Source organism: Flammeovirga sp. AWQ4_249, assembly GCF_056161045.1.
This window is the reverse complement of the sequence record NZ_JBSWYJ010000001.1, coordinates 1-57,671: the sequence shown is the minus strand read 5'-3', so window position 1 is coordinate 57,671 and position 57,671 is coordinate 1. Positions and strand designations below refer to the sequence as shown.

General features: G+C 32.3%; 46 protein-coding genes (1 of these 46 running past the window's edge). 19 read left to right on the top strand and 27 right to left on the bottom strand.

Annotated features, from left to right (window positions below; genetic code table 11):
• On the top strand, positions 1-846 hold the 3' portion of the coding sequence (locus ACXAHM_RS00230) for a BamA/TamA family outer membrane protein (protein ID WP_474958373.1). Its footprint begins 246 nt before the window's first position; only the last 846 of its 1,092 coding nucleotides appear in the window; the start codon falls outside the window, past its left edge; the stop codon is at positions 844-846.
• Here ACXAHM_RS00230 and ACXAHM_RS00225 read toward each other — a convergent pair.
• The 11 genes from ACXAHM_RS00225 to ACXAHM_RS00175 all read right to left on the bottom strand — a co-directional run bounded on the left by ACXAHM_RS00225 (position 843) and on the right by ACXAHM_RS00175 (position 18,425).
• A complete protein-coding gene (locus ACXAHM_RS00225) occupies positions 843-1,502 on the bottom strand; it encodes an energy transducer TonB (RefSeq protein ID WP_474958372.1) in 660 nt (219 codons plus the stop codon). The genes ACXAHM_RS00230 and ACXAHM_RS00225 overlap by 4 nt on opposite strands.
• A 75-nt stretch (positions 1,503-1,577) precedes the next feature.
• A complete protein-coding gene (locus tag ACXAHM_RS00220; RefSeq protein WP_474958371.1) occupies positions 1,578-2,348 on the bottom strand; it encodes a transporter in 771 nt (256 codons plus the stop codon).
• A 185-nt stretch (positions 2,349-2,533) separates the two neighbouring features.
• Positions 2,534-3,754, bottom strand: coding sequence for a glycan-binding surface protein (locus tag ACXAHM_RS00215; protein WP_474958370.1), 1,221 nt, complete (start codon positions 3,752-3,754; stop codon positions 2,534-2,536).
• 17 nt (positions 3,755-3,771) lie between these two features.
• Complete coding sequence (locus ACXAHM_RS00210) at positions 3,772-5,349, bottom strand: RagB/SusD family nutrient uptake outer membrane protein (protein ID WP_474958369.1); 1,578 nt, start codon at positions 5,347-5,349, stop codon at positions 3,772-3,774.
• A gap of 12 nt (positions 5,350-5,361) precedes the next feature.
• Positions 5,362-8,505 (bottom strand): SusC/RagA family TonB-linked outer membrane protein, encoded by a 3,144-nt coding sequence (locus ACXAHM_RS00205; RefSeq protein ID WP_474958368.1) that lies wholly within the window; start codon positions 8,503-8,505, stop codon positions 5,362-5,364.
• A gap of 592 nt (positions 8,506-9,097) precedes the next feature.
• Complete coding sequence (gene ndk / locus ACXAHM_RS00200) at positions 9,098-9,577, bottom strand: nucleoside-diphosphate kinase (protein WP_474958367.1); 480 nt, start codon at positions 9,575-9,577, stop codon at positions 9,098-9,100.
• A gap of 217 nt (positions 9,578-9,794) precedes the next feature.
• On the bottom strand, positions 9,795-11,576 hold the full coding sequence (locus tag ACXAHM_RS00195; protein WP_474958366.1) for an ABC transporter ATP-binding protein: 1,782 nt from the start codon (positions 11,574-11,576) through the stop codon (positions 9,795-9,797).
• 185 nt (positions 11,577-11,761) lie between these two features.
• The gene (locus ACXAHM_RS00190; RefSeq protein ID WP_474958365.1) at positions 11,762-13,150 is read right to left on the bottom strand and encodes a SpoVR family protein; all 1,389 of its coding nucleotides are present in this window, start codon (positions 13,148-13,150) and stop codon (positions 11,762-11,764) included.
• 29 nt (positions 13,151-13,179) lie between these two features.
• Positions 13,180-14,361 (bottom strand): YeaH/YhbH family protein, encoded by a 1,182-nt coding sequence (locus ACXAHM_RS00185; protein ID WP_474958364.1) that lies wholly within the window; start codon positions 14,359-14,361, stop codon positions 13,180-13,182.
• A gap of 54 nt (positions 14,362-14,415) precedes the next feature.
• Positions 14,416-16,356, bottom strand: coding sequence for a hypothetical protein (locus tag ACXAHM_RS00180; RefSeq protein WP_474958363.1), 1,941 nt, complete (start codon positions 16,354-16,356; stop codon positions 14,416-14,418).
• A 188-nt stretch (positions 16,357-16,544) separates the two neighbouring features.
• Positions 16,545-18,425 carry a WG repeat-containing protein gene (locus ACXAHM_RS00175; RefSeq protein WP_474958362.1) on the bottom strand — a complete coding sequence of 627 codons (1,881 nt, stop codon included), beginning with the start codon at positions 18,423-18,425 and terminating at the stop codon, positions 16,545-16,547.
• A gap of 712 nt (positions 18,426-19,137) precedes the next feature.
• On the opposite strand from ACXAHM_RS00175, the gene ACXAHM_RS00170 reads away from it, so the two are divergent.
• The 7 genes from ACXAHM_RS00170 (at position 19,138) to ACXAHM_RS00140 (ending at position 25,937) form a co-directional block, all read left to right on the top strand.
• A complete protein-coding gene (locus ACXAHM_RS00170; RefSeq protein WP_474958361.1) occupies positions 19,138-19,962 on the top strand; it encodes a hypothetical protein in 825 nt (274 codons plus the stop codon).
• Between the two features lie 25 nt (positions 19,963-19,987).
• Entirely contained in the window at positions 19,988-21,340 is a 1,353-nt protein-coding gene (locus ACXAHM_RS00165) for an NCS2 family permease (protein ID WP_474958360.1), read from the top strand.
• 166 nt (positions 21,341-21,506) lie between these two features.
• Positions 21,507-22,217, top strand: a complete 711-nt coding sequence (locus ACXAHM_RS00160; protein ID WP_474958359.1) for a LuxR C-terminal-related transcriptional regulator — start codon at positions 21,507-21,509, stop codon at positions 22,215-22,217.
• A gap of 11 nt (positions 22,218-22,228) precedes the next feature.
• Positions 22,229-23,014, top strand: a complete 786-nt coding sequence (locus ACXAHM_RS00155) for a response regulator transcription factor (RefSeq protein WP_474958358.1) — start codon at positions 22,229-22,231, stop codon at positions 23,012-23,014.
• 131 nt (positions 23,015-23,145) lie between these two features.
• The gene (locus tag ACXAHM_RS00150; RefSeq protein ID WP_474958357.1) at positions 23,146-24,015 is read left to right on the top strand and encodes an NHL repeat-containing protein; all 870 of its coding nucleotides are present in this window, start codon (positions 23,146-23,148) and stop codon (positions 24,013-24,015) included.
• 158 nt (positions 24,016-24,173) lie between these two features.
• Entirely contained in the window at positions 24,174-24,647 is a 474-nt protein-coding gene (locus ACXAHM_RS00145; protein WP_474958356.1) for a hypothetical protein, read from the top strand.
• Between the two features lie 177 nt (positions 24,648-24,824).
• Positions 24,825-25,937, top strand: a complete 1,113-nt coding sequence (locus tag ACXAHM_RS00140; RefSeq protein WP_474958355.1) for a DEAD/DEAH box helicase — start codon at positions 24,825-24,827, stop codon at positions 25,935-25,937.
• Between the two features lie 76 nt (positions 25,938-26,013).
• Here the strand turns inward: ACXAHM_RS00140 and ACXAHM_RS00135 are convergent, their stop codons facing one another.
• The 5 genes from ACXAHM_RS00135 to ACXAHM_RS00115 all read right to left on the bottom strand — a co-directional run bounded on the left by ACXAHM_RS00135 (position 26,014) and on the right by ACXAHM_RS00115 (position 30,851).
• Positions 26,014-26,520 (bottom strand): OmpH/Skp family outer membrane protein, encoded by a 507-nt coding sequence (locus ACXAHM_RS00135; RefSeq protein WP_474958354.1) that lies wholly within the window; start codon positions 26,518-26,520, stop codon positions 26,014-26,016.
• A gap of 34 nt (positions 26,521-26,554) precedes the next feature.
• Entirely contained in the window at positions 26,555-27,076 is a 522-nt protein-coding gene (locus ACXAHM_RS00130) for an OmpH/Skp family outer membrane protein (RefSeq protein ID WP_474958353.1), read from the bottom strand.
• A 73-nt stretch (positions 27,077-27,149) separates the two neighbouring features.
• Positions 27,150-27,683, bottom strand: a complete 534-nt coding sequence (locus ACXAHM_RS00125; RefSeq protein ID WP_474958352.1) for an OmpH/Skp family outer membrane protein — start codon at positions 27,681-27,683, stop codon at positions 27,150-27,152.
• Positions 27,684-27,722: 39 nt separating this feature from the next.
• The gene (locus ACXAHM_RS00120) at positions 27,723-28,370 is read right to left on the bottom strand and encodes a class I SAM-dependent methyltransferase (RefSeq protein ID WP_474958351.1); all 648 of its coding nucleotides are present in this window, start codon (positions 28,368-28,370) and stop codon (positions 27,723-27,725) included.
• Positions 28,371-28,637: 267 nt separating this feature from the next.
• Positions 28,638-30,851 (bottom strand): NADP-dependent isocitrate dehydrogenase, encoded by a 2,214-nt coding sequence (locus tag ACXAHM_RS00115; RefSeq protein ID WP_474958350.1) that lies wholly within the window; start codon positions 30,849-30,851, stop codon positions 28,638-28,640.
• A 755-nt stretch (positions 30,852-31,606) separates the two neighbouring features.
• Here ACXAHM_RS00115 and ACXAHM_RS00110 point away from each other — a divergent pair.
• From ACXAHM_RS00110 to ACXAHM_RS00095, 4 genes are all read left to right on the top strand, one after another.
• The gene (locus ACXAHM_RS00110) at positions 31,607-32,452 is read left to right on the top strand and encodes a hypothetical protein (RefSeq protein WP_474958349.1); all 846 of its coding nucleotides are present in this window, start codon (positions 31,607-31,609) and stop codon (positions 32,450-32,452) included.
• A 64-nt stretch (positions 32,453-32,516) separates the two neighbouring features.
• Positions 32,517-32,999 (top strand): hypothetical protein, encoded by a 483-nt coding sequence (locus ACXAHM_RS00105; RefSeq protein ID WP_474958348.1) that lies wholly within the window; start codon positions 32,517-32,519, stop codon positions 32,997-32,999.
• Between the two features lie 261 nt (positions 33,000-33,260).
• Positions 33,261-34,364: a sensor histidine kinase gene (locus ACXAHM_RS00100; protein WP_474958347.1), complete on the top strand. Its 1,104-nt coding sequence runs from the start codon at positions 33,261-33,263 to the stop codon at positions 34,362-34,364.
• A gap of 33 nt (positions 34,365-34,397) precedes the next feature.
• Positions 34,398-37,751 carry a methylmalonyl-CoA mutase family protein gene (locus tag ACXAHM_RS00095; protein WP_474958346.1) on the top strand — a complete coding sequence of 1,118 codons (3,354 nt, stop codon included), beginning with the start codon at positions 34,398-34,400 and terminating at the stop codon, positions 37,749-37,751.
• A gap of 129 nt (positions 37,752-37,880) precedes the next feature.
• On the opposite strand, the gene ACXAHM_RS00090 is transcribed toward ACXAHM_RS00095, so the two are convergent.
• Both ACXAHM_RS00090 and ACXAHM_RS00085 read right to left on the bottom strand, forming a co-directional pair.
• Positions 37,881-39,224, bottom strand: coding sequence for a tetratricopeptide repeat protein (locus ACXAHM_RS00090; protein ID WP_474958345.1), 1,344 nt, complete (start codon positions 39,222-39,224; stop codon positions 37,881-37,883).
• 116 nt (positions 39,225-39,340) lie between these two features.
• On the bottom strand, positions 39,341-40,435 hold the full coding sequence (locus ACXAHM_RS00085) for a hypothetical protein (protein WP_474958344.1): 1,095 nt from the start codon (positions 40,433-40,435) through the stop codon (positions 39,341-39,343).
• Positions 40,436-40,784: 349 nt separating this feature from the next.
• On the opposite strand from ACXAHM_RS00085, the gene ACXAHM_RS00080 reads away from it, so the two are divergent.
• From ACXAHM_RS00080 to ACXAHM_RS00070, 3 genes are all read left to right on the top strand, one after another.
• Positions 40,785-41,966: a hypothetical protein gene (locus ACXAHM_RS00080; protein WP_474958343.1), complete on the top strand. Its 1,182-nt coding sequence runs from the start codon at positions 40,785-40,787 to the stop codon at positions 41,964-41,966.
• A 152-nt stretch (positions 41,967-42,118) separates the two neighbouring features.
• A complete protein-coding gene (locus tag ACXAHM_RS00075; RefSeq protein WP_474958342.1) occupies positions 42,119-42,826 on the top strand; it encodes a phosphoadenylyl-sulfate reductase in 708 nt (235 codons plus the stop codon).
• A gap of 174 nt (positions 42,827-43,000) precedes the next feature.
• Complete coding sequence (locus ACXAHM_RS00070; protein WP_474958341.1) at positions 43,001-43,702, top strand: hypothetical protein; 702 nt, start codon at positions 43,001-43,003, stop codon at positions 43,700-43,702.
• A 59-nt stretch (positions 43,703-43,761) separates the two neighbouring features.
• Here the strand turns inward: ACXAHM_RS00070 and ACXAHM_RS00065 are convergent, their stop codons facing one another.
• Complete coding sequence (locus tag ACXAHM_RS00065) at positions 43,762-44,055, bottom strand: Dabb family protein (protein ID WP_474958340.1); 294 nt, start codon at positions 44,053-44,055, stop codon at positions 43,762-43,764.
• 73 nt (positions 44,056-44,128) lie between these two features.
• Entirely contained in the window at positions 44,129-45,346 is a 1,218-nt protein-coding gene (locus ACXAHM_RS00060) for a hypothetical protein (RefSeq protein WP_474958339.1), read from the bottom strand.
• A gap of 279 nt (positions 45,347-45,625) precedes the next feature.
• Here ACXAHM_RS00060 and porX point away from each other — a divergent pair, with 279 nt between their 5' ends.
• The gene (gene porX / locus ACXAHM_RS00055) at positions 45,626-47,176 is read left to right on the top strand and encodes a T9SS response regulator signal transducer PorX (RefSeq protein ID WP_474958338.1); all 1,551 of its coding nucleotides are present in this window, start codon (positions 45,626-45,628) and stop codon (positions 47,174-47,176) included.
• Positions 47,177-47,215: 39 nt separating this feature from the next.
• Here the strand turns inward: porX and ACXAHM_RS00050 are convergent, their stop codons facing one another.
• From ACXAHM_RS00050 to ACXAHM_RS00035, 4 genes are all read right to left on the bottom strand, one after another.
• Positions 47,216-47,866 carry an AlbA family DNA-binding domain-containing protein gene (locus ACXAHM_RS00050; protein ID WP_474958337.1) on the bottom strand — a complete coding sequence of 217 codons (651 nt, stop codon included), beginning with the start codon at positions 47,864-47,866 and terminating at the stop codon, positions 47,216-47,218.
• Between the two features lie 226 nt (positions 47,867-48,092).
• Complete coding sequence (locus ACXAHM_RS00045; protein WP_474958336.1) at positions 48,093-48,470, bottom strand: hypothetical protein; 378 nt, start codon at positions 48,468-48,470, stop codon at positions 48,093-48,095.
• Positions 48,471-48,476: 6 nt separating this feature from the next.
• Complete coding sequence (gene accC, locus ACXAHM_RS00040) at positions 48,477-49,970, bottom strand: acetyl-CoA carboxylase biotin carboxylase subunit (RefSeq protein WP_474958335.1); 1,494 nt, start codon at positions 49,968-49,970, stop codon at positions 48,477-48,479.
• An 81-nt stretch (positions 49,971-50,051) separates the two neighbouring features.
• Positions 50,052-50,486 carry a hypothetical protein gene (locus ACXAHM_RS00035; protein ID WP_474958334.1) on the bottom strand — a complete coding sequence of 145 codons (435 nt, stop codon included), beginning with the start codon at positions 50,484-50,486 and terminating at the stop codon, positions 50,052-50,054.
• Positions 50,487-50,673: 187 nt separating this feature from the next.
• Here ACXAHM_RS00035 and ACXAHM_RS00030 point away from each other — a divergent pair, with 187 nt between their 5' ends.
• Complete coding sequence (locus ACXAHM_RS00030; RefSeq protein ID WP_474958333.1) at positions 50,674-51,999, top strand: tetratricopeptide repeat protein; 1,326 nt, start codon at positions 50,674-50,676, stop codon at positions 51,997-51,999.
• Positions 52,000-52,041: 42 nt separating this feature from the next.
• On the opposite strand, the gene ACXAHM_RS00025 is transcribed toward ACXAHM_RS00030, so the two are convergent.
• The 3 genes from ACXAHM_RS00025 to ACXAHM_RS00015 form a co-directional block, all read right to left on the bottom strand.
• On the bottom strand, positions 52,042-53,439 hold the full coding sequence (locus tag ACXAHM_RS00025; protein WP_474958332.1) for a hypothetical protein: 1,398 nt from the start codon (positions 53,437-53,439) through the stop codon (positions 52,042-52,044).
• 113 nt (positions 53,440-53,552) lie between these two features.
• A complete protein-coding gene (locus tag ACXAHM_RS00020; RefSeq protein WP_474958331.1) occupies positions 53,553-55,928 on the bottom strand; it encodes an ABC transporter permease in 2,376 nt (791 codons plus the stop codon).
• 60 nt (positions 55,929-55,988) lie between these two features.
• Positions 55,989-56,681: an ABC transporter ATP-binding protein gene (locus ACXAHM_RS00015; RefSeq protein WP_474958330.1), complete on the bottom strand. Its 693-nt coding sequence runs from the start codon at positions 56,679-56,681 to the stop codon at positions 55,989-55,991.
• A 256-nt stretch (positions 56,682-56,937) separates the two neighbouring features.
• On the opposite strand from ACXAHM_RS00015, the gene ACXAHM_RS00010 reads away from it, so the two are divergent.
• Together ACXAHM_RS00010 and ACXAHM_RS00005 are read left to right on the top strand one after the other, a co-directional pair.
• On the top strand, positions 56,938-57,174 hold the full coding sequence (locus tag ACXAHM_RS00010) for a hypothetical protein (protein ID WP_474958329.1): 237 nt from the start codon (positions 56,938-56,940) through the stop codon (positions 57,172-57,174).
• Positions 57,175-57,300: 126 nt separating this feature from the next.
• The coding region (locus ACXAHM_RS00005; protein ID WP_474958328.1) for an IS110 family transposase at positions 57,301-57,671 on the top strand (371 nt) is incomplete at its 3' end.

The following is a 57,671-nucleotide window of genomic DNA, read 5'->3' as shown; positions in this document are numbered from 1 at the left end:
ACTTGGTGGTTGGCATTATTACAGGAAAATTATTTTTCTCAAGATCGATTTAGAACTCAGCTCCTCTTTTTTACAACCTCTGTTAATTTTCAATTCTTTACTGATAACTTATTACCTGATCTTCCATCCACTATTGTTCCTTACAATACTAAAGTATCTTCTATTCAATTTAGTTTTGCTACTAAGATTTTCAATCATGCTTTTTTAGGACCAATATATACTTATGGTCAAAATAATTTTTCTTTTGAACAAGATCGTTTAAATCAAATTCTTGAAGTGAATAATATTGGTGAGTTTGTTACTTCAGGAATCGGTTTAACTTTTGACTACGATACAAGAGACAATATTTTTGCAACCTCTAAAGGGGTTTATTTACATGCTTATTCATTATCATACTTTGATGAAATTGGCTCAGATGCAGAATACACAGGTTTATTTTTAGAATGTTCGTATTTCCACAAGTTGAATGAAAAAATGATTATTGCATCAAAAGGTAATATTGCAACACTTTTAGGGGATGTTCCATTTAGTGAACAAAATGTAATGGGATTTGGAGGAACTCGTTTTCAAGATTTAAGAGGGTACAACAAAGGTGAGTTTAGAGGTGATCAAATGTACATGTTACAAGCAGAACTAAGATGGCGTTTTTATAAGAATTGGGGTACAAATTTATACTGTGGTATAGGTACAGTATTTTCTGCAGACCAAACAATCCCTACATTACCTGCTGCTGGTATTGGGATCCGATATAGAGCCTCAAAACAATACAACATTAATGTAGGGATTGACTATGCTTGGGGTAAGGATGATAATGGTATTTACTTCCTTATTGGAGAAGCATTTTAATATTCAACTGTAAATGGCAGTACCATTTTATGTAAAACAGGTTTGCCACTTTGTTGAGCTATCATCCATTTTGGTGAATCCTTCAAAACTGAAATCACTTGTTTATCTATTGAGTTATCTACTCCTTTTAATATTTTAATATCTTCAAGTTTACCGTATTTATTTACAATAAATTCCACAAAAACTTTACCTTTCTTAGATGGAGAATTCGTATTTAAAGAAGCATGAAACCAACTATAAAATTCTCCTAATCCTCCAGGATAAGTTGCAGACTTTTCAGGCATAGAATATACTGTATTATCTTCATCCACTTCCGCACTTAATTCATGCTCTAGAAGCATAGATAATTCATTTGCATGCTCTTTCAAATCTTCAGACATAGGATAGTCATACATTTGCATGACTTCTTCTTTCGCTATTTCATTCAATTTTAGATGATGATGTGCTAAAGATCGAATATATTGAATTTCAGCTGTTGAACGAGGAAGTAAAGCTATAATTTCATCTGTTTTGATTAAAGCTTTATCATATTCTTTTTGATCCAAAAGATCATAGGCATATTCAATATAGTCCTTTGATATTTCTTCAGGCGATAATTGAGCCCAAGAATAAATTGGTAAGAATATAGTTAATAATGATAGTAAGTAAATTCTCATAGTAGTATAATAGAGTAGGATTTTTTGCTATTCCTAAATATAACGTTTATCCTATATCTTTATTACTTTTTGAATTTATTTATCTCTCCAAACTAAACGATAAGATAAGCCTCCATCAATAAACCAAGAATTATTTGTACTTGTCTGTAAAAACCCTCCTGATACATCAAACATTAGATTAGAATTTGCAAGAAATGAAAGTCCACAATCAAAGTTTGGTTGAAAGTCATTCAAGTTTCCATACATTTCAATGAAAGCTCCCCACTTTTCGCTAATACCTGTTCCTAAATTAAAAGTGGCTGGTACATAGTAATCTTGTCCATCATTACTGGGGAAAACAACACCAATATTCATATTGTAACTCAACCAATTAGTCAATGAATTACTTGTCGCTAAATTCATTAACATTCCAACATTATCATTTTTATAATCTTCTGAAACAAGTCTTGTAATCACTCTTCCTTGAAAAGCTAAAGCTGGAATCCATCCATTATTTTCAGTAATACTGTATTTAAAACCTATTTGTGTATCACTAATTCCATCTGCGAAAGGCTTCATTTCACCATCAGTTAAAGCTTTATCTTTTCTCCAGTTTACCATTGCTTCGATATCAAAACGATCTGTCAAACCAAATCTTAAATAAGTACTGCTTACTAATGCATCTGTGTTTATAATTGAATTATCTTCAGAATATGTAAAACCTGTTTGAATTTGAAATACTTTATCACCTAAAGTTGATGCCGAAAAAGTTTGCCCTGGTCTATCCGTTGAAATGGTCTCACTAAATTGAGCATAGGATGTAGAGTAGATTGACAAAAATAAAAAAATAAAAAAAATGTGTTTCATAAGTATTATGCTAGAGTAATAGTTTATTTAAAATTAATAATTAATAATAAATTCACACCTAGAAGTCTTAAAAAAAATGAAAAGACCACTCCATAAAATGAAGCGGTCTTATCACTATATTGAAATATAAGAAAACAAAAATTCTTATTTAATTCATATATCAAATACTTAATGTAAAAGATAAATTATTTTACTTTTACAATACGAACATTGTCAATTCTCATATCTAATACAGGAATCACTTCACCTTCTGGAGCTTCTCCATTTTGAAGAATGAAATGTAAAAATTGACCATCTATTCCTTCCATAGCTCCAAGAGGATCACCACTAGGATTTCCATCAACTTCTGTTCTGAATAAATTCATTGGAATTACAACAGTCTGCCATCCTTCTGTATAGAAAGGAACTCTTTCTCCTGTAAAATTCCAGTATTCTGTCATATCTTGGTTTATTTCCCACGGTTTCCAGAAATATGCATGTCCCCAGTTCAATTGAATTCTTACTCGACCACTGTTTAATGGCGTTGCTTTAGGGATATAAACTTCAAATTTAAAAGCATAATCAGATGCATTTCCTGTTAATCCAATTGCAGGATAATTATTGATTGGAATAACTCTATCATTATTCCACCAATCTGGGGATGGTACATTATCTTGATAAACTTTTACATAATTACCATCCAACCCATCGGTTGTTTCTAAAATTGGCTTAGGCCCCCAAGCGCCAAATGTATTCAGATCATCAAAGTTACAGATTATACCTTCAGTGTCATTAAACCTATACATTGGTGCAGCTGATGATGATCCTGACGCAGTAACTACATCTACCGAACCTACTTCAGTTATTCCATTTGGTACTGTTAAAGTTATAGTTGTTGCTTCGGCATTTACATTAATTCCTTCTGAAACTTCAACCCCACCTGGAAAAACTACTTTCTCTACAAAGTAGAAGTATTTACCTGTAATTTTAAATGTATCTCCTCCTTTTGCAAATTCATTGCTTATACTTTCAATAATAGAAGGTGGAGGTAAAACTATTAACTCTTTCTCTGCAGTACCCGCATTTGTTGAAATAACCAATTTATTGGAAACTTCACCATGAGTTGCTACTGTTGGTACATCATCAGGAATCTGAATAATAACATTATTTTCAGTGATATAAACAGGATTCAGTTCTAATGCCATATCGTTTAATGTCACTTGGAAAGTTGAACCTAATCCTTTACCAACAACGGCAACTACTTCACCTAAACCTACTTCTGTAACATCTTCTTCTGCTAGTTCAGGATCTGTATATCTGATTTGCGAAATTGCTGGTGCATCCTCTGTATCTTTTTCACAAGAGGAGAATAATCCTTGCATTCCTAATGCAACAATTATATATATTGGAAGAAATAATCTTCTCATGATATTCTTAAATTTTATTAGTCAAAAATATACTCTACTGCAGGTTCCTTTAATAAAGGATTACTTGCTACATCTGCCTCTGGATAAGGCATAACTAAATCAGATTGAGAAACTGAATAAAAGTTTGAAGTCAATTCAGGAACTCCATTTACCCAATTATAAATTCCTCGATCTTGTGTAGATAAGTAGCTAACCACAGCATCGGGTTGGAAGAAACTCCAACGAACAAGGTCAAACCAATAATGACCTTCCATTGCCATCTCAACTCTTCTTTCTTTGAAAACATCCATCCAAGTAATTGAAGATTTAGGTGATAAACCTGCTCTTTCTCTAACTGCATTGTAGTACATTAAAGCTTCAGGATCTGAACTTGAAGTATTATTACCCATCACTGCTTCAGCATATGTAAGGTAAACTTCAGACAAACGAAGAACATATGTATTCATATTTGTTCTCATGAAAGCAATCACTCCCCCATCATCTGCATTATCATCTGCTGTTCCAACTACATATTTTTTGACAGAAGAAGCAGCAGGTGCAGTTTCAAGATCATAGTGATATCCACCTTCACTTTTTAATAATTCAGGATAAAAATCTCCTTTGTACATGAAAGTTGCTTTTCTCCTTAAATCACCTGCTTCATAAGCTGCTTGCATATTAGGAGCAGCACCACCACCGGCACCCCATCCATCACCAACTCCAGTAATTTTTCCTTCAGGAGCTAAGTAAGCTTGATGTGTATTTTGAGTACCCCATTCTCCATTACTTACCCATTGGAAGGCAAATAAACTTTCTGAACTATTATTATTCTTAATCATGAAAAGATCTTCATAACTTTCCATTAAAGTCAATCCGCTTTGTTTAATAACTTCACCAGCATATTGCTTTGCCATATCTAGATCTTCTTGACTTCTTCCTCCTGCTTGTCCTAAACCAGCTCTATATAAATAGGCTCTAGATAACATTCCTTTTGCAGACCAACTCGTTAATCTACCTTTATCATTTACTTCAGGGAGATGTTCTGATGCAAATGTTAAATCATTTATCACAAACTGGAATACACTTTCTGCTGTATTACGAGGTACTCTAGGGTTATCAATTAGGTCTACATTATTTTCAATGATTGGAACTTCTCTCCATAGCAAACCTAATTGTAAGTAAGCAAAACCTCTCATAAAACGAGCTTCAGCAATTGCTTCATTTTTTGCTTCTTCAGAAATTGCTTCTGAAGTACTTTCATTAATATTTCGAATCACACTATTAGATTGTCCAACTACAATATAAAGTGATCTCCATGCTTGTACTAAAGGTTCATATGTACCTGAAACACCAAATCTCCAGAATGCATCATATCCACCATCATTAGTAGAGAAATTTCCTCCTCCACCATCTCCAATTGCAAAGCTTGCCTTATCGTTATAATCAAACCAAACTACATTGTATAGAGCGGCAGTTGCCATTTTTAATTCTGCATCTGATTGATAGAAGTTATCTTGTACAATAGCATCTTCTGGTGGACGATTTAAAAATTCATCACTACAAGAAATCAACGTTACTCCTGTAATGAATAAAGCTATATATTTTTTGAAATTCATTTTCTTGATTGTTTAGAAGTTAACATTTAATCCCATTGTATATACTCTTGGAGTAGGATATTTACCATTATCCACATTCAATAAAAGAGCATTTTGATTGTATTTACCAATCTCAGGATCGAAGCCACTGTAATTTGTGAATGTATATAGGTTTTGGAAGTTGACATACATTCTTAACTTCGTTAAATGTAATTTTTCTAGTAAGTGATTTGGTAAAGAGTATCCAATAGATAAATTTTGAATTCTTACATAAGAAGCATCTTCAATAAATCTATCACTAATTCTGTTATTACCATTTGTTGTACTTACACTTGCTCTTGGAACAGTTGCTCCAGGATTAATTAAAGCAGTACCGTCCTCATTGATTCTAGCTCTATCTTTTACCGTTCCAAACTGATTTGTGTTACCATTCATGTTTTCCAGTTCTCTTCTCGTAAAGTTTAAAGCTTCACCACCAACACTACCAGTGATCATCATATTGAAGTCAAAGTTTTTCCATGAAACAGTATTATTGAAACCGAAAGTAAAATCAGGGTTAGGGTCACCAATCACTGATAAATCTCCTTCATCAATTACACCATCACCATTTAGATCTTTAAACTTCACATCACCTACCCAAGTACCATTATCACGGTTAATTGAACTTTCAACAGGTAATGCACTACTTGCCACATCTTCTAATGTTTGGAAAATACCATCTGTTTGATAACCATAGAATAATCCTGCAGGGTTACCTTCAGATGTTCTTGTAACTAAAACAGTTCCGTATTGAACTTTAGAATCTAATGGTTCTCCTCTAGTACTTTCAACATTATTTCTATTTACCGTAACCGTAATTCCAGAGCTCCACTTAACAGCACCAGTAGTATTGACAGTATTCAATGTTAACTCCACACCTCTATTAGACATTTCTCCAACATTTGAATAAGGTGAGCGAATAGAACCCGTACCTGTTGCACCCATGTACATTGGAAGTGGAAGTTCCATTAAAAGACCTTCAGTATTAATTTGATATGCTTCAGCAATTAACTCCACTCTATTTTCAAACATTGCTAGATCAATACCAATATTAGTTGATTTTGAAGACTCCCACATCAAATTAGGGTTTGCATAGTTTGTTGGTAATAAACCATTACCCCACTTTGTTAGATGGTTCGTTAATGCTACACCATAACCATAATTTCCAATATCTTGATTACCTACTTCACCATAACCTAATCTTAATTTCAAGTCGCTAATTTTATCAATTCCTTTCATGAAATCTTCGTTTTTCATCTTCCAAGCAAAGGCAAATGACGGGAATAAACCCCATTTATTATTTGAACCAAAATTAGATGAACCATCATAACGGAATGTAGCTGTCAACATGTATTTGTCAAATAAATCAAAGTGACCACGACCAAAATAAGACGCTAATGCATGACTTCCTTTATAACCACTATTTAATGCTGTTTCAGCATTACCTGCGTTGATTTCAGGAACATCATTACTGATAAAATCATAACGCTGTGCCATAATACCTTGCCATGAAGATTCTTGTGCTTCTTGACCTAACATTACTGACATTTTTAACTTGTCAGAAAAATTCTTAGTGTAAGTCAGATAATTCGATAAAATCCAATATCTATTTTGATCAACTTGTCTTCTACTTTTATTCTGATTATTTACAACCTGACCAACTTCATAGGTTGGATCAAAACCGTAATTATTTGTTACTCCAAAGTCATAGCCTAGTTTTGTTGTAAACTTCAAATTCTTGTGAAGGTTAATATCTGCATTTAGGTTACCAAACACTCTCATTCTCTCTAGTGTCATGTCTCTCAACTGAGCTTGTGCAACCGGAGTAAGGAAAGTAATGCCTGTCTCTTGACCTGGTCCTCCATAGCTCCCATCCACATTTCTTACAGGAATATCTGGTCTTGATCTTAAAGCTAAAGAAACAACACCATCAATATCATCACTCAATTGAATTTGCTCCGTCGTATTACCAAAGTTGACTGAAGCTCCTAATTTTAACCAATCTGTTGCTTTATGATTTAAACTTAATCTACCTGTTAGCTTCTCAAAACCAGATTCGATGATGATTCCTTCTTGATCTAAATAACCTAAAGATGTAACAAATGTTGTTTTATCATTACCACCTGAAACACTTAAGTTATGGCTATACATTGGAGCAACTTGAAAAACTTCATTTTGCCAATCAGTTCCTTCTCCTAAAAGTGATGGATCTAGAAATCTCGGATCAGATTCACGACCATAATCTTCATCAATTTCAGTCATAAAACTTGCAAACTCTCTCAAGTTCAAAACATCTAATTTCTTAGGTACCTCTTGCAATGCATAGTAAGTATCATATGAAATATTTGTCTTTCCTGATTTCCCAGATTTTGTAGTTACCAATACTACACCATTCGCTGCTCTTGAACCGTAAATAGCAGTTGCTGACGCATCTTTTAGAATTTCTATGGATTCAATATCGTTTGTGTTGATTGCAGACAAAGCATTTACCGCTGTCTGACCATCTCCACCACCAGCCCAGCCAAATCCTGCACTAGTTCCTCTTGAATCACCCGAGATTGGTACACCATCTACAACATATAATGGTTCTGTATTACTAAATGAACTTGTACCACGAATATTAATAGATACACCTCCACCTGGTGCACCTGAGTTTTGAGTAACAACAACACCAGCAGCTCTACCCACTAATGCTTGGTCCATTGAAGTTGAGATAGTATTTTGTAAAGCTTCACCTTCAACAGAAACTACTGATCCTGTCAAATCTGACTTTTTCATTTGGCCATAACCTACTACTACTACTTCTTCAAGTTGTTCTAAATCTGGCTTTAATGAGATTGATACTTTGTTGCTATTGTCTACTGCAACTATAGTTTTTTTATACCCTACATAACTAAATTCTAGTTCAGATACTGTTTCGGTAGTAGAGAGTTTAAAATTACCTTCAAAATTAGTAACTGTTCCGATTGAAGTTCCTTTTACGACAACATTTACTCCTGGAATAGGCATGTTATCATCTGCATCTCGTACTTGTCCTGTAATTACCCTTGTAGTCTGTGCGTGAATTGTAAGAGAGCACAGTAAGGAGAGAAGAAATATTAATGTCTTAATACTTCTTTTCAACTGAAAATACTGCATGTTTGTTTTCTTTTATTAATTGATAGTTTTCATTTCAAATACCTGTTTAGAAAGCAAAGAAAGATTGAAGTTATTGGCTTTCTTATTTCAGGTATATTTAAATTATTATTCCTAATAGTTAGCGGAATAAGGTTTTAGTTTAATAACTCTACTTTATCAACTAAACAATTCTGATTCTATAAAATGGAATGGTAGTTTTAGTTGTTTTAGCTTCAAAATTAATTTTAGTTAGATATTGTAATAGTTAAGTTTTTAATCCGTAAGATTTAAATTATTCCATACTTGTTTTATTTTAAAGTTTAAGCAAATAAAATAACAGCTGTCGAAATTTCATAGGACAATTTTACTTCTTTTTCGATATCGATTTCAAATAATCTTGCTTTCAATTTTACGTTATTAATACTACATTATTACTACCAGACACACCTAATCAACTGTAAATGTTATGATTACATAATTATTTAATAAATAAACAAATACACACACAAATACTACATCTTTTATTTTCTAAAAATTCAATAAATAAAAAAGAGGCATCTTATTGAATAAGAATACCTCTTTTGAATATGTCGAGTGTAAAAGTGTTCTTTAATTATTTACCCCATCCGAAGTAACAGTGACCATCTTTATTATATCTTTCACTAAATGAGAAGAAGAATGATGCTTCTTCAGCAGCGTTGTCATCAGAATCAGAACCATGTACAACATTACGGTCAGTCGTTTTAGCAAAACGTTTTCTGATTGTTCCGTCATCTGCTTTTGTTGGATCAGTTGCACCAATTAATTTTCTATAATCTACAACTGCATTTTCTTTTTCTAATACAGCAGCGATAACTGGACCTGAAGTCATATATTTTACTACATCTCTATAGAAAGGTTGATCAGAAAGGTGACGATAAAACATTTCAGCTTGCTTAGTTCTTAAACGTACCATTTTCATTGCTTGAATTCTGAAACCTGCTTCATGGATCATCGTAAGAATTTCTCCAACATAGTCTTGGTTTTCCTCACCAGGTTTAATCATTGTAAAGGTAAATGTACCTTTTTGCGGAGCATAGTTTTCTTGGAACATATGTTTCTGTTTATTGTTATTTTAATTTTAGTCATTAAGTGAAGTAAAAATCAGTAGTTGATTCAAAAAAATGATCAGTAATTAGATGATTGATAACTTCAACTTTTGTTGAACAAACATAGACTAATGTTATTTATTAATCAAGAAAAAAAAGCTAGAAACTTGGACTAAAACTAATTTCTAGCTTTTCATTTATTTCTACTCTAAAAGTATTTTATTAATACTCCTGCATTTGAATTAACTTTGCGTAAGCACCATCTTCTTCATTAATTAATTCCTCATGATTACCCATTTCTACAATCTGACCGTTTTCAAGCACGGCAATTTTATGCGCATTTCTAATCGTAGATAAACGATGAGCAATAATTAAACTTGTTCTACCTTCCATTAAGGTCTCTAGAGCATCTTGTACTAATTTTTCTGATTCAATATCTAAAGCTGAAGTTGCTTCATCAAGAATTAGAATAGCTGGATCTTTAAGGATAGCTCGAGCAATTGCAATTCTTTGCCTTTGACCACCTGAAAGTTTAACTCCTCTTTCACCCACTAAAGTTTTGAATCCTTCAGGGAATGATTCGATAAACTCTAATGCATTTGCTTTTCTAGCTGCATCAACAACCTCTTCATGAGAAGCTTCTGGATTACCATAGCGAATATTTTCTTCTATTGAACCTCCAAATAATAATACTTCTTGTGGCACAACACCAACATGCTTACGGAATCCAATTAAGTTATACTCTTTAGCTGATTTATTATCAATAAGTAAATCTCCTCCATCAATTTCATAGAATCTTTGAAGTAAATGAGCAATTGTAGATTTACCACCACCTGATTTACCAACTAATGCTACTTTTTCTCCTTTATTAACATGTAAGTTTACTCCTTTTAAAACTTCCACTTCTTTACGAGTTGGATAAGCAAATTTCACATCCTTAAAAGTAATATCACCGTTTAATCTTGGAATTTCTTCTTTATTGATTTCGTGTTCGGAGTTAGCCGCAAGAATTTCTTCTACTCTATCTGCCGCGCCAACAGCTTTTTGTAAAGTTCCATAAATGTCGCCTAGACCTGCCATTGAACCACCAATAAACATTGTATAAAGAACGAATGTGGTTAATTCACCAATTGAAATTTCTTCAACTGAAACCATATAAGTTCCATACCATAAAACGCCAATAATCCCTCCCATCAAAACAAAAATGATGAAAGAAATAAACACTCCTTTATAAGTAGCTCCCTTTAAAGCAAGATTGACAACTTTTGATAGGTTACTATTGTATCTATTTACTTCAAAAGTTTCATTTGCAAAAGTTTTTACTGTACCGATAGATTGAATTGTTTCTTCAACAACAATATTCGCTTTTGCTAATGCATCTTGAGTGCTTTTTGATAATTTACGGATAAATTTCCCAAAGATAATTGCAAAAATAATCAAGATTGGAAATGAAATAATCATTATCAATGACAACTTAGGATTCTCATAAAATAATATTCCAATACCAAAAACTAATGTTGCTACTTGCCTAAATAGCTCAGCTAAAGTAGTAGAAAATGTATCCTGTAATACTGACACATCTGAAGTAATTCTACTAAATAATTCCCCTGACCTATTTCTATCATAAAATGACATTGGAAGTGACATAAACTTCTTATAAAGTGCACCTCTAATGTCTGCAATTGCATTTTCATTTACTTTAGCAAAAAAGTATACTCTTAAAAAAGAAAATATACTTTGAAAAAATAAAACAGCCATTAATGCTAAACCTACTGATTTTAGATCAGGTAGCCATGAAACTGTAATTTTCCCTTGTGCTGTGTCCATCAACACTCCTACTAATTTCGGTAATGCCAATAGAATTGTACTTGAAAAGAAAAGACTTATTATTCCTAGAGTAAAAACACCTTTATAAGGCATCATAAATCTAAATATTCCTCTAAGTTTTTCGATACTTTTCTTATCGATACGCTGTTTTTTCTCTCCTGAGTCTTTTCGCGCCATATTTCTAAATACTCCCAAAGCTTTTTCTACTTAATATCGAGTGCAAAAGTACTTTAAATACTTAATAAAATACAAAGTCACTTCTTATTAATCCCTAAAAAGCCTTGATTTTCACAATTAAGGCTCTTATGGAAACAAAAATCATTGCTTTTCATCTCTGTATATTAAAATATGATTTAACGTTTTTATGCATCTAATCCATTATCTACATGAAACTCACCTTTTGCAAAGGTACAGGTTACCGTATTTCCTTCCACATTAGTTTCTAGTTTTACAGGAAAATTAGACCATAAAGTTGAGATATGCTGCATAGTCTTATGTACATAACTTAACTCTAATTCTCTACCATCAAATTCATGTACTAACTGTAACGTATTTGTTAAAGGTGCGATACCTTTCACTTTGATGATAGGAATACTTCCTGTTCCAGTTTGAGCAATTAAAGTGTCTCTTACTTCTTTCCATCCTATCATGTCATCAGAAACATTACTAACAGAAATTTTTCCTTTATTTTTTTCATATTCAAAAAGACCTAGTTCTTCCATTAGCTCTCTAGTTAAGAATCTTCTTAAAAAAGAAACATCACGGTCTACTTCTCTTACTTCAAAAATTTGTGGATTAATTTCATATTCAAAATTCTCACCTTTCCCTGCCAAGTGAGCCATAATATTAAAGCCAATATGATAAGGATTTAATCCTCCCATATGCGGGCGGATCACTTGATTATGGGAACGAAGGAACTCAACATGCATTGCCGGTGGAAGATTTAACTTATGAAGAATTGTATAATGCCAGAAAGAGGCCCAACCTTCATTCATAATTTTAGTCTCCATTTGAGGTAAGAAATATAATGTTTCTTCCCTTACAATACGAAGTATATCTTTTTCCCAATCTTCTAAAAAGCGACTATTTTCTATTAAAAATAATACTAAATCTTCTGAAAGAGTAGGAATAAATTCTTTGTCAGCTTCTTCATTTTTTAGATCATCCCAATATGATTTATCTCTGTTAAGTGCTCCATAAAACTGACTCTTTTGTTCAGATTCTGAAAGTCTCACAATTCTTTGGTTTCTATCAACATGAAATGAAATAGCATGTGCAGCATCCAATATCCTTTCCACTCCTTTATAACCTATACTAGGTGTTTCGATATATGAGCGTATTCGATCTGCATGAAGTTTAAACATTTCTAATACAAACTCAGCTCCTGTATGCGAAAAATTGATATTGTTTTTAAAAAAATCATTATGACCATAGACATGAGCCATCACTAAGACCTGCATAGTCAAAGGATTATCTAACATTAGATAGGCTAAACATGGGTCAGAGTTTATGACCATTTCATAAGCCAATCCACCACCACCCATTTGATATACGGTGTTTTGTTTTTCAAAAGATTTACCAAAACTCCAATGAGGGTATCTAGAAGGCATACCAACATAAGATTGGTAACCTATCATATCATGAAAATCACAAACTTCAAATTCCTGAGGATAATAGTTTAACCCACATTCTTGAGCTATTTCTTCAATCCTATCGTTCCAACGCGCTAAATCATCTAAAGACCAATCCATAGTATTTCGAATTTTAAACAGTTGTCACTTTAATCCATCAGTGAATTGCTTCTGTCTTTATTTAAAAATTTCTTTAATGCTGGCCAAACGGATTCTTTTGACCTCATTCTTAAGCATACAAAGTTTTCCTCTTCTATTTTTTTGAATTCATCAAGCATAGAAGACCAAGAATACCCTATATCAGGTTTGATCTCTCCATAACCAAAAAGATTACAGATTTTAGTTAACTTTTCTGCTAGTTCAACTGCCATTTTGTTGTCTGAAGAAAAATTATCTCCATCAGAACAATGAAAGGCATAAATATTCCAAAGAGCAGGATTGTATCTTTCCTCAATTACATCTAAAGCTTTAAGATAAGCCGATGAAATCTTGGTACCTCCAGATTCTCCTTTGTGAAAAAAATCATCTTCAGAAACCTCTTTTGCTTCCGTATGATGAGCAATGAAAACAATTTCTGTGTTCTCATACCTAGATTGAAGGAAGGTATAAAGCATAAAATAAAAGCTTCTTGCTAAATACTTTTTCTGTTGATCCATTGACCCAGATGTATCCATCAAACATAAAACTACAGCATTTGAGTGTTCTTCAACATCTATCTGTAGACGTCTGTATACAAGGTCATCATTGTGGAAAGGAAAACTATCATCATTTTTACTGAACTCTGTACTATCAATCCCCTTCGCCTTCATTCTTTTAATACGATTCATCATCGTTTTTCTCTTAGACAAACGGGCTCTTATTCCTTTCTTTTGGTATCCTACTAATTTGCGTAGAACCTCCGTTTCAGTCTGAAAATACTTCTTCTGATCCATGTCAGGTAATTCCAAATCTTCAAACATCAATTCAACAGCCTCCTCAAGGGTTATCTCCGTTTCGTAAATATCTTCACCTGGATCTCCACCAGCTTCACCTTGACCATTTCCTTTTTGAGGAGGAGCATTCTGGTCTTGGATAACTTGTCCTTTTTGTTCTTTGCCGGTACCTTGAGCGACACCTTTTCCTTTATTAGAACCATAAACAAATCGATATTCTTTAAGTCCTCTAATAGGTACTTTTATCTTTTTGTCTTTATCCTGACCAATAATGGATTCATTGGCAATTACTTCAGAGATACCTTTTTTTATTTTGTCTTTGACTAATTCTTTATGGCGTTGCCTATCAGCCACAGACCTATCTCTTTTCTGCTTACTAAATTCCTTAAAAATAGCCATAATACATCTTATAATTTAACTTTTGACTTCAACAACACTATGTTATAGTGTGTATTAGTCTTTCCATAAATTATTAGAAGCAAAAGATAGTACAGCTTCAACACTCTCTTCATTGTACCCCATAGAGATCATTTGCTCGACCATAGCATTGTATTTTTTCACTTGACCAGCGTCTCTAGTTTTGGCTTTTAAAATTATCCTAGTAATATCTTTTACAGAAGCCATTAATTTTTTCTCAATTGCTTCTTTTAATGGTTCATAACTAGTGTAATGCAATTCTCCATTTCTTCTTAAAATATGCGTTACATAGCTCATTACATCTTGTCTGAATCCATCGGCTGCTGTTCCTGAAATTCCTATTTGTTGTTCAATAGAAGAAAGGAATTTTAAATCTGGCTCCATTTCTTCGTTATTTTGACCTTGAACTTTACGTTTTAATACATAAGCTTCGACATGGTCTAAATAATTTTGGAATAAGGATTCCGCTTGCTCGTCATAAGCATGAACAAATGCCTTAGTGATATCAATTTCCAACATTTTAAGGTACTCTTTGTAAAGAATGTCTTTTAAAATGTCCATGTAATGATTTTTGACATCACCCGCCATTGGTTCTTCTTTCAATTTAGTTTGAAGGGCATCCAATACAGCAATAGGATGGATCGTGTTAGTTTCAGTATCAGATAATGCATTATCCAACGCTTTCATGATAAAACGTGTTGAAATACCGCTCATTCCTTCTTCCTCATGCTCTTCTTTTAATTCAAGAACATTGATACGTTTTGATTGACCATTTTCTGTAACTTCATCTCCATTATATAATTTCAATTTAGTGAGTAAGTCACACTTTGCAGTAGGTTTCAGACGAGTCAAAATAGCAAACATTGAGGCTATCTCTAATGAGTGAGGAGCAATGTGAGCATTGAAATCTGATTTATTAATGATTTTTTGATAGATCTTGATCTCTTCAGAAATTTCCAATACATAAGGAACTTCAATTTTCACAATTCTATCAAGAATGGCTTCATTAGTATGATCAGCTTTAAAACGATTCCATTCAGCTTCATTTGAGTGCGCTAAAATTACACCATCGAAATATATCATACCATGTTTACCCGGGGCAGGAATTCTTTTTTCTTGTGTTGCCGTCAACATCACATGTAGGTATTCAATTTCATTTTTAAATACCTCAATAAATTCTACTAAACCTCTATTCCCTACATTAAATGCACCATTTAATGTTAAAACTCTAGGGTCGTCTTCGCTGTATCTATCAAGTTTTGATATATCTTCAGAACCAATTAATACAGAAGTATCTTGGTTATTTGGATCTACTGGAGGGACCATACCAATACCATGACGTTTACGAATACTGAAATCTCTTTTAATTACTTTAAACTTCGTAAAATCACCTTTTAAATCATGATCTAACTTGAACTGTGTTACAGGATCTAGTTCTCCCTCAATTTCAACACCTAATCTACTTTCCATTTCTGGACGGAGTTCTTTAGGGATAGCACATAGAGGATTCGTATTCATAGGTGAACCTTCCAAGAAATAGAAAGGTCCTACTTCTTCTAAACCAGATTTTAATTTTTCAATCAAAGAAGATTTACCAGCACCCACAGGTCCAACCAAGAAAAGTACTTGTCTACTTTCTTCACCTTTCAATGAGGCAGAGTGAAAATATCTAACAATTTTTTGTAATACTTTTTCAATACCAAAAAATTCATCTTCAAAGAACTTATAACTTTTCAATTTAGAATGAGCTCCAAATATTCTTCTTAAGCGAACATCTTTGTCTGTATCTAAGGTATCTACACCATCTTTGGTAATGGCTTTAAACATTCTTTTATGTGCTAGATCAGCTAGTTCGTTATGGTTTTGAACTTCTTGTAGGTAATCTAAAAAAGAAATCGTTTTCTCAGCTTTATTTTGTTCTTTACGAAAAGAGTCAAACAGCTTTTTGAATTCGTTTTGATCATTTGCGGCATTCATAGTTGTTTTTGGTTTTGTTGTGTAATAAAGTTTCTAATCTTAAAAAGAATTGTAGGAACTATATTATCAAATAGAATTTTGGGTTTGCAAATCGTATCATTTTACTGAGATACGATACGAGTGTTTTAAGTTGTGTTATTATAATATACGAACAAACCACTCCATTAACAACTATAATTTTATAAAAATCAAGGTTTTACGATGTACCTTTCATCTTTATTATTCACAAAAAAATGATTTCCTTCATTATCTACAACAGGAGCTACACCATCAATCATTGCTCCTACAGATTTATATTTTCCTAAAGGAATAATCACTTTTCCATCGATAGAAACAATGCCTTCATTTAAGTCAAAATCAGTTACTTTTAAATAAGGATTTCCTTTATTTTCAAATTCAACTGTAGCATAATTTGGAGGTAGAACTATGTTATATTGTTGATCTAGAAACCCAATCCCGATCTTACCATCTCCTTTATCTTGTAAAAAGTAAAATTGGTATTTTTCAGGAGCAAACTCACTTAATTGATATTCAAGGTTTGTTTCCCACCCTTGTAATTTCTGACTAAAATGAACAGTTCCAACAGGTTTTCTTTTGTTTATATCGTATCCATTTATTGTTTTACCTGTCAACCTTCTTTCCTTTAATGAAAAAAGATCCAAAACTCTCTCTGACTCCTTTCCTACTCCTTCACGTTCTAAAAATAATTCATGTGTAACTAGACTTTCGGTATTAATGTTTGCATCATACTTCATATCTGTCACCTGCTTATGTGAGTTTATATCATAAAATGCATATTTATCTTCTAAATTTCCAATAATGACTAAACCGTATTTTTCTATAAAAGGAACATATAATTCATGATATTTCATGTCAACTACGAATTCTTTAGTTTCTAAATCAAAGATTCCTTGTTGATCCATATTGTCCATAATAATTACCCATTCTTTTGAAGTTTCTCCTCTCCCTTTTGGGATATAACTAATTATTGATTCAAAACCATCAACTACAGGTATAGCCTTTATTTTTTTATTTTTTGTGATTGCTAGTAAAGCCATATTCTTTTCTCCATCCTCATTATATGTTACAGCCTTTACAAAGTCCTCATTGTAATGGAAAATAGAATCATAATCGAAGGATATCTTATCACCATAAGCATATAAAGCATATTTTTTAGAATCCTTCACCTGCTTAATTTCTACCCCTTCAGTCAAGGTTTTTCTTACTTTAAAATCTTCAAGGTTTTTTGTTTCAATTTCAAAATCAGAGCTTTTTAGATATACTTTATCTCCTGCAATAAACTCTGCATTATAGGGCAATTTAAAACCAAGAGAAAAGTAGTATTGAAAGTCAATAGTGTTTATTTTTATTGAAGAACTTTCAGACAATTGTAGTTTACCATCTCTACTTAAAATGTTATAACCGGTATTTGTTTTTACAACTGTAAAAGAGTTCCATTTATTAAAAGCGATCGGGTCTAAATCCTTACCTCCCCTTGTCTTATTAAGTATAATACTTGGAGGCGTCACCATAGCATAAGCTTCTTCGCTGATAAAACCAATAGCGTTTTCTTGAGTAATTTGTATTAAACCGTGTCTATTAAATGCTACAGAAACATAATCAACCGGCAATTCCCATTTCTCCAATTTTGTATTATATAAACCACACAAATGATCTTCGTAAACTAAATACGAATGATTACTATCAAAAACTTTTACACTATCATAACTAAAATCAATTAACTTTTTATTGGCTGTATTTATCACCCCAACTTTACCTTTATTATTGGTAACAATAAATTCATTCTCTTTTAACGAGGATTCAATATTTTGATATTTTGCCTTTATTACCCATTCATTTTGTTTGTTGATTACACCGTATTTTCCTTTTTGTGAAACAACAGCTACTCCATTTGTATTAAAAATACTTGCTGAACTATAACTATAGTCGATAATTAACTTTTTATCCTGGTTGCAATACCCCCATTTACCTTCTTTCTGTACAGGTATAAGTTTATCTGATGAAAAAGAAATAAATACAAAAGCGATGAAGAGTAATAAAGTTTTCATTGATGATGAAATAGCTATTATAATGAGTTAATACAAATTTTTTTAATAGGTTTGACGAGGATAAGAAATTAAAATTAAGCTAACTTATTTTATAATGATTTAAGTAGTGTTGGGTGAATATCAAACGCTATAAAAACTATATTAAGATAAGCATTTTTTATGATCGTTTTTGTTAATCACAAAAAAGAACTAACATCAACACACATTTTAATCTTCAATTCACCAATCTACACCACATATAATCATATTTTTTCTATAAAAAATAATATAAATAAGTCTTAATAAGAAGAATTTATCTAGTTTTACGTACGAACATTTTATGTGTGTATTTTGATTACTAATTATACTATAGAACACTCTACTACTAGACCTTCTGCTATAAAAAGAAAATTTGAATCTACTTTTTCTTGTACGGCTTCTTACACCATAAATTCTTGTTCAAAAACTCCGTATCACATAACATCAATTCGTTTACCTTATCAAAATAATGGAGCAAGTATTATTACATTAATGTTTGCTCGTTTTTTAGGTAGTTTAATTGATGCTACACGAGATAAAGGCGATAGTGAGAGTTGTAGAATAAATTACTATTGTACAAAATCACTATTTATTTATATTTTTTTGAAAAAGGGTAAACTGTCAATACACTTCTGTACTAACTGTATACCCTTTTTTATTTCTTCAATTTTAATATTCAATCTTTAGACTAAACATGAAACATTTAGCTTCTATTGTACTTTTAGTTATTTTCAAAGTACTTGCTTTCAACACTGTAAATGCTCAAAACTTCAACTCTACTTTTGGACAAATTGCTTATGGATCAGGTAACTATGATGAGCAATTTGGTAATAACACTGAAGATGGTAACATGTTACTACTAACATTAGATCATGTCTCTGAATGGAGCTATGGAGGTAACTATGCATTTGTCAATTTCATGTACTCTAAAAATATGGTACCTGACTTACAATTTGATCAAAATGGTGATCCTTTATTTAATGAAGACGGTTCTCTAGTAGAAGGTTCAGAAGGACCATTTAGAATCTATACAGAATGGTCTCCATGGTTATCATTGAATAAGATAACAGGAAAAGACTTAGGATTTTGGATTTTTAAAGACTTCTCTATTGAAGGTCAGGTAAATGTTTCTTATTCTAGTTTCTATGCTCTTCTTGGTGGTGTAGGTATGACTTTCAAGACTAAAAACTATGATACTTTCTTAAAATTAATGGCTTACTACAAAGCTTCTACTTTTGCTGAAAATACTGATAAATTAGCTCAAATTACTGGAGTTTACGACATTCCTTTATCAAGAAAATTAGGTATTCGTTTACAAGGTTTCTTTGACTTCATTCCTAACAGTAATTACTACTGGGGTACTGACTTTTTAGCTGAACCTAGAATTTTATACAACTTAGGGCAACATTTCATGCCTGATGATTTTACAAAATTAGAAGTTGGTTTAGACTTATTTATGCACTACAACGATCATGTATCAGTAACTGCACCACAAGCTGCTGTTCGTTTAACTTGGTAGACAATTCAATTAATTAAACTATATAATGGGTACAACTACAACACCTCCAGTAATGGAGTCTAAACAAGAAAAAACAAGCTTCCTTGATAAATTTTTCAAAATCAAGGCTTCTGGCTCAACAAAGAGAACTGAAGTAATTGGAGGAATTACTACGTTCCTTACCATGGCTTATATCATAATTGTAAATCCAGCAATACTTGGTGATGCCGGAATGGATAAAGGAGCACTTTTTACCGTTACGTGTGTTGCAGCTCTTATAGGTACTTTACTAGCTGCACTTTGGGCTAGAGTACCTTTTGCAATGGCTCCTGGTATGGGATTAAATGCTTTCTTTACTTATGCATTGGTGTTAGGAAGAGGGTTAGATTGGAATACATCTTTAGGTATTGTTTTTATATCTGGCGTTACATTTATTCTATTAACTTTATTAGGGGTAAGAGAGAAAATAGTCAACGCTATTCCATTATCATTAAGATTAGCAACTTCTGCAGGTATAGGTCTATTTATTACATTTATTGGATTTAAAAATATGGGATTAGTGATTTCTAATCCTGCAACTTTAGTTGGATTAGGTCATTTAGAACTCTCAACAATCATTGCTTTATTAGGTCTTGTTTTTATTGTTGTTTTAGAAAAAATGAAAGTAAAGGGTGGAATTCTAATTGGCATTATTACAATGACTGTAGCTGGGATGGCTTTCGGAATCGTAGAAACACCTTCTAGTCTTATTTCACTTCCTCCATCAATAGCCCCTATTGCTTTCAAATTAGATATTATGGGTGCTTTAGATTTAGCTTTTATTGCTCCAATCTTTTCATTTATGTTTGTAGATTTATTTGATTCTGTAGGTACAATTGTAGCATGTTCTTATGAAGCAAAAATGCAAGATGAAAAAGGGAACATTCCAAAAATTGGTAGAATCTTAGAAGCTGATTCGGTTGCTACTGTTATAGGCTCTTTATTAGGTACATCAACTACTACAACCTACATCGAATCTGCTTCTGGGATTTCACAAGGAGCAAGAACAGGGTTAGCTTCACTTGTAACGGCTGGTTTATTTGCTGTAGCATTATTATTTGCACCAATTGTAACCGTTGTTCCAGGGTTTGCTACTGCACCAGCTTTAGTAATGGTCGGTATTTATATGTTTAAAAATATCAAAAATATTGAATTCGGAGACTTAATCGAAGGAGCTCCTGCATTTTTAACGATTATTCTAATGCCGTTAACATATAGCATAAGTAATGGCTTGACTTTTGGTTTTTTATCTTATTTGGTCATTGCACTTTGTTGTGGACAAATAAAAAGAATTTCAAAAGTTATGTGGGTAATTGGTTTATTATCAGCAATTAACCTTTACATTGCTGCAGTAGCTTAATTATTTCAAGCAATTTTGTGCTAAAAAACGACGATATCTTCATTAAGGTATTGTCGTTTTTTTTTGCGTTTAAGTAACATTTAACCTAATATTACAGTACTTAAAACAATATTTTACTGGTTAATAACATAATTTACTTTACATTTTTTCGGCTTTACCATTACACATGCCAATAGTTATTGATACATTTTTACAGAATCAATCGAACTATCTCAGCGTAGGTGGGAGTAGTTTTCAATATGTTTATGATTGTATTGAAAACAGATTCGAATATCTTTCTCCCAATTTCGAGGAAGTTACTGGACATAAAGTCGAGGAGTGTCTTCATAACCCTGAGTTTATACTTACACATTACCATGTTTTTAAAGATATTATCTTCAAATTAAAGATTATAATTAATGAATTCGCAACACTTTTTAGAGACTACTTCGAAGATTATACTTTATTTTACTACATCCCTCTTTTACATAAAAATGGTAAGATATATCCATGTTTAGTTCAAGGAAGAATACTTGAATTAACAAATAAAGGAGAAGCTAGGTTTGTTTTTGCAAATAGTCAGATAATTAATAAGAATTACAATTATAGAAAACCTTTTAATATAAGTTTCATCTCAAATGATGTTGACTTACCTTCTCTTTTAAATATTGAGTCCTTTGAAGCTTTACATCAAGCCGTAAGTATTCACAAGTTATCAAGTAGAGAAATTGAAATTTTAAAACTTGTTTCTGAAGGAGATTCAAATAATACAATTTCTAATAAACTGAACATTAGTATTCATACAATTTCAACTCATAAAAAGAATATTATATCTAAAACAAATACACAAAGTATAATGGTCACTATACAACGGGCCATTCTTCAAAAAATCATTTAGTAAACAAATCAATGCCATTTAATTTTATAGAACGACTACAGCAAATTTATACTACTTATAATGATAATTCAATTGAGCATTTAAAAGGCTTTCATCTAATTAACGAAACAAATTTTCATGAGAATGACAACTTTGAACTACCTGGAAAAGCCTTAAAGTTTATCATATATGTTGAAAAATTTAGTTTTGATTTATATCAAAATATCGGAGTAGATTATGAATCACCAAAGGGTATCACACCTTTGACCTATCTTTTTCATGATTTAGACCAATATTTATTAAGTGAAGATAGAATTGTATATGTAAACGCTATTCAAAAAACTTTTGAAAAGCATTTAGAATTTATGAATCATGAAAATCCTTTTCAATTTTGTTCCAGTTTTATTTTTAGAATAAAAAAAGAAAATAAAAGGATTACGACTTACATCCAACATAATATTCCAATTGAAATACGTGATGGTAAATTGATAAAATTATTTTCAAGTGTCACCGAAATAACACATTTGGAGATAGAGCAAACCTATCAACTTTCTTTTTTCAATATGAATAAAAAAGAAGAGTATTTCTTTGATTTGATAAATGGTGAATCACTCTCTAAAAGTGAGTTTTCTTTGAGTACAAGAGAATTAGAAATTCTTGATTTAGTACTTAAAGGTCTTTCTACTAAACAAGTCGCTGACCAATTACATATTTCTGTCGAAACAGTTAATAGACATCGAAAAAATATGATAAAGAAAAATAATATGAAAAATATCATACAATTAGCTACAGAAGCTTTTAAAGAAAACTTACTATAAATTAAGCTCCTAATAAACATAAATTTGTCTGAGTTTTAACTTTATATTACAGATTAGATTATGCATCCATGAATTCTATAGTATATTTGCATTTTAACATGGACTTCAAGATAAAAAAATTGTCTAACAGGATGTATAAATTATTATTCAGCTTCTTTATCATTTTATCATTTATAGGATCAATTTCTGCACAAGAAAAAGATACGACTAAAAAGAAAAAAAAGAACAAGAAAACACTTACAGCAGACCCTGACGCAAAACTTCAGACACCTCACGATATTGCATTTGATGAGAAAACTGGACTTTTCTTTATTAGTTCTTCCGGAAATCACGGTATCATTAAAAGAGGCCGAAGAGGTGGAGCCGTTTTTATCACAAAAGATTTAGTTCATCCACGAGGTCTTACAATAGATGGTGGGATCATTTATGTCGCCGATTCTAACAGAGTTAAAGGATATGAACTGAAAACGAATGAAGAAGTTTTTAATGTAGAAGTTGCAGGTTCTACTGCTTTACATGCGATAGCATCTGAAGGTGATGATCTGTATATCACAGATAAAGAAATTTCAAAAGTATTTTGTATTAATATAAAAACGAAGGACGTAAAAACTGTTACTACTGAAGTCCCTTCTCCAACTGGTATTTATTACGATAAAAAGCAAAAAGGCTTATTAATATTAAGTTCTCTTGAAACAGGTGGTGGCATCTACCTCTATAAATTCAAAGAGCAATCGACAGAATTAAAATTACAAATTCTTGACTTTCCTTATTTAGAAGATATTACTTTTAATGGTTCTTTAAGTTATTACATCACAGCATGGGGTGCTGATCATAAAGAAAACGTAATTATCAAGGTAAGTAATTCTCTTACAAGAGAGCCTAGAATTATCCAATCTTCGAGTGATGGTCCTAGTGGTATGATATTTATCAAAAGAACAAATGAATTAGCAATTGCAAGTGAATACTCGAATAACCTAAATATTATTAAGTTAGGTTATTAATAAAAAGTAGTTTCACATTCCATAATAAAAGCTCCTATTAAGTTGATTAATAGGAGCTTTTTCTGTTATTATATTTAAAACTTACAATATTATCTCCTTTTTTTTATATATTATGATCTGATTTAAAATCAATAAGGATATTTGTACTTACTTACTAAATGAAAAACATTTTACAACTAGCAGCTATTCTTCTATTTTTCACAGGATGTAATAGCACTGAAGATATAAATACGACAATAAGATATGAAGCAACTAAAGGAATTCATTCTGTAGAAATGACAGGAGATGACAATACTAAACTTGTATCATTCGAAGATATATCTGATATAGGAAAAGGTACACTTACACTACCTGAAGGCCATACTTGGCCAAAAAATATAATTTTAAGACTTCCTTTTTCAAGACTTGAAGGCTTTAAAGCATACTCAAACTTAGACAAAAAACATAAGTTTGAACATTTTCATTCCGCTGGCTCAAACGCTAATCAGTATATTGCAACTTATAAAGATTCTGAAAAGAAAAGCCTAGCAAGAGATGATGAAGCTTTTGTGGAAATCGAATTACCACATGAAATGTGGCAAGATAATCCAAAAGTAATTTACCTCGAATGGGTAAATGTATATAGAAATTAATTTATGAAAGAGTAGTATTCCCCGACTACTCTTTTTTTATACTCCAAATTGAAATAATCTATTTTCCTCTTCAAATTCATGTTAACTTCTTAAAGAATGTATATAAGGGACAAAATTCTATCAGAATCCCAATAATTCAACCTACCTTTGCAGCTGAACGCATTAAAACGAAATATAATGACATTCAAGGAATTAGGAATCTCAAGTGCTATTATTAAAGCACTTCAAGAAAATGGTATTGAAGAACCTACGTCTATTCAGGAAAAATCAATCCCATTTTTAATTAATCAAGGGACGGATTTTATTGGACAGGCTCAAACAGGAACAGGTAAAACTGCCGCGTTTGGATTACCATTACTTCAATCAGTAAATCCTAAAAGTCCACACCCACAGGCTTTGATCTTATCTCCAACGAGAGAGTTAGGACAACAAATACAGAAACAACTTTTCCGTTTCACAAAATACTACCATAAGGTATTCTGTGAAGCAGTTTATGGTGGTTCATCTATTGATCAACAGATCAACAATCTAAAAAGACCTACACATATCGTTGTAGCGACTCCTGGTAGATTATTAGATTTAGTAGATAGAAATGCTATTGATCTTTCTTATGTAAAGACTGTAGTAATGGATGAAGCTGATGAAATGTTGAGTATGGGATTCAAAGAAGATCTATCAAAGATTCTTAGATTAACTACTCACAAGAAAGCAACTTGGTTATTCTCTGCTACATTCCCATCAGGAATTAATGATATCATTAAGAAATACATGGCCAAAGATGCTTTCCGTATTGAGGTAAATCCATTTAACGTAATTAATAAAAAAATTAAATTTGAGTACATCTTAGCTGAGCAAAAGCAAAAGATGGAAACGTTGAATTGGTTTATTCGTCAACAAGGAGATGCTCGTGGTGTAGTGTTTACAAAAACCAAAGCTGAAGCACAACAAGTCGCAAAACAATTACATGGTAAGCAATTTAAAGCTGAATCTATCCACGGTGATCTAAACCAAAAGGAAAGAGATAAGGTGATGCGTGCTTTCAAAGGTAATAAATTGCAGATCCTAGTAGCGACAGATTTGGCTGCTAGAGGAATTGATATTGCTGATTTAGCTTACGTTATACATTACCAACTACCTGATAAAACTGAATATTTTACACATAGAAGTGGACGTACTGCTAGAGCAGGAAAGTCTGGTGTATCTCTGTGTATTGTAAGCAGAAAAGAGTTGAGTAAGCTTGACGAAATCGAGGATGAATTTGGAATTACTATGGAACAAATCTTTGATTAGTACTACCAAACTGATGTATAAAAAAAGGCAGAATGTAGATTTTACATTCTGCCTTTTTTATTTCAAGCTAAATTAATTATTTAACTTTTGCAATAACATCTGCAGTGATATCATCAGCACCATCGTTGTATAATAACATTTCGATTGGAATTACATATTGATATCCTTTTGCTTTTGCAACATCAGCTAAAGCTGCCTCAGCTCTTTGACGTAAAGGCATGATTGCTTCACTTTGTTTCTTTGCAAAGTTTTGTTGAGCAGTTTGTTGGAACTCTTGTAAGTTTCTTTGTAACAATTCTAACTCTTGTGCTTTTTGTTGGATAATTTCTGGTAACCAGTTTGGTTGGTTTTGTTGGAAATCAGCATATTTTGCTTGAAACTCTTGCTCTTGTTGTTGCATAGAAGTATACAACTGATTTTGGTAGCTTTCTAATTCCTTCATTTTAGTTTCAAATTCTGGAATTGATCTTACTACACTATCAAGGTTAGCGTATGCAAAAATCTTTGTTTGAGCTGCACTTTCATTTGAGAAGCTCATTAGCATCAATGCAAATAAAGATGCGAATATTACTTTTAATTTCATTGTTCTACGTTTGTAAGTTCTTAAACTAATTTGACTATTGTCCGTTCATTTTGGCGATTACTTTACTAGTAATATCCTCACCATTAGCATCAACAAGGTATGCTCCGATTCTTGCCATCACACCTTTTGCGATCACGATAGAATAACCACCCTCTTTTGCAACAATCGCTACTTGATCCTGTAATTTTTTCATTAGAGGTTCCATAGCTTCAGCTTGTTTTTTATTGATACCCTCAGAAGCTCTTTGTTGTAATTGTTGAACCTCTTGCTGTAATGCTTGCAATTCTTTATTAAGAGCTTCAAGTTCTGCAGGTGCCATACTTTGCGTTTGTTGGCCTTGCATTAATTGTTGATATTTCTCTTGTAAAGTACGTTGCTTCATCTCTATTTGAGTTTTAAACTGCTTCGCATAAGATTCAATAATCTTTTGCTGAGTTTTAAACTCTGCCATAGAAGTTATCACACTATCCTCATTGATATAGGCTACTTTTTGTTGAGCCATTGCCACTGAAGATAGCATCATCAACGACCAAAGCGCGAATAAAATTTTCTTCATTGTGTAAATAAAATTTCCCTGTTTATATAAAAACACTAACTGCATAGTTCTGTTTATAATGCAAAAATAAAAATTATCTTGGAGAATCCTCAGGATCTCCCTCACCAAGTTCGTCTAAAACGAAGTCAGTATAGTTATAACGTGGATCTGAGTAGATTAAAGTTATATCTGAGGCCTTGTCAAAGATAAAATTTAACTTTTTTTGTCTTGCTACCACTTCACAAGCTTTAGCGATTCGGTCTTGAAGAGGCTTCATAAACTCCATTCTCTTGGAATAAAGCAAACCTTCATATCCAAAATGATTGGTTTGAAACTCTCTCATTTCCTCCTTTAGTGTTGCGATTTTATCAAGCTTTTCAGCTTTCATTTCGGGAGTCAATAAAATCTCTTCGTGAGTATATTCTCTTTCAAGTTTTTCGACTTCCGATTTCATTCCATCAAGTTCTTTCAACCACTTGTCCGTAAGTTTGCTTAGTTTATCCTCAGCTTCCTTATACTCTGGTAGGGTTTCTATGATTACTTGTGAATCGATATAACCAAACCTTTGAGCATTTGCAAACGGAACATTGATAAGAAAAAACAGACCGATTAAGAGTATGTTCTTCATTTTTATCAGCATAAATTCGTATAAAGATGCCTATAATTTTTACTTTATCAAAGTATAGATTGCTCTTGTTAAATTCGTAGTCGTAGAATACTTCTGCAATGAATGCTCACTAAAACCTGCTTTCACTGAATAACGCGCAATATCTTCAGATTCTACTAGTGTTGCATCTAAGACACCCCACGCTTCTTTTACGACAATTTTTTTATCATTTGATAACATTCCTACTTTAGAGATAGAATCATTAAATGGACATTCAATGATCAGTTTGCCTCCTTCTTTTAGAATCGAATACGCTTTTGAAATGACACTTTGCTGTGCTTCAGGGGTTAACTCTAAAATACCTGACCACATCCAAAGAATTGTATCAACTTGAGCATTATCCCATTCAAAAAAGCGTAAATCATCTTCAATGATTGTTACATTTTCAAATTGATTTCTCAATAAAGAAGCTAACTCATGTACACGTTCGATGGCAATTACTTTTCCTGAATACTGTCGGTCCTGTAAAGCTTTGAGAACTCTTCCATATCCAGAACCAAATTCCATAATTGTATCACTATTTCTAATTAAAGAAATAATTTGATCTAGATCTTCACCATTTGCTAACCCTATTTGTTCAGCAAAACTCTTAAAGATATCTAGAGGCATATTTTTATAGAAAGAGGCATTACTATCTTTCGGCACCATAAGACTTTTGAATTGAGAAGTTTATTTGTAAAGTCAATTTAATTGTATTTACTACGGTTAATACAAAAATAATGCAAATAAACTATTAAAACTTAACATGAAACACAATGACTATTAAAGTCACTAATTACCAATCTACTAGATTTTAATATAGGTCAAATTTATTAGTATACTAATTCTAAATCTGAACTATCTTTTACTTCAAAAAGTACTAAAAAACAAAACCCTACCTATCGAAGGTAGGGTTTTATGGATATATTCAACTTCTTATAAAAGTTGAGCTAAAGCATCATTTAAAGTAAAACTTGGACGCATTGCTTTTGAAGCTAAGTCAAAAGATGGGTGATAGTATCCACCGATATTTTGAGGCTTACCTTGTGCATCAATCAATTCTTTATTGATTACTTCTTCTTTTTCTGTTAACTCTTTTGCAAGTTCAGAGAATTGAGCTTTCAACTCTGCATCTTTATCTTGAGCGGCTAATTCTTGTGCCCAATATAACGCTAAGTAGAAGTGTGAACCTCTGTTGTCAATTCCACCGATTTTTCTAGCAGGAGACTTATCGTTATCTAAGAAACGACCTGTAGCTACGTCTAATGCCTCACCTAAAACTTTCGCTTTAGGATTATCAAATGTCTCACCAAGGTGTTCGAAAGAAACGGCTAATGCTAAGAATTCACCTAATGAATCCCATCTTAAGTAACCTTCTTTTACAAATTGTTGAACGTGCTTTGGTGCTGATCCACCTGCACCCGTTTCAAATAATCCACCGCCATTCATTAATGGTACGATTGATAACATTTTTGCAGAAGTACCTAATTCTAAGATAGGGAAAAGGTCCGTTAAGTAATCTCTTAATACGTTACCTGTTACTGAGATTGTATCCAAACCTTTTACGATTCTTTCTAATGAGAATTCAGTTGCTGCTACCGGCGCTTTGATTAAAATCTCTAAACCGTCAGTATCATGATCACCTAAGTATTTGTTTACTTTAGTGATTAATTGAGCATCGTGAGCTCTGTTCTTGTCTAACCAGAATACGGCTGGAGTACCTGTAGCTCTAGCTCTTCTTACTGCTAACTTCACCCAATCTTGGATTGGTAGGTCTTTTACTTGACACATTCTGAAGATATCACCTTCTTCAACGGCTTGCTCAATTAAAACATTTCCTGAAGCGTCTACTACTTTTACAGTACCCGCTGCTGACATTTGGAAAGTTTTATCATGAGAACCATACTCTTCTGCTTTTTGTGCCATCAAACCTACGTTTGATACAGAACCCATTGTAGTAGGATCTAATGCACCATTTTTCTTACAGAAGTCGATTGTTGCTTGGTATACACCTGCATACGAACGATCTGGAATAACCGCTTTTGTATCTTGTTGCTTACCTGCTTTGTTCCACATTTGACCTGAAGTACGGATCATTGCTGGCATTGAAGCATCAATAATCACATCAGAAGGAACGTGAAGGTTTGTAATTCCTTTGTCAGAATCAACCATTGCTAAATCAGGAGCAGTAGCATATACAGCTTCGATAGCAGCTTCTACTTCAGCTTGCTTCTCGTGTCCATTGATTTTAGCATATACATCACCTAAACCATTCTTAGCTGTTACACCAAGTTCAGCGAATAAGTCAGCATATTTTTCAAATACATCTTTGTAGAATACCTCTACTGCTGCACCAAAAATGATAGGATCTGAAACCTTCATCATTGTTGCTTTCATGTGTAATGAGAATAACACACCTTGAGCTTTTGCTTCTTCTACTTGCTCAGCGATGAATGCTTTTAAAGCTTTCATGTTCATCACTGAAGCATCTATAATTTCACCCTCTAAAAGAGCAACTTTTTCTTTTAAAACTTTTGTAGAACCATCAGCACCTACAAATTCAATTTTCACATCAGTTGCAGCGTCTACCGTTACAGACTTCTCACTTCCGTAGAAATCGTTTGCTGGCATACTTGCTACATGTGATTTAGAATCTGAAGTCCATGCACCCATCGAGTGAGGATGTTTCTTAGCGTAGTTTTTCACTGCTTTCGGAGCTCTACGGTCAGAGTTACCTTCTCTTAAAACAGGGTTTACAGCACTACCCAAAACTTTTGCATATCTACTCTTGATTTCCTCTTCTTCAGCATTTGCTGGATCTGCAGGGTAATCAGGAATATTATAACCTAAAGCTTGTAACTCATCAATTGCAGCTTGTAATTGTGGAATTGAAGCTGAAATGTTTGGTAACTTGATGATGTTTGCTTCTGGCGTTTTAGCCAAAGCTCCTAATTCTGCTAATGCATCTCCGATTCTTTGCTCTTCCGTTAAGTTTTCTGGGAAGTTTGCTAAAATACGACCTGAAAGAGAGATGTCTTTTGTCTCTAATTCAATACCTGCTGCACTTGCGAATGTTTTTACGATCGGTAAAAACGAATAGGTAGCTAATGCTGGTGCCTCGTCTGTTTTGGTATAAATAATTTTTGCCATGTTTTTCTTTCTAATTTGATAGGGAAACACACTGAATGCTGCCGAAATTTGTTGTTTTGTCTAGATTAAAAAAAGTGATCTAAAAAGGCCACGCTTAATCTTAGAGTCGCAAATTTAATAAATGTTTATAAAATTAGAATTAAAATCATTTTTTTGATGGAAATATTATGCTAAAAATCAATAAAACATAACATTTTAGTAAATCTTCGAAAGGTATTTCCTCTCGCATGTACCAAGTAACTTTTATAAATTCATGCTGAAAGGCGATTGACTTATCAAAAATCTGACGTGTAAACTTCTGTAAATGGAGATTCAGTACTCTTCTAGAAGTCTAGAAAAATCCATCAACAGTATTAGAACAGAAGAAGTGCGTTTAATCCTTTCTTATTTGCTCTTTTACGGTTAAATCTCCCTTCACTTCTTACAAATTTTTCAAATTGTTTTACCTTTAAGGGATTTTTTTATGCTCAATTTTTCAAAACTACCCTAAATCATCATCCCTTTTCCCTCATCCATCTAACTTCTTCCCTCATAATTGCATTTGCTCACGAATTGAAGGAGAAAAATTTGATATTGTTTCGTAATACATTAATAATTAAATTACAGAGTCTTTCAGCAAACTAGGATCAATAAGCAAACAGATTTTTTTATGGGAAGTTGGAAGTATTTTTTATTGATGGATATATATGCCATTGTTACGTTATTGAAATAAGGTGACAATGTTGTTTATCAGATGTTGTAGCTAATAAGTCAAAATGGATTCAAGGCAAATACATAGAAAATATTATAGTAATTATGATTTGGCAAAGTGGCTGGATGAAAAAGGGGAATTGGTAAAAGCAAACGAGGCACATTATCATCATTGTGGAACAAAAGATGATTTCAAGAAAGACTTTATCAATAAAATCATTCAAGACTTCTTCTCCGAGGACGAGATTTATTTAATCATTGGTTCTGGTAACAGCTCATTATTATCAAAATCACATTTACTGAGTGAAATAGAAAAGTTCATTGGTAAAAAGGAAATTGGCTTAATGGACAAGGAACTTAAGAAGCTTGTGTTCATTAGCCATATCGGTGTATTAAAAAAGGGTGAAGTTATTGACTATCCTAAAAATCGAAAAAGACAAGATGGAACCAAATTAAATGTAGGCTTCCATGCAAATACAATGGACATGTCAACAAAAAGAGTGGCTGATATTGTAAGAGAACCATTTGATATTCTATCTAAAAAAATGAGCAATGATTATAATGGAAATATGGAGCACCTATGGATAGATTTAGAATTAATTGACAGAGATAAATCTTGGTCATTTAGATTTCAAAAGCGGGTGACCCTTTCAGGTTTTAGCCTTCCAGGCAAAGATTTTAAATATAACGTTGGCCACTATAGTGTTAAACCAGATCTTGAAAAATTGAAATCACTAAATGAAGAGTCGATTATGCAATATGTCCTAGTATTGATATACGACTCAACCGAAATTCTACATAGTAAGAAGAAAACTTTAGGAGCTTTTGACATTGATCGATTTCGCTCTGATTTCATAAAGACTAGTAAGGAATTAGGTTACCAAATAGAAAAAACTAGCCACAATAATTAGGGCTTAGTTTGGTTCCTCCTCTGGTCGTAGTTTAGTCATTACGTTTCTTACTGATCAATAGTATATGCAATTAGTTTTATTTAAAGAATTATTGGACAACCTATTTGTGAAGCGTTTAAAAATGATCACCTTGAGCATTAAAAGGATCAATGAAAAACGCATACTTTCGACGAACATTGAAACTTTTACCAACGAAATATTCAGATCCTACAAGCTAAAGCACTTAATAATTGATTTCAATTCGAAAGATATCAAAACAACTGACTTCCAAACAAAATCAAGAGATTACACGATTTGTGAATATGTCATTACATCTAAACCAAGAGACCTTATTAATGATCAATTAATAAAGGTCAAACTAGACAATGATGTTATCGTTGAAATAAATAAAAATAAGCTAATTCTTGAACAACAAAGTGTAAGTAAATTAGATTCAGCTATAAAGAAGACAAATCTTAATTTAGACAATTTCAATGCTCAAATAAAAGATTACATCAAACATAATATTCAGACTAGATATTTGAGCATAAAAAACAAAAATAACTAAGCACACACAAAATAATATAAAGCCATGCCTATACTCTTATTGGCATTGTCTGTCAATTAGCTTTTATTGTCTAAGCCTTCCGACTTAAAACAATAAATCACAATTTACTAAGTTATAAGGTGAAGACTTAAATAATTGGAAAATTCTCGGTGACGCCTATCTGTTTAACACAAAGAACAGTTAAGAAGCCCAATCATAAGTTTTCCTCCTTTACCATACATTTCTTATTTTTGTAGAGCGTATCATTTTATTGAACACTCAATGTTAGCTCAACAAAAAATAAAACAAGATCATATCTGGCAAGGCATATTAATAATTGCCTATCTATTTCTAACATTCAGTTTTTTTGAACAAAGGTTTGGATATACTTATGGAGCCTTAAAAGCCATCTTATTGGTTGGAATTCAAGTTTTCATTTGGCAATTCAATACAAAATATCTTGTTCCTAAACTTCTTCTGAAAAAGAAACACGTCATTTATGCGTTGACACTCTTTGCATTTATAATGATTACTGCTTTTGTGTATCAATATATAGAAAGGGTAATTTTTGAATCTTGGAAATTGAATAGTGATAATGTTATGTTTCCTTTTGATGACCCTGAAATGAGAGAACGTGCAGGTAGACATAAAAATATCAAGAGGATAAGAAAAGGTGTTCGGATTTTTGAGAGTACATATAATATTATTCTTTTCGGTGTCATAGCATTAGCAAGTACTTCCTATAGAATGACACTCTTTGGGTTAAGAAAAGAGAACGAAGCCTCTTCTTTAAGAGAAGAACAGGTGAAGTCTGAAATGAGTTTTCTGAAATCTCAAGTGAACCCACACTTTCTCTTTAATGTTTTAAACAATATATATACTTTATCTTTTATAAAGTCAGAGAAGGCGCCCGAAGTGGTGTTACAACTTTCTGATATGTTGAGATATATGTTGTATGACACTTCTACAGAAACGGTTCCTCTACACAAAGAAGTCGACTATCTAAAGAATTTTATTGAGCTTCACTTATTGAAAAGTGATAGCCTAAAAGATAATATTGAGGCAAAATGGGAAATAAATGATCCTACTTTACCTATTGCTCCTTTACTTTTTGCTCCTTTTATAGAAAATGCGTTCAAACATAGTCATATTGAAGATGAAGAGAATGGGTGGATAAAAATTTCGTTAAACGTATCTTCTACCAAAGAAATTACCTTTGAGGTAAGCAATAGCAAGCCATTAACAAAATTATCTAAGGATTCTGTAGGTGGAATTGGTTTGGAAAATGTAAAAAAACGTCTCAATTTGCAATATCACCATAAACACCAACTTGAAATAGTTGACACTTCAGACAGTTATACTGTCAAACTGAAAATACACACATAACCATAAACACATATCACAAAAATGACCTCTCAGATGAACAACTCAATTCCGTATAAACCTAAAAATAAAGTAAGGATTGTAACTTCCGGTTCTTTATTTGATGGTCATGATGCATCCATCAACATTATGCGTAGGATTATGCAATCCTCGGGTGCTGAAATTATTCACTTAGGACATAATAGAACGGCACAAGAGATTGTAGATTGTGCTATTCAAGAAGATGTTCAAGGTATTGCGATTACTTCATACCAAGGTGGACACCTTGAGTATTTCAAATATATTTATGATTTACTGAAAGAAAGAGGCGCTGGCTATATCGGCCTTTATGGCGGTGGAGGCGGAACAATCCTTCCTTCAGAAATAGATGAATTGCATGAATATGGTATCAAAAAAATCTACTCTCCTGATGATGGGCGTACAATGGGCTTACAGGGAATGATTAATGATATCTTGATTCATTGTGACCACCCTACAGGGGAAAACCTAGGAAAAGAAAAGCTTCAGATTGAGCAAAAAAATCATAGAAACCTAGGTCGAATTATCTCTGCTATTGAGAATTTCAAAGAGGATCAGAAAGAGTTTATTACGACCTTAAAAGAAGGTAATAAAGATAAAAATATTCCTGTTTTAGGTATCACAGGTACTGGTGGAGCAGGAAAATCAAGTCTTGTGGATGAGTTGATCAGAAGATTTCTTTCTCATTCTGAAGACAAAACAATTGCAATCATTTCTATTGATCCTTCCAAAAGAAAGACAGGCGGTGCATTGCTCGGTGATCGTATTCGTATGAATGCTATTGCTGACAATCGTATTTATATGCGCTCATTGGCGACTAGAAAAGCTCACCAAGCTATTTCTGAACATATTGAAGATGTGTTGGAAGTCATGAAGGCAGCCAACTTTGATTTAATCCTTTTGGAAACATCAGGTATTGGTCAATCAGGAACTGAGATTGTAGATTACAGCGACGTTTCTCTTTATGTAATGACACCTGAATACGGTGCGGCGACGCAATTAGAGAAAATTGATATGCTGGATTATGCAGACGTAATTGCTTTAAACAAATTTGATAAAAAAGGGGCTTTGGATGCCTTAAAAGATGTAGCGAAGCAATACAGACGCAATCATAATCTTTGGGAAATGCACGATGAAGAGACTCCTGTTTATGGAACAATGGCTTCACAATTCAATGATGAAGGTGTAAATGATTTGTACAACAAAATCATTGGTCTTTTAGGAGAAAAAGGCAAAGTGAGTTTCCCTACAATCCCTGTTTCTAAAAGTGAGAATCGCTTTAATTTAATTCCACCTTCAAGAGTTCGTTATTTATCTGAAATCTCTGAAGTAGTCCGTAATTATAATAAGCATGTTCAAGAACAAAGTGAAGTAGCTGATCAACTTTTCGGACTTCAGAAATCGATAGAAGTATTAAAAGCAGATGAAGTGACAAAAGCCGTATTGGAAACTGCTTTTGAAAAAGTAAAAAAGGATTTAGATCACGACATCTTTGATGTCCTTCAAGGTTGGAAAGAGAAAGTTGAGGCCTATGGTCAAGATACTTTCACCTACCAAGTAAGAGAAAAAGACATCAAAGTAGAAGCAAAAACAGAAACACTTTCAGGTAACAAAATTTCTAAGGTTTGCCTTCCAAAATATACGGGTTGGGGTGATATCACAAAATGGGTAATGCAAGAAAATGTACCTGGTGAATTCCCTTATACTGCAGGTGTTTTCCCTTTCAAAAGACAAGGTGAAGACCCAACAAGAATGTTTGCCGGTGAAGGAAACCCTGAAAGAACAAATAGAAGATTCCATTATCTTTCACAAGGACAACCTGCTGCTCGTCTTTCTACGGCATTTGACTCTGTAACCCTATATGGTGAAGATCCTGATTTCAGACCAGATATCTATGGTAAGATCGGTAATTCAGGCGTAAATGTAAGTTCATTAGACGATGCTAAAAGGTTATATTCTGGTTTCGATTTATGTGCTCCTAGTACTTCTGTTTCTATGACCATAAATGGACCTGCTGCGGCAATGACTGCTTTCTTTATGAATGCGGCTATTGATCAGCAATGTGAAATTTATATCAAAGAAAAAGGAATGACCAAAGAGGTTGAAGCGAAGATTGCTTCAATTTATAATGGCAAAGAACAACCAAAATATAGAGGTGATTTACCTCCAAATCATAATGGTTTAGGTTTAATGCTTCTGGGTGTAAATGGAGATCAAGTATTGGACACAGAAGTATATGCTGAAATCAAAAAAGCGACTATTTCTAAAGTAAGAGGTACCGTACAAGCAGATATTTTGAAGGAAGATCAAGCACAAAATACATGTATCTTCTCTACTGAATTTTCTTTACGCTTAATGGGTGATATGCAACAGTATTTCACTGATAATGCAATTAGAAACTTTTACTCTGTTTCTATTTCAGGGTACCATATTGCAGAAGCTGGCGCAAACCCTATTTCACAATTGGCCTTCACGCTAGCTAATGGATTTACGTTTATAGAGTACTACTTAAACAGAGGAATGAAGATTGATGATTTTGCACCAAACTTCTCTTTCTTCTTCTCTAATGGTGTTGACCCTGAATATGCAGTAATTGGTAGAGTAGCGAGAAGAATTTGGGCGAAAGCATTAAAATTAAAATATAAAGCGAGTAACCGTTCTCAGAAATTAAAATACCATATTCAAACTTCTGGACGTTCGCTACATGCACAAGAAATTGCTTTTAATGATATCAGAACAACGCTTCAAGCATTGTATGCCATTTATGACAACTGTAATTCATTACACACCAATGCTTATGATGAGGCAATCACTACGCCTACTGAAGAATCTGTAAGAAGAGCTGTGGCGATTCAATTGATCATCAATAAAGAATTAGGATTAGCGAAAAACGAGAATCCATTACAAGGTTCATTTATTATTGATGAATTGACTGATCTTGTGGAAGAAGCTGTAATGATGGAATTTGATAGAATTACAGAACGTGGAGGTGTTTTAGGTGCAATGGAAACAATGTACCAACGTTCTAAAATTCAAGAAGAATCATTACACTACGAAACATTGAAACACAATGGAGAATATCCAATTGTAGGTGTAAATACATTCTTATCTAAAGAAGGGTCTCCTACTATTATCCCTGAAGAAGTAATTCGTTCGTCTAAAGAGGAAAAAGATAGTCAGATTACTTCTTTAGAGGATTTACATCAACATTCAGAAACAGTGGCAAAAGAAAAATTAGCGGCTCTTCAGAATGTGGCACTGGAACAAAAGAATACATTTGATGCTTTAATGGAAGCGGCTAAATACTGCTCACTCGGACAAATCACTCATGCATTGTTTGACGTTGGAGGTCAATATAGAAGAAATATGTAATTCTTAATAAAGAATTTAAAAACAAAAACTGTCATAATACGAATGTGTATCATGACAGTTTTTTTTATAAAAAAGGCTGAAATAACTTAAAAGTTAAATCAGCCTTACATTTCATACTGATGAAATTTCTTAATTCATCGATTCAATTTCCTTGATATCTTTCAACTTTTGAATTTCTGAAAACTCATATCTTACAGCATTCTTAAATGAACCTCCATATGCCGCTTTTAAATAATTCTCAGCATTTTTATAATCTCCTACCTCTTTATATACTAACGCAATTGCGAAGTTGTACTTTGCTTTTGTCGGTGGAGCAATGCTTGGGTTATGAATTACTTTTTTCAATTTTTCTGTAGATCCACCTACTTCACCTAAGCTCTTTTCACACATTGTTTTAATGAAAATAACATTGATGTTTCTTTCATTCTGCGGTAATGCGTCTTGAAACTCTTCTAGGTGAATATAAGCTGTAGCAAAATCTTCTGCTTGATAATTCAATGTTGCTAATTCTAATAACTTTGAAGATCTTTTCTTAGGATCTTTTTCAGCCATTAAAGCTCTATCTTGAGCAGCAATCACTTTCGTTTTATTCGTATGAATAGCAGCTAATTGCTTTTGCAAGTCAAATGCCTCAATATATGAAGAGTTAATTCCTAAAGTAATGTCAATCATATTTTGTGATTTTGCATAATCCATTACTTGAAAATAAGTCTGTGCTAAACTGAAATAATATTCTTCTTGGAAAATTGTAAACATCGCTTCAGCTTCACTAGTCGTGATTTTATCCATCCACTGACTTGCTTCACTATACTTACCTTGTCCAAATAAAGCCCAAATATATTGGTAGTAATATCTTTCGTTACCAGATAAAGGTTCAATATCACCGATGATTTTAGACATTAATTCCTCTGCTTTCTCAGGATGATCCATTTCATTCCAATACATCGATTCATAATAATCCAAATCAAATGATTCCGCTAAGTTTAATTTACGAAGATCATCAATATGTTGCTTAGAGAAACGATGTCTATTTGCTTGATCAAGAATATCTAATATTTTTAATTTATAAAGATATTTTTGCTCAATTGAATTATCATTTTGGAAGGCTAAATCATAATAATATACAGCTTTAGAAGGGTTTTTCTTTTGTGAATACAAATCACCCAACATTTCATAAGCTCTAAAATAGTCAGGGTCTGCTTTGACACACGCTTCTAAAGTTTTAATTGCATCATTAAATTTCGTAATTGCTAATAATGTATTTGCTTTTTTGAAATATACATTACCATCAGAAGGGTTTGCTTGAATCGCTTTATCTAATTCTTCTAAAGCTTCAGTAAAACGATTATTTGCTAATAAGAAGTCTGCTGTTTCAAGATGTGCTTTTGCAGCATCCTCCTGAGCTTTTAATTCTGAACTAATAAATATAAAGCAGAATAATGACAGAATGATATTTAAATGTGATAGTCTCATATAGATGCTATAAAAATTAATTTATCTTGTGTTATTGTAAAAATAAAAGTTTTCATAAATAAAACTCAATATCGTGCCATTTTATTATAAGCAATAAAATTTTAGTGATATTAATCTTAATATGACTTTAAAAAATCTGTTAAGGTACCATCTACTCCATGAGCATTTAATATTCTCAAATAAGTTTCTGCACTTTCTTTGCTGACAAAATTCCCTGCAAAAACTTGATAAGTAATATCACCACTATATTGATCAATCATAATGAAGACATCTTCAATATCATATTCTTGAACAATATGGCAATGCTCTTGAGCAGATTCTAAATCACCTACATCCGTAATTAATACAGACCATCTATTTTTTTCAATTCTAACACCATTGGGGTTGTATAAATATCTATACATGGGGTCAAATGAAATATACTCTGCAAAGTAAGTTGTAGGCTCTGCATCTGCACCATCTTTATCTTTGATGTTAAAGAACCAATAAGCTTGAAGCACATTGAAGTTTGTCGCTTCCTCATCACCTTCAACATATAAATAATATGAATTTCCTTGATCAGTTAATTGTTTTGGTAAACCTCTTCTCATTGTGTAAGCCGTCACTAAATAGTTACTCACAAATTCTCCAGGTTGTTGATCCTTAGGAGGTTTTGGTGCTACACGAAGAAAATCTAATTTACCATCGTTGTTAAAGTCACCAAAACTATCAGTTCCTTGATACAAACTAGAAAAAGAGGTTTGACGAATTGATGATTTATCTGTGATGTCGAAAACATTATAACAACGGTATCTACAGTTATCTCCTAAACAATCCTCACGGAATGAGATTAACATCAAATATTGTTTACCAAGATAATCAAATTCCTTTGCTTCTAATACGTTTGAATAGTTTTGACGAATAGATTTCTCCATAGAACAGAAGAAATTAAATTCTCTATTCCCTAAGATAATACCTGTTGGGTTGGGGTTAAAAATATTATCATACTGAGGACCATTGACAAAATAAATTTTGAATGGAATAGAAGCATCACCATAATTTGTAAAAGTGGTATCCCCAACTTCAGAAGAAGAGGTAGGAAAAAGTTCACTTAAAACTTTAACAGGTTCCTGAGAAAGCCCACCAGGAGAATACGAGTGACCTTCTACAACTTCTTGTGCATTTGCATGATTAATATCCAGTAAGAAAGTAACCGAGATTATTAAGAGCAAACTGAAAAAAAATGAATCTATCTTTTTGGTGCTAAAAAACATATACAACTTCCTTAACAATATTCTAATTGATAGTAATTACGATAAATTAACAACTGTAATCTGTAATTTTTCTCCTTAATAGTAAGAAAAAGTAAAATATTACAAGTTTTTCCATAAAACACCTCCTATTGTGCTAATTTTAAATCAGTTTAAAGGTTATTATTTTATGAAAATAACTACAATAATTCTATACTAACAAATCTTGTTCCGTTAATGCATTATAGTTGTGTACTATTTTTGCTTATTAGTTCGTTGTACTCTTAAAGAGGTTAAAATCGAACTTTATTTATAAGAAAAAATATACGTAATGAGAGTTATTACTATCTCCATAATATCTATTCTTTTATCATTTTCTACAGTATTTGCACAAAATGCTTTAGATCGTACGAGAATTATCTTTAAATCAGGAAAATATACTAATTCAACTTCTATAAAAATTGAAATTCATGGTGTTGGTATCACACAAATGATGGCTAGTGGATCTAAGAGTTTTGATGGTGCAAGATGGATTAAATTCTCTAAATTATTTTCCTACAAATTATCTGATGGTGACGGGGTAAAAGATGTTTATTTTAAATTTAAAGATGCTGAAGGAAATGAATCTAAAGTGTTAATGAAAAAAATTATTCTTGACACTACACCTCCTGAAGATATATCTGTTAAAATTGATGTGCCATCTAAATATTTTACTGATACTAAAAGTTTAAAAGTTGGTATCATACTCGGACATAAAGGTGCAAAGTATTTTCAAATTAGTAACACATCTGCATTCCATGGAAATAAATGGAGGTTGATTCAAGATGAATACATAGAATGGGAATTAGCTGCTGGTGATGACGGATCAAGAAAGGTTTATGTTAGATACAGAGACCAAGCAGGTAACCTTTCTAAAGTAGTTACGGATGAAATTATTATTGATAGAACGGCTCCATTTGCAGGAAAAGTTTCTATTAATCAAGGGGAGAAAATCACAAACAGACAAGATCATAAAGTAGAACTTGAGTTATTCTGTAGACAAGCTGATTCTATGCTTGTTGCTCAAAATGTAACTTTTTCAGATGCCAAATGGGAGGCTTATACAACAAAAAAAGAAGTGATGCTTTCAGAAAATGACGGAACTAAACAAGTTTTCGTAAAATATAAAGATGTAGCAGGCAACGAAACTCAATCTTACTCTTCTAGTATTAAAATTGACACGCAAGCTCCTCAAAATATTTCTTTAACAATTGATCAAGGGGCTAAATCAACCAATAATATCAATAAACTTGTTTTATTAGAAATAGATGGTGGAGATGCAAAAATGATGATGATCAGTAATAGTTCTTCTTTTCAAGGAGCTCATTGGCAACAATTAAAACCATCCATTATTGATTGGAAATTAAGTGGTGAAACTGATGGAGTGAAACATGTATATATTAAATTTAAGGATGAAGCCGGCAATATTTCAAGACCAATCAGAGCTAGTATAGAACTGAAAAGAGGCTTCTAGATAAAATCCTAAATTTCAAAATATTATAAAAAGGTTCGTTTAACTGTAAACGAACCTTTTTTTTTGTAATAAAATTTTGAAAAAAGTAGATTCTTTTATTAATTCGCATTTATCCTATATAATTAGTAGATTAAAACAAATCTTAATATAATATGTCATCGCAGAGCATCATTCCACAAGCTTCAGCAATAACATTTGATCAGCGAGTTGATGAAATCGCGAAGCAGGTGGCTCAGTATCACGCTGAAGGAAAGAAAATATTTGCAAGCTCTTCTTTTCAACCACAAAGTGTGGTTTTACTAGATATCATAAGCAGAGTTGATAAAAACATACCTGTCTATTTCTTAGACACTAATTACCATTTTCCTGAAACTATTGCATTCAGAGATCAATTAGCTCAAAAATTAGAGTTAAATATCATCGATATTAAATCTGAAATTCCAGTAGATAAGCAAGTTGATGAAGAGGGAAAACCATTACATGTTAATTTTCCAGATAAATGCTGTCATATCAACAAAGTTGAACCTTTGGAAAGCATTTTAAAAGAAAATGACGTTTGGATTAATGGTGTTAGAAAAGGACAGTCTGCGGTAAGAGCAAAAATGCAAACAGAGGAAAAAGGAAAGCATGGTGTAATCAAATATCATCCAATTTTAGATTGGGACTCAAAAATGATATTCCAATACATCAATGAAAGAAAGCTTCCTTTACACTCTTTAATTGCAAAAGGGTATTTTAGTGTTGGATGTCTTCCATGCACAGCTAAAGCGGACCCTACTAAACCATTGTGGTCTGATGATAGATCAGGCAGATGGGTAGGTAAAGAAAAAACAGAGTGTGGCCTACATACTAGTTTATAAAAAACTAACAGGTAATACAAAGGAACAATATAAAGCTTCAAGATGAACGTCTTGGAGCTTTTTTTCGTTCGTTGAAAAATCAGTATCGTTCGTTGAAATCCTTTTCTGTCTTGAATCTTAATATGCACTTTTGAAGTATACAAAATCAAGTAAAACAACAAAACATTTAGTGTCATGAAAAAATCTAAAATTTTTATTCTATCGATCTTCGCTATTGCTACACTTACTTTTTCTTTTACCAAAATCACTCAAAAAGGAAAAAGTAAAAAAAGAGAAGAAGCTCGAAAAGAAGTACAAGCATATATGAAAGAAAATGTACTTCCTGTTATTTTAAAAGACAGAAAAGAATTTGAAAGTAAACTTTCTAATAATGAAAAATCTACCTTAAGTTCTCTTAGAGAAAGACTTGTCGCTCTTGATAAAAAGAGAAAATCTATGGAGCGTCCTGAAGGTGAACCAACAGAAGCACAAAAGAAGGCATTTCAAGATATGCAAAAAGAGAAACGTCATATCATGACTGCAGCTTGGGAAATTGTTGATAATCATGAAAGTGAATTAGAAGCTATCCAAACGGAAAATAAAGTGAACAAAGAAAAATGGCATAACGATATCAAAGCTATCCTTGAAAAATACAAACCTGAGGGGAAAGAAGGTGGTGAATTCTCAAAAGGTAAAAAAGGTAGAAAAATGGGTAAAGGACGTCATGGAATGAAAATGATGCAAATGCATAAGCCTGTGATGTTCGTATTAATGGACCCATCAAAATCAGTAGATGAGCTAGCAGCTGATATGGAAAAAAGACAAAATGAAAGAAAAGAATTCAGAGGCCAAAGAGGTGGACATCATAAAGGAAATCATGATCTAGATAAAGAATAATCCGTGAATTCATACCTTAAATAAAAAGCCATTACAATCAAATTGTAATGGCTTTTTTATTAATATTCAATATCAGCAACGATAAGCTCATCTAAGTTTGGTTTCACATTTTCTGTGACCACTTTTACATGTGCAGGATGTACTTGATAGGTACCTAAATCTTCTTTATTATCAAAGATTGAATATAAAATCACATCGTATCCTTGTGATCTATCTGAAAAGTTTTCTTTTACATGAATTTCTTTAAGAACTTCAATTTCAGATTTTAAATTAGCTAATGCTTCAATTAAAGCTTCTTTTTCACTTGCTGGAGTTTCAGCTTTTAATTTGAAAAGTACTGTATGATTAATCATTGGAATTTTGATTTTGTTTCACACAAAAATAAAAACCTTTCCACTAATTAAAAGAGACTTCTTTCACATTTTATTATTGAGCGCTAATTTCATGATCCAATCTTCCTGGTAATTCTAAAATATCAGCTTCTTCATTTTCAAAACTTAGATGATAAGAGGCTTTTGCCATTACTAAACCTGAAGACAATGGGGTTCCTTCTACTCTATATACAACTACGAGTGGTGTATGTGAATTTTCTTCAGAAATTGAATATTCCCATTCTTCATCCGTTACAAATTCCACACCTTCATAGTTATCAGAGGTAATCGTTAAACCTGCTGTAGAATATAACTCACTTAGTGTTCCTAAATGCTCTGATAGCTTATTGTATTCATTTAATTTGATTTCTCTTTTTTGTTGTAAAGAAACAACTTCATCAAGAGAACCTAAGCGCATTTTAGTTTCTGCTACAACATCATCAAACTTTCCTTTTTTACGGTAAAAATGATCTTGCGAGTGCTTTACTATAATTTTGTCATAAAGATAATCTTGAAGTGAAATGTAGAAAACATCAATTCTTTCTCCATCGTACCCTGATTTTCTATGCTGATTATAGATATATTCAAAGGCAAACAAAGTACGTAACAATGTTCTTCCTTCTTCAAAAAGTCTGGTATTCGCTACTTCTAGTTCTTCTATAGCTGCTTTCACCCCTCCAATAGAAGCATTTTGATTTTTAGCATCTTCTAAGACAGTCAAAACCTTATCAATATTTTCTTGCATTAAGTTAATGTCTCTAATATATCCATCTCTTGTAGATAACATATTGACAACTGCAGTTTGAACAGCACTACCTTTTCCGGAAGCATCATCCACATCAATTTGTCCTGCAATAACTTCAGTATGTTCATAAATATCAGACATATTTGACAATTCTGATTGCAAATCTCTTAAGCTATTTTCAAGATCACTTGTATCATCACCTAGTGAAGACCATACATTTTTAATATCTGCATCCACTTGTCTCACACTTTGGTCTGCTCTTTCAACAGCATCTCCAACTTGCTTTAAATTCATATTAGGCAAACGTAAAGTTATTGCTACTGCACTACCTTCAACGGCATCTCCATTCAGTTCCCAAACAGAATTTTCTTTTATATAATCGTCAATCGAAACTAATTGAGGATCTATTTCATCTCCTCCTGTAAAAATAAAAAAGAATATTGCTGTTAGGATTAAGACACCTCCGAATACAGATCCTATGATAATTAATAATTTTGATGAGGGGGCGTTAGTGTTTTCTTCTTCCATAAACTAAAGTTTATTTAATATTTGGTATAAGAGTTTTTTCACTTTTGGTAAAAGAGAGTTTTAGCTCACTTCTCTTCATTAAAATAATGAATAAATATTTATTTTCTCATTTTTAATCATGAATTAGAGCTGTAATTCAGATACTTCTCCATTTATTTAAATAACGAATAAATTGAATGTAAATTTTAAATTTCATTAAAAAATTCATTGCAGCTTAAATCGTGATGTGAATTGAGCAACAATTTCCTAAATTGTTATTTAGAAACAAAAGAAAATTTTATGAGCCAACAACGAATCTTATGGGCTGACGACGAGATTGATTTACTCAAGCCACATATATTATTTTTAACTAAAAAAGGTTATGAAGTTACTCCTGTTTTAAGTGGATTAGATGCCATTGAAAAATGTGAGGAAGAAGAGTTTGATATTATATTTTTAGATGAGAATATGCCTGGGATGACGGGTCTTGAAGCTTTAGAGCAAATTAAGCGCATCAAGCCAAATATCCCTGTGGTAATGATTACAAAGAGTGAAGAGGAATATATCATGGAAGATGCTATAGGTGCCAAAATAGCCGATTACTTGATTAAGCCTATCAACCCAAAACAAATATTACTCTCAATTAAGAAAATATTAGATACTAAGAAGTTAGTTACTGAAAAGACGAACTCTGCATATCAACAAGATTTCCAAAGTATCATGATGTCGTTTATGAATGACTTATCATGGGAAGATTGGGTTGAAACGTACAAAAAATTAGTCTATTGGGATATTGAAATCACTCAGACTGAAAATCGAAGTATGAGTGAAGTTTTTGAGATGCAGAAAAATGAGGCGAATCATAACTTCTGCCGTTTTATAAAAGATAATTATATTGATTGGATGGAAGATCCAGATAATCGTCCAATTTTATCTCATGAATTATTATCCGAGAAAGTATTTCCTCATGTTCGTGAAACTGAAGAAAGTACCTTCTTTATCTTAATCGATAATCTCAGATATGATCAGTGGAAGGTTATTGAGCCTCTCATTTCTGAATTATATAACGTTAAAGAAGAAGTATATTGTCCGATTCTTCCTACGACAACTGCCTATGCTAGAAATGCTATTTTTTCGGGTTTAATGCCTTCAGAAATTGAAGCTACTTATCCTGAATGGTGGGTCAATGACAATGATGAAGACAGTAAAAACAACTATGAAGAAGAACTTCTAGGAGAACAGCTTTTACGTCAAGGGATTCAAGATAAATACAGTTACCATAAAGTCATTAGAGCCTCTCAAGGTAAACAAGTCAATGACCAAATCAATAGTCTTTTACATAAAAAGTTCAATGCAGTAGTCTACAACTTTGTAGATATGTTGTCACATGCTAGAACGGATACAAACATGGTAAGAGAGCTTGCTCCCGATGAAGCTGCTTACCGTTCTATTACAAAATCATGGTTTGAACACTCAACGCTTTTTGAAATGCTTAAAATTCTAGCAGAAAAAGATTGTAAAGTGTATATCACTACTGACCATGGTACAGTAAGAACAAAGAAACCTTACAAAATCATTGGGGATAGAGAAACAAATACAAATCTAAGATATAAACAAGGTAAAAACCTTTCTTACAATAAGAAAAATGTTTTAGTAGCTCGTCATCCAGAAGATTTTGGTCTTCCAAAAACTGAGGTTTCCACTTCTTATGTATTTGCAACAGAAGATTATTTCTTTGCTTATCCAAATAATTACAATTATTACGTCAGTTATTATAAAGATACTTTCCAGCATGGTGGGATTTCCATAGATGAAATGATTATTCCATTTATTGAATTGTCAAAAAAATAAAAAAAGTCCCTCTAGTTATTCATTTCTAGAGGGACTTTTTTATGATGTTAGATTCATGACAAACTTATCTTCAGGATCATTAGGCATTGGAATTATTACGTTAGTCAATGACATTTTAATTAAAACATCCATAGCTTCATTTTCATCAAGTTGAGATACTTTCATAAGATCATTTAGTGTAATAAATTTTCGTTGATCAAGCATCTGTAGCACTAACCTTTCATGTTCTCCATATGAGAGAGTATGTACACTATTTTTTGACTTTTCTTTTAATAAACGACGAATTAGTCTACTCATCTGAATACTCTTATCAGCGACACGAATATAAGCTCTTCCTGTCTTTTTTTTGAGGTTATACCATAAAAAAACAGGTTTATCATCATGTGGAAAAATTTCAAATACCAAAACTTGATGTGTACTAGAGATACTAACACGATGTATAGCATAGTCTACATCTTTTGATAGATGTTCTTTAATCGCCTTTTCTAATACAAATCGTTCCCCTTCAATATCTACAAAACCATCAATTCTACCGTCATCAGTAACGCCAATGATTAAATATCCTCCATCTCTATTTGCAAAAGCAACAACCTCTTTCATTATTTTGATTGGGTCTGCTGCTTTTTTCTTAAACTCAATATTATGTCCTTCTCCTTGCTTTACTAGCTGTTTTAAAAATTTATAGTCCAATGATTTCGATCTTTAATTAGCTAAATACCCCATACCAGTTATCCTGTGTGATTAAGTTTTTGAAGTTATATTTCTTAAACTTGAATGTATTTTATTGAATTAGATCATTTTACCTTTTCAAAAATATATAGGATCAACTCGTGATATTGAATTTAATACTTAAAACTTTATTTACATTAGATTTTAAATAAAAAAAGAGTGTCAACTTTGTAGCTGACACCCTAAATTATAAAACAGGAGTAATTTCTTTGACCAATTCTAAAGCATCAAAAAATACTTTGTAAGATTTTCCATCATCTCCAGCTTTACCTTCACATTGACTTCCTGGTGTAACATAGTACACATATTGTTTTGTACTTCGTTTATCCAAGTCTACGTGATCTGGTTTTCCTAATGTTCTACGTATATCTGTAATACTTGTCCCTATTAGTCTATCTTTTACTGCGATAAAATCATCTTCTAATTTTTCTCGATCTCCTTTACAACCGTTTGGATCATTTTTCCAAACTTTTAGGTCTAGTTCATCTTCAGAAATATCATGTGATTTAGCACATGAAAAAGATATAATAACAATACCAAGTAATACTACTAAACGATTAATCATAATTGACTAAGTAAGCCTTCTAAGTTTCCAAGGAGTTAGTAAGTTTCTTAGTTCAGAAGTTTCTTCCGCTTTCTTTTCTTCAAAAACAAGTTCTGCAACTAATGCTATTCCTACCTCTTCTTCATCTTTAGTTAGCGGTGTAATTAAATATTCTGGCTTAAAATATTCACCAACAAAATTGGTACTAAAATTACCAGAAGTAAACGCTTCATGTTTGAGCACAAATGTACAAAATGGAAGTGTAGTTTCAAGTCCTGTGATTTTATAATCATCAATCGCTCTCAACATTTTTTGAATTGCTTCCTCTCTGTCCTTACCCCAAACGATTAGTTTACTCATCATTGGATCGTAATGCATACTAACTTCCATCCCTTCTCTATATCCGCTATCCACTCTGACTCCTCTTCCTGCAGGCTCAATGTAACGTTTCAAAACGCCTGTATCAGGTAAAAAGTTTTGGAATGGATCTTCAGCATACACTCTCACTTCTATTGCATGTCCTTTGATAGACAAATCCTCTTGAGTATAACCTAACTCCTCTCCTTCTGCTACTCTAATTTGTTCTTTAACAAGATCTATCTGCGTAATTTCTTCTGTCACACAATGTTCCACTTGAAGACGTGTATTCATTTCTAAGAAATAAAATGAATTATCAACATCTAAAATAAATTCAACAGTTCCTGCCCCTACATAATCACATGCTTTTGCTACATTAACTGCACTATTCCCCATCTGTTCCCTTAGTTCAGGAGTTAAGACTGATGAAGGTGCTTCCTCTATAACTTTTTGATGCCTTCTTTGAATTGAACATTCGCGCTCAAACAAATGAACTACATTTCCATGTTGATCTGCTAAAATTTGAATTTCTATATGTCTTGGTCTTTGGATATATTTCTCAATAAAAACAGAACCATCACCAAATGACGAAGTAGCTTCACTAACTGCACGATGCATTTGGGATTCAAAATCAGTAGGATCTTCAACGATACGCATACCTTTTCCTCCTCCTCCGGCACTTGCTTTAATTAATATAGGGTAACCAACTTCTTCAGCCATTTCTTTAGCCGCTTGAATATCTGAAATTGCTTCATCTCCACCTGGAACTAAAGGCACATCATATTTAGCAACTGTAGTTTTTGCTTCTAGCTTACTACCCATGATTTCAATTGCTTTTGCTGATGGACCAATGAACGTAATTCCTTCATCAGTCACTCTTTGAGCAAAAGTTGCATTTTCTGACAGAAATCCATAACCTGGATGTACTGCATCTATTTGGTTATCATGACAGATTTGTAGGATTAGATCAATATTCAAATACGACTTAGCAGCAGTTGGTTCTCCAACACAAACTGCTTTATCTGCTAAAAATACATGAGGAGCATCTGCATCTGCTTCACTATATATTGCTAAAGTAAAAATGCCTAATTCCTTAGCAGAGCGAATAATTCTTACGGCAATTTCGCCTCTATTCGCAATTAATAGTCTAGAGATTTTTTTCATTATTGAATGGTAGTAATTGTTTATTGTTTCGGTGTTGTTAGGAGGTGTAAAATAAAATAGTCACCTCAAGTAAAAAGAGAATTAGTTTTCAAACCAATACTTTTCTAAAGTCAAGATAAACAGAGATGGAACAAATCCCTTCATTCCATTCCAAATTATTTTATTGTTATTGTAAATTAAATGCATCTCACGTGTGATTCCAAGTTTAGGATCTTCAACTTTTTCAATTTGTATTGCATTAAAGTTCCATTCTCTTTGAAGAAGTTTACCTAAACCTTGTTGTGCCCCAATAAATTCCAATTTATTTCTGAATAAAAGCATCACACCAAACGACCTATTTTCACCTTCAGCAATAGAAGACCACATTGCTGCTTTAACATCATCAAATGCAATATTTCTTTGAATTAGAATAGAAATTATTTGATCTAATACTTTTTCTAGTGTTTTATTACCACTCGTTTTTAGTTCCAAAACATTGAAATGTTCTGTCCAATTATTTAAATTTTCTTTATCCACTATTCTTTAAATTATACAATTTCTAATTTAAGTACAAAATACAAATTTAAAAAAGTAAGTATTTCATTAAAAACATACTTCACTCAAAAATTATCATTAAATTTTGAGAAGATAAACCCTAAAAAGCGTTAAATAGTTATAAGGGCATTCAAATGATACCCAATTAATTGCTTAAATATAGACCCTAATGAAACACTATTACTCAACACTGTTTTCAATTTTAATCTTTATTGGAACTGCTACAGTATCCTTTGCTCAAAAAAATGATGCTGAAGACTACTATGTGAAGGGAGAAGTATATGCAGAAACTGGAAAGTTTAATGAAGCGATCATGTCCTATGAAGTCGCTATTGCTAAAGACCCTCAAAATCCTAAATACCTCTACAAATTAGGATTAGTGTACCTCAAGACAAATAAGAAAAGTGAAGCTGAACAAACTTTTCTAAAAACTGTAGAAGTAGATAACACCTATATTGATGGACACTTAAAACTAGCATTAATATACAAAGAGAAGAAAGACTTTGATAAATGCATCGTACATTTAGATGAAGCATATAAAGTGTCGACCAATGCAGATAAGCAATTGGCTTATAAAACTAGAATTATTAATATTTTAGAAAAAAAGAATCGTTTTGATGAGGCTGGACCACATATAGCTGATGCAAAAAAAATTGCACCAAACAATAACTATATATTGTATATGGATGCTAAATACAATAATTATATCACTAAAAACTATGAGCTAGCAAAAAGCAGTATGCAGTTAGCGATTGCTCAAATGGAGGAAGAAAAAGGAAAAGCTCATGAGCATTATTACTATGAATTAGGTGTCGCACATCATTCTTTAGAAGATTATCAGAATGCAAATATAGCATTTAAAGAAATCAGAGACGATAAACTTAGAAGTAAGGTATCTGAAATGACTCCTGAGTATTTGTATCAAGTTGCCTCCGCTCATTACCAAATTTATAATTTAGCGGATGCAAGTAATACATTACATTCCATCATAAAAATGGATAATTCATTCGAGCCTGCATATGATCTATTAATTGAACTTGAAGAAAATAAATTAAATAGATCAGAAGTAATTAAACTTTTAGAGCATAAAGTAACTATCCAAAAAGACAATACGGAAAAAGTTAAAATCCTAGCTGATTTAATTGACTTTGAGTTGAAGTTTGGTGACTATGACAATGCTTTCAAACACTTACAAGAATTTGAACAAGCAGGTATTCCATTACCTGATGTAAAGTTTATGGAAGCAAGAGCTCATTATTTCATTAATGAACATGATGCTTCAGTAGCCATCTTAAAAGAATTGATTGATTATAATGGACCGAAAGTAAAGTACAAAAGTTCTTTTTTACTCGGACTTATTTATATTGACCAGAAGAATTATAAAGAAGCAAAAGTTATTTTCTCACAACCTTATCCTGCTGAATTTAATGTAGCCGCAAAGGAGCAATTGAAAATTATAAGTGCAAAAGAAAAAGAAGCTTTAGTTAAGAAATAAAAAAAGGTCTTCCACATTAAAATTTGTGGAAGACCTTTCTGTTTATAATAACTTTTCAAACCTCTCTTTCAGAGAATCTATCGCTTTTAGATCCCCAAATTGCTCATACTGTTTTAGTGTATTTTGAAAAAGTTTAATTGTCTTCTCTGTTTTTCCTTCTTTTTTAAACCATTGAGATAGTTGTCTCAAACAAATCAAACACTTCATATCATTCTGTTGAGAAGATATGGTTTCTTGTGCTTTTTTATAGAGTTCATCAGCTTTATCAAATTCCTCACTTTCCCATCTCCATTCTGCTTCTATAAAATGAACCCAACATTGAAACACTTCGTGGGAATACCCTGCCCAATATTTAAAACGATCTAAAATTCTTCTTAGAGCTTGAAGCTTATTATCTCTTTCTTCATCTCTAACTGATGTTAAATGAACAGCTTTTAGTAGTAATAACATAGGATGTAATAATGTTCCTTCATATAGTGATGGTTCATTATCTAAGATCATGATCACTTTTTCCTTACTATCCTCTTTAGTTATACTACTTAGTTGTAGAAGTTGAAGTAAATTTTTAACGATTTCAGGCATTGCTTTTATATCATTATCTCCAAACTTTTCTACTACAAGATCATTTGATTTTTCTAAACTATAACCACAAAACACTAGAAATTGAAGGTAGCGTAGTTTGATCATTTTAGTTTGGAATACATCTTTTGTTCCTTTTACATACTTAAAAGCATCTTCTAAAATCAATAGAGATCTTTCAGAACTTTCTGCCCAGGGTAAGACGGACATTGCATAATCTGTTTTGAATCTAGAAATTAGCCATTTATCATTTGTTTCATTCACCTCATTTAAGGCTACTTTTGCATAATCTACAGCTATTGGAACATTTTCATATCTCGCAATCATATGTTTTGCTAATGCTAAACATCCAAATGCTGTAGCTTCAGATCTACCATTTTCTAAAGCATGATTAATAACTTCAAGTGCAATCCATTTAAACTCTTCCCATTTTTCCACTCTAACAAACAAAGCTGCTTGTGCCATGATTTTCAGACCTAATTCGTCTTCCTCTAATTGACGAAAAGGTTGTGCATTAAAAGCATTTAAAACAGATTGTTCTCCTACATTTTCGAGAAGTCGTAAATGTTGTAAAGAAAGTTCTCTGTGTAGATTATTTATGTGTTTTGGAAGTGAAGTGTGATAAAATTCTAGAACTTCATTTAGTAAACTATACCATTCTGTAAAAGAAATATACTGTGTTGCCACAGCCATTAAATTGGTCAATAATTCTGTCTGATCATATTTGTTTTCTAAAGACAATGCAAACTGAAATATTTCATCAAAATTTGAATGATACTCTTCTGCAGTAAAATGAAGTATAGTATCTCGTGTATATTTTTTCTGAATCACCGTTTGAAGATTGAAGGGAATAGAATTCATTTTTAACAAAGTTAAAAAAATTATATTTAAATACCCTTTTCCAATACAAAGAACTGTTCAATCTAAGACAAGTACAAAAGTTTGTTTACATAATTACACAAGAATCACTCTACCTAATTACTTGATTTTAGATCTTGAACAGGGTTTTTCACTCCTGCTTTAATTACATGGTAACTCACAGTAAATAAGGTCAACACCACGGTTATCCCTCCAGAGAAAAGATAAGCTGAAATATTGATATCAATTTGTTGAGGGAAGTTTTCTAGCCATAGTTTCATTGCTATGTAAGACAAAGGCCAAGCGATCAAACAAGCACTGCCAACTAGTAAAAAGAATTCTTTTGAGATGAAAAACATTGCTTCCATATTTTCCATTCCTAAAGCTTTTCTAATCGCTATCTCTTTATTTTTTTGAACAGTAATAAAAGAGGCTAACCCAAAAAGGCCTAAGTTAGCGATGATGACACCAATGATAGAGAAAATTAGTGATACTTTTGCTAATTTTTCTTCCTTTTGGTAAGACGCTTCCACCTTATCTTTTAAAATAAATGAATCCATGATTGTATAAGGAATCAGCTGCGACCATTTTAATGATAATTGAGACTCCATTTGTGGCCAATCATTAATATCTTTCACTCTTAATACCATGTATTTGATATTAAAATAACTTCTCCATTTATCTTTTCTATAATTATTGACAATGATTAGTGGGGTAATCTCCTTATGGAAAGATGTGAAGTGAAAATCTTTCAGTACGCCTACAACCTTATGTTCTCCTGCGTTATCCAGGAATTTCTCTCCTAGAATATCTTTATTATTTTCAAACTCAAGATATTTAGCCATTGTTTCATTGACTAGAATTTCTCCTCGTCTTTCTTCTAAATCACTTAAGGCTTCTCCTTCAACAACATTGAATTTAAAAACATCAAAAAAGTCGTCACTAATACTTAATCCAGCATAAAAGGCAGAGGGTCTATTTTTACCATTATGAATAAATTTATATGGATAAGTTTGAAGCCAAACTCCTAAAACTTCATCAACTCCAGTAATCGCTTCTACTCCTTTAACCTTCAAAAACTCTTCTTTTATTTGGCTGAATTGCGAACTTGAATAACGAACCTCACCAAGTGGAATAACAACTATATCTTTAGTATTAAATCCTAAATCAGCATCTTTTAATAAATTCAACTGATCTCTTGCTACATATGTACTGAATAAAAGAAAAATAGCAATTACAAACTGTATAATAACACTCCAAGTTCTAAATTTCTTTTGCTTTACGCCTAAAGTTCTTGTTACCTGAAGTCCATCTGTAGGATTAAAACCCACTAAATAATACATAGGGTAAAAGCATGACAATGATCCAACAAACAAACCACTTCCTCCTACTAATAAACTAAGCGTTCTTGTATCAATTTTGTGGAACTCAATTGTTGATTCTCCTATTATCTGATATATAAATGGGAATAAAAGTTCCATAAATACCAATGCTCCAAACATAGAAAGTACACTCAAAATTGAGGCTTCTACTAGAAATTGAATCACTATTTCTGACTGATCAGCCCCTATTGCTTTACGAATTCCAACTTCTCTTACTCTTGTAGAATATCGGACAGCTGATAAATTCATAAAATTTATTGACGCAATTATCAATACGAGAAGTGCAATAGCAGAAAAAATATAGATATACATGAAATCTCCATTTGGAGACATTTCATAATCTAAATTTGAATAAAGATGGATTTCCTTGATGGGTTGAAGGTATAATTGAACATAATCTCTTAAGCTATCTGGAAATTTATTGACATCTTGATATAATAAATCAAAATCTGCTTCTAATTCTTCTGGTCCAACTCCCTCATTGAGTAAAACATAGGTCCAACATGGATTCCATTGCCACATTTCTCCAGACAAAATGTCTTTACTTGTAATAGAAAGTGTAGAGAAAGAAACTAAGATCTCAAAATTTAAGTGAGTAGGTGTATCAGATTTATCTACAACCCCTGTGACAGTGAGGTAGTATTGGTTATCGTATAATATTTTTTTACCTAAAGGGTCTTCCTCTCCAAAATATTTTTCTGCAATTTCTGTAGTGATTACAACACTTTGAGGATCAGAGAGGGCATTTGATTTTTTACCTCTTACTAATGGAAAATCAAAAATTTTGAAAAAATCCTTATCCGTAAAGTAAAGATTTGGTTCATTATACTGCTTACCATTTGCAAAAATCATATGGGAGTACACTTGATGATTAAAAAAGCGTACAGATGCCTCAATATATTCTGGATAAAGATCTTTTACGACAGGACCTAAAGGTATTGGAACACTAGCCGATCGTTCTCCAATATCTTGGGAGTCGATCACTTCTACAATTCTATACGTTCTATCAGGATCAACATGTTTTTTATCAAAGGATAATTCATAATTTACAATTAAAAAAAGTAAAGCAAAAAAGGCGATACCCATGGACATACCGATGATGTTTACCATAGAATACAAGCCATGTTTTGCTAAGTTTCTAATGCCTATTATGATATAATTCCTTAACACCTACTTTCCTTTATTTAGATTTTCAGTTACAATTTGACCATCAAAAAGATGGATAACTCTAGATGCATAATCAGATGCTGCTGTAGAGTGAGTCACCATAAGAATTGTTGTTCCTAATTCATTCAGAGCTGTCAACATCTCCATAACTTCCCTTCCTCTTTCAGAATCTAAATTTCCTGTTGGCTCGTCCGCTAATATTAATTTTGGAGAAGAAACAACAGCACGAGCAACTGCTACCCTTTGTTGTAGTCCACCAGAAATCTGTGTTGGAAATGAATTCTTTTTATGTGAAAGCTGAAGTTGATCCATAATTTTATCGACTCTATGCTTTCTTTCATTAGGAGCAATATGTTGATACACAAGAGGTAACTCAATATTTTCATAGACAGTAAGATCATCAATCAGGTTAAAGCTTTGAAAGACAAAACCAATATTTGTTCTTCGCAACTCTGCTCGTCTCTTTGAGGATACTTTAGTAATATCTTCTCCTTGAAAAAGGACTTTACCACTAGAGGGAACATCTAATAATCCTGCAATATTGAGTAGTGTTGTTTTACCACATCCAGAAGGTCCCATAATACACACAAATTCACCCTCATGTATGTTTAATGTTACATGATTCAATACCTGTGTTTCATTATCTTCGTTGGCATATGACTTTATGATCTCTTGTAATTGTATTACTGGCTCCATAGTTAAAAAAGTATAACGAATCATGATAGTGCAACAACCATTCACTTTTCGTAGTTTTTTTCATAATCAATCAGTTAACTATTTTTTCACTGATTGTTTAATGTTCACTAATGAACTAGATGTTCACTAACAGTTACTGTACAAATCTATTAATCTATTTTATATTTCTTAGATAAATGAACAATATATGCGATTAGTTTATTATTCTTATGAATGCAAAATCATATTAACCCATATATCACTAACCCATTAATTTATGTTGACCTTTAAGCTGCTTATAGAGAATAGAAAACAAGTCTATCACATCATCGAAAAATACAATTTCAGAGTAATAGATTACAGACCTCATTATGAGATTGAATTTTTCGCGAAAAGCTATCAGGATTTCAACAAGACTTATTTCGACATTACAAATAAGTTGCAAAGTATGGAAATCAATTATATTCTTTCCGATCATCTTTATGTTCCTAATCCAAATAAGAAAGGAGCTTAATATTGAACTTTGTATAATAAAAACTATCATGAAATAAGATATTTCACAAAAGGGGATGAAAAAAATAATCATCCCCTTTTTTACTACGTAAATAATAATATAACCACATTAAAACCACGTAGTATCATGAGTGAAAATGCAAAATTTAATAGACAAATTCAAGTTGGCTGTGGATTAGATGTTCATCGGTCTGTAATTGTTGCTTCTATCTATTATCAAGATAGTCAAGAATCAATTACTAAAAGCTTTAATGCTTATACCGAAGACTTAGAACATCTACTACAATGGCTTCTTGAAAATCATGTTTCCCATGTAGCCATGGAAAGTACTGGCGTTTATTGGAAACCTGTTTTCAATGTTTTGGAAGATCAACTTCATATTGCTTTAGTCAATGCCAGGTTTATTAAAAATGTACCAGGAAAGAAGACAGATAAAAAAGATAGTGAGTGGATTGCTCAGCTTCTATGTAACGGGTTGTTACATAGTAGTTTCGTTCC

Coding starts and splice junctions, on each gene's coding strand:
- ACXAHM_RS00225 (WP_474958372.1), bottom strand. CDS start 1,502: ATGAGAATTTACTTACTATCATTATTAACTATATTCTTACCAATTTAT.
- ACXAHM_RS00220 (WP_474958371.1), bottom strand. CDS start 2,348: ATGAAACACATTTTTTTTATTTTTTTATTTTTGTCAATCTACTCTACA.
- ACXAHM_RS00215 (WP_474958370.1), bottom strand. CDS start 3,754: ATGAGAAGATTATTTCTTCCAATATATATAATTGTTGCATTAGGAATG.
- ACXAHM_RS00210 (WP_474958369.1), bottom strand. CDS start 5,349: ATGAATTTCAAAAAATATATAGCTTTATTCATTACAGGAGTAACGTTG.
- ACXAHM_RS00205 (WP_474958368.1), bottom strand. CDS start 8,505: ATGCAGTATTTTCAGTTGAAAAGAAGTATTAAGACATTAATATTTCTT.
- ndk (WP_474958367.1), bottom strand. CDS start 9,577: ATGTTCCAAGAAAACTATGCTCCGCAAAAAGGTACATTTACCTTTACA.
- ACXAHM_RS00195 (WP_474958366.1), bottom strand. CDS start 11,576: ATGGCGCGAAAAGACTCAGGAGAGAAAAAACAGCGTATCGATAAGAAA.
- ACXAHM_RS00190 (WP_474958365.1), bottom strand. CDS start 13,150: ATGGATTGGTCTTTAGATGATTTAGCGCGTTGGAACGATAGGATTGAA.
- ACXAHM_RS00185 (WP_474958364.1), bottom strand. CDS start 14,361: ATGGCTATTTTTAAGGAATTTAGTAAGCAGAAAAGAGATAGGTCTGTG.
- ACXAHM_RS00180 (WP_474958363.1), bottom strand. CDS start 16,356: ATGAATGCCGCAAATGATCAAAACGAATTCAAAAAGCTGTTTGACTCT.
- ACXAHM_RS00175 (WP_474958362.1), bottom strand. CDS start 18,425: ATGAAAACTTTATTACTCTTCATCGCTTTTGTATTTATTTCTTTTTCA.
- ACXAHM_RS00170 (WP_474958361.1), top strand. CDS start 19,138: ATGAAACATTTAGCTTCTATTGTACTTTTAGTTATTTTCAAAGTACTT.
- ACXAHM_RS00165 (WP_474958360.1), top strand. CDS start 19,988: ATGGGTACAACTACAACACCTCCAGTAATGGAGTCTAAACAAGAAAAA.
- ACXAHM_RS00160 (WP_474958359.1), top strand. CDS start 21,507: ATGCCAATAGTTATTGATACATTTTTACAGAATCAATCGAACTATCTC.
- ACXAHM_RS00155 (WP_474958358.1), top strand. CDS start 22,229: ATGCCATTTAATTTTATAGAACGACTACAGCAAATTTATACTACTTAT.
- ACXAHM_RS00150 (WP_474958357.1), top strand. CDS start 23,146: ATGTATAAATTATTATTCAGCTTCTTTATCATTTTATCATTTATAGGA.
- ACXAHM_RS00145 (WP_474958356.1), top strand. CDS start 24,174: ATGAAAAACATTTTACAACTAGCAGCTATTCTTCTATTTTTCACAGGA.
- ACXAHM_RS00140 (WP_474958355.1), top strand. CDS start 24,825: ATGACATTCAAGGAATTAGGAATCTCAAGTGCTATTATTAAAGCACTT.
- ACXAHM_RS00135 (WP_474958354.1), bottom strand. CDS start 26,520: ATGAAATTAAAAGTAATATTCGCATCTTTATTTGCATTGATGCTAATG.
- ACXAHM_RS00130 (WP_474958353.1), bottom strand. CDS start 27,076: ATGAAGAAAATTTTATTCGCGCTTTGGTCGTTGATGATGCTATCTTCA.
- ACXAHM_RS00125 (WP_474958352.1), bottom strand. CDS start 27,683: ATGAAGAACATACTCTTAATCGGTCTGTTTTTTCTTATCAATGTTCCG.
- ACXAHM_RS00120 (WP_474958351.1), bottom strand. CDS start 28,370: ATGGTGCCGAAAGATAGTAATGCCTCTTTCTATAAAAATATGCCTCTA.
- ACXAHM_RS00115 (WP_474958350.1), bottom strand. CDS start 30,851: ATGGCAAAAATTATTTATACCAAAACAGACGAGGCACCAGCATTAGCT.
- ACXAHM_RS00110 (WP_474958349.1), top strand. CDS start 31,607: ATGGATTCAAGGCAAATACATAGAAAATATTATAGTAATTATGATTTG.
- ACXAHM_RS00105 (WP_474958348.1), top strand. CDS start 32,517: ATGCAATTAGTTTTATTTAAAGAATTATTGGACAACCTATTTGTGAAG.
- ACXAHM_RS00100 (WP_474958347.1), top strand. CDS start 33,261: ATGTTAGCTCAACAAAAAATAAAACAAGATCATATCTGGCAAGGCATA.
- ACXAHM_RS00095 (WP_474958346.1), top strand. CDS start 34,398: ATGAACAACTCAATTCCGTATAAACCTAAAAATAAAGTAAGGATTGTA.
- ACXAHM_RS00090 (WP_474958345.1), bottom strand. CDS start 39,224: ATGAGACTATCACATTTAAATATCATTCTGTCATTATTCTGCTTTATA.
- ACXAHM_RS00080 (WP_474958343.1), top strand. CDS start 40,785: ATGAGAGTTATTACTATCTCCATAATATCTATTCTTTTATCATTTTCT.
- ACXAHM_RS00075 (WP_474958342.1), top strand. CDS start 42,119: ATGTCATCGCAGAGCATCATTCCACAAGCTTCAGCAATAACATTTGAT.
- ACXAHM_RS00070 (WP_474958341.1), top strand. CDS start 43,001: ATGAAAAAATCTAAAATTTTTATTCTATCGATCTTCGCTATTGCTACA.
- ACXAHM_RS00065 (WP_474958340.1), bottom strand. CDS start 44,055: ATGATTAATCATACAGTACTTTTCAAATTAAAAGCTGAAACTCCAGCA.
- ACXAHM_RS00060 (WP_474958339.1), bottom strand. CDS start 45,346: ATGGAAGAAGAAAACACTAACGCCCCCTCATCAAAATTATTAATTATC.
- porX (WP_474958338.1), top strand. CDS start 45,626: ATGAGCCAACAACGAATCTTATGGGCTGACGACGAGATTGATTTACTC.
- ACXAHM_RS00045 (WP_474958336.1), bottom strand. CDS start 48,470: ATGATTAATCGTTTAGTAGTATTACTTGGTATTGTTATTATATCTTTT.
- accC (WP_474958335.1), bottom strand. CDS start 49,970: ATGAAAAAAATCTCTAGACTATTAATTGCGAATAGAGGCGAAATTGCC.
- ACXAHM_RS00030 (WP_474958333.1), top strand. CDS start 50,674: ATGAAACACTATTACTCAACACTGTTTTCAATTTTAATCTTTATTGGA.
- ACXAHM_RS00025 (WP_474958332.1), bottom strand. CDS start 53,439: ATGAATTCTATTCCCTTCAATCTTCAAACGGTGATTCAGAAAAAATAT.
- ACXAHM_RS00020 (WP_474958331.1), bottom strand. CDS start 55,928: ATGGTAAACATCATCGGTATGTCCATGGGTATCGCCTTTTTTGCTTTA.
- ACXAHM_RS00015 (WP_474958330.1), bottom strand. CDS start 56,681: ATGGAGCCAGTAATACAATTACAAGAGATCATAAAGTCATATGCCAAC.
- ACXAHM_RS00010 (WP_474958329.1), top strand. CDS start 56,938: ATGTTGACCTTTAAGCTGCTTATAGAGAATAGAAAACAAGTCTATCAC.